The organism is Achromobacter sp. B7 (assembly GCF_003600685.1).
GTDB lineage: Bacteria > Pseudomonadota > Gammaproteobacteria > Burkholderiales > Burkholderiaceae_B > Achromobacter > Achromobacter spanius_B.
In genome coordinates this window covers 626,812-682,565 of the sequence record NZ_CP032084.1, presented here as the reverse complement: position 1 = coordinate 682,565, position 55,754 = coordinate 626,812, and the positions used below count along the sequence as shown (strand labels likewise).

The 55,754-nt window shown below is 63.7% G+C and carries 55 protein-coding genes and 2 tRNA genes (1 of these 57 running past the window's edge); 32 read left to right on the top strand and 25 right to left on the bottom strand.

What is annotated here, in order from left to right; all coding sequences use genetic code 11:
• The 3 genes in view from ybgF to DVB37_RS03125 are tightly spaced (each overlapping or abutting the next) and all read left to right on the top strand, a layout consistent with a single transcriptional unit that may run on beyond the window.
• Window positions 1–236, top strand: partial view of a tol-pal system protein YbgF gene (ybgF, locus tag DVB37_RS03135; RefSeq protein WP_046806162.1) — the final stretch only. The gene continues 451 nt to the left of window position 1, outside the view; only the last 236 of its 687 coding nucleotides appear in the window; its start codon lies beyond the left edge, outside the window; the stop codon is at window positions 234–236.
• Complete coding sequence (locus DVB37_RS03130) at window positions 236–1,279, top strand: iron ABC transporter permease (RefSeq protein WP_046806161.1); 1,044 nt, start codon at window positions 236–238, stop codon at window positions 1,277–1,279. The genes ybgF and DVB37_RS03130 overlap by 1 nt, the downstream gene beginning before the upstream one ends.
• The gene (locus DVB37_RS03125; RefSeq protein ID WP_120153804.1) at window positions 1,276–2,073 is read left to right on the top strand and encodes an ABC transporter ATP-binding protein; all 798 of its coding nucleotides are present in this window, start codon (window positions 1,276–1,278) and stop codon (window positions 2,071–2,073) included. Before DVB37_RS03130 ends, DVB37_RS03125 begins: the two co-directional genes overlap by 4 nt.
• A 26-nt stretch (window positions 2,074–2,099) precedes the next feature.
• Here the strand turns inward: DVB37_RS03125 and DVB37_RS03120 are convergent, their stop codons facing one another.
• Window positions 2,100–2,597, bottom strand: coding sequence for a YbaK/EbsC family protein (locus DVB37_RS03120; protein WP_046806159.1), 498 nt, complete (start codon window positions 2,595–2,597; stop codon window positions 2,100–2,102).
• 186 nt (window positions 2,598–2,783) lie between these two features.
• Between DVB37_RS03120 and DVB37_RS03115 the strand changes: the two genes are divergently transcribed.
• Entirely contained in the window at window positions 2,784–3,593 is an 810-nt protein-coding gene (locus tag DVB37_RS03115; protein WP_046806158.1) for an alpha/beta fold hydrolase, read from the top strand.
• A gap of 93 nt (window positions 3,594–3,686) precedes the next feature.
• Here DVB37_RS03115 and fusA read toward each other — a convergent pair whose 3' ends face one another.
• From fusA to DVB37_RS03095, 4 genes are all read right to left on the bottom strand, one after another.
• Window positions 3,687–5,798 (bottom strand): elongation factor G, encoded by a 2,112-nt coding sequence (gene fusA, locus DVB37_RS03110; RefSeq protein WP_046806157.1) that lies wholly within the window; start codon window positions 5,796–5,798, stop codon window positions 3,687–3,689.
• Between the two features lie 321 nt (window positions 5,799–6,119).
• A complete protein-coding gene (locus DVB37_RS03105; RefSeq protein ID WP_046806156.1) occupies window positions 6,120–6,584 on the bottom strand; it encodes a universal stress protein in 465 nt (154 codons plus the stop codon).
• A 100-nt stretch (window positions 6,585–6,684) separates the two neighbouring features.
• Window positions 6,685–7,032, bottom strand: a complete 348-nt coding sequence (locus tag DVB37_RS03100; protein ID WP_046806155.1) for a TIGR01244 family sulfur transferase — start codon at window positions 7,030–7,032, stop codon at window positions 6,685–6,687.
• Between the two features lie 29 nt (window positions 7,033–7,061).
• On the bottom strand, window positions 7,062–8,477 hold the full coding sequence (locus DVB37_RS03095) for a PLP-dependent aminotransferase family protein (RefSeq protein WP_240434031.1): 1,416 nt from the start codon (window positions 8,475–8,477) through the stop codon (window positions 7,062–7,064).
• Between the two features lie 191 nt (window positions 8,478–8,668).
• On the opposite strand from DVB37_RS03095, the gene DVB37_RS03090 reads away from it, so the two are divergent.
• The 10 genes from DVB37_RS03090 (at window position 8,669) to DVB37_RS03045 (ending at window position 17,662) form a co-directional block, all read left to right on the top strand.
• Entirely contained in the window at window positions 8,669–9,589 is a 921-nt protein-coding gene (locus DVB37_RS03090; protein WP_046806153.1) for a DMT family transporter, read from the top strand.
• The gene (locus DVB37_RS03085) at window positions 9,586–10,230 is read left to right on the top strand and encodes a LysE family translocator (RefSeq protein ID WP_120153800.1); all 645 of its coding nucleotides are present in this window, start codon (window positions 9,586–9,588) and stop codon (window positions 10,228–10,230) included. The genes DVB37_RS03090 and DVB37_RS03085 overlap by 4 nt, the downstream gene beginning before the upstream one ends.
• Window positions 10,231–10,366: 136 nt before the next feature.
• On the top strand, window positions 10,367–11,254 hold the full coding sequence (locus DVB37_RS03080) for an alpha/beta hydrolase (RefSeq protein WP_046806172.1): 888 nt from the start codon (window positions 10,367–10,369) through the stop codon (window positions 11,252–11,254).
• A gap of 130 nt (window positions 11,255–11,384) precedes the next feature.
• The gene (locus tag DVB37_RS03075) at window positions 11,385–12,296 is read left to right on the top strand and encodes a dihydrodipicolinate synthase family protein (protein ID WP_046806151.1); all 912 of its coding nucleotides are present in this window, start codon (window positions 11,385–11,387) and stop codon (window positions 12,294–12,296) included.
• A gap of 87 nt (window positions 12,297–12,383) precedes the next feature.
• The gene (locus tag DVB37_RS03070; RefSeq protein WP_120153798.1) at window positions 12,384–13,139 is read left to right on the top strand and encodes an ABC transporter ATP-binding protein; all 756 of its coding nucleotides are present in this window, start codon (window positions 12,384–12,386) and stop codon (window positions 13,137–13,139) included.
• Window positions 13,132–13,857 carry an ABC transporter ATP-binding protein gene (locus DVB37_RS03065; RefSeq protein WP_104145137.1) on the top strand — a complete coding sequence of 242 codons (726 nt, stop codon included), beginning with the start codon at window positions 13,132–13,134 and terminating at the stop codon, window positions 13,855–13,857. The genes DVB37_RS03070 and DVB37_RS03065 overlap by 8 nt, the downstream gene beginning before the upstream one ends.
• 70 nt (window positions 13,858–13,927) lie before the next feature.
• Window positions 13,928–15,133 (top strand): ABC transporter substrate-binding protein, encoded by a 1,206-nt coding sequence (locus tag DVB37_RS03060; RefSeq protein WP_104145138.1) that lies wholly within the window; start codon window positions 13,928–13,930, stop codon window positions 15,131–15,133.
• A 9-nt stretch (window positions 15,134–15,142) separates the two neighbouring features.
• Window positions 15,143–16,045: a branched-chain amino acid ABC transporter permease gene (locus DVB37_RS03055; RefSeq protein ID WP_104145139.1), complete on the top strand. Its 903-nt coding sequence runs from the start codon at window positions 15,143–15,145 to the stop codon at window positions 16,043–16,045.
• Between the two features lies 1 nt (window position 16,046).
• Entirely contained in the window at window positions 16,047–17,012 is a 966-nt protein-coding gene (locus DVB37_RS03050) for a branched-chain amino acid ABC transporter permease (protein WP_120153795.1), read from the top strand.
• On the top strand, window positions 17,012–17,662 hold the full coding sequence (locus tag DVB37_RS03045; RefSeq protein ID WP_046806146.1) for a GntR family transcriptional regulator: 651 nt from the start codon (window positions 17,012–17,014) through the stop codon (window positions 17,660–17,662). The genes DVB37_RS03050 and DVB37_RS03045 overlap by 1 nt, the downstream gene beginning before the upstream one ends.
• On the opposite strand, the gene DVB37_RS03040 is transcribed toward DVB37_RS03045, so the two are convergent.
• Window positions 17,637–18,194: a multidrug/biocide efflux PACE transporter gene (locus DVB37_RS03040; protein ID WP_120153793.1), complete on the bottom strand. Its 558-nt coding sequence runs from the start codon at window positions 18,192–18,194 to the stop codon at window positions 17,637–17,639. The genes DVB37_RS03045 and DVB37_RS03040 overlap by 26 nt on opposite strands.
• Window positions 18,195–18,288: 94 nt before the next feature.
• Between DVB37_RS03040 and DVB37_RS03035 the strand changes: the two genes are divergently transcribed.
• The gene (locus DVB37_RS03035; protein ID WP_104145140.1) at window positions 18,289–19,167 is read left to right on the top strand and encodes a LysR family transcriptional regulator; all 879 of its coding nucleotides are present in this window, start codon (window positions 18,289–18,291) and stop codon (window positions 19,165–19,167) included.
• A 19-nt stretch (window positions 19,168–19,186) separates the two neighbouring features.
• On the opposite strand, the gene DVB37_RS03030 is transcribed toward DVB37_RS03035, so the two are convergent.
• Window positions 19,187–19,996, bottom strand: coding sequence for a ChbG/HpnK family deacetylase (locus tag DVB37_RS03030; protein ID WP_120153792.1), 810 nt, complete (start codon window positions 19,994–19,996; stop codon window positions 19,187–19,189).
• A gap of 36 nt (window positions 19,997–20,032) precedes the next feature.
• Here DVB37_RS03030 and DVB37_RS03025 point away from each other — a divergent pair, with 36 nt between their 5' ends.
• Complete coding sequence (locus tag DVB37_RS03025) at window positions 20,033–20,425, top strand: GtrA family protein (protein WP_082134564.1); 393 nt, start codon at window positions 20,033–20,035, stop codon at window positions 20,423–20,425.
• A 60-nt stretch (window positions 20,426–20,485) separates the two neighbouring features.
• Here DVB37_RS03025 and DVB37_RS03020 read toward each other — a convergent pair whose 3' ends face one another.
• Window positions 20,486–21,538: a glycosyltransferase family 2 protein gene (locus tag DVB37_RS03020; RefSeq protein WP_046806143.1), complete on the bottom strand. Its 1,053-nt coding sequence runs from the start codon at window positions 21,536–21,538 to the stop codon at window positions 20,486–20,488.
• Between the two features lie 272 nt (window positions 21,539–21,810).
• Between DVB37_RS03020 and DVB37_RS03015 the strand changes: the two genes are divergently transcribed.
• The 5 genes from DVB37_RS03015 to DVB37_RS02995 all read left to right on the top strand — a co-directional run bounded on the left by DVB37_RS03015 (window position 21,811) and on the right by DVB37_RS02995 (window position 25,973).
• Window positions 21,811–22,311 (top strand): N-acetyltransferase, encoded by a 501-nt coding sequence (locus tag DVB37_RS03015; RefSeq protein WP_104145141.1) that lies wholly within the window; start codon window positions 21,811–21,813, stop codon window positions 22,309–22,311.
• Window positions 22,312–22,486: 175 nt separating this feature from the next.
• Window positions 22,487–23,695: a sodium/glutamate symporter gene (gene gltS, locus DVB37_RS03010; RefSeq protein ID WP_104145142.1), complete on the top strand. Its 1,209-nt coding sequence runs from the start codon at window positions 22,487–22,489 to the stop codon at window positions 23,693–23,695.
• On the top strand, window positions 23,692–25,194 hold the full coding sequence (locus DVB37_RS03005) for a TAXI family TRAP transporter solute-binding subunit (RefSeq protein ID WP_046806140.1): 1,503 nt from the start codon (window positions 23,692–23,694) through the stop codon (window positions 25,192–25,194). The genes gltS and DVB37_RS03005 overlap by 4 nt, the downstream gene beginning before the upstream one ends.
• 41 nt (window positions 25,195–25,235) lie before the next feature.
• A complete protein-coding gene (locus DVB37_RS03000) occupies window positions 25,236–25,502 on the top strand; it encodes a hypothetical protein (protein ID WP_104145144.1) in 267 nt (88 codons plus the stop codon).
• Between the two features lie 6 nt (window positions 25,503–25,508).
• Window positions 25,509–25,973, top strand: a complete 465-nt coding sequence (locus tag DVB37_RS02995) for a YaiI/YqxD family protein (RefSeq protein ID WP_104145145.1) — start codon at window positions 25,509–25,511, stop codon at window positions 25,971–25,973.
• Between the two features lie 20 nt (window positions 25,974–25,993).
• On the opposite strand, the gene DVB37_RS28270 is transcribed toward DVB37_RS02995, so the two are convergent.
• The 7 genes from DVB37_RS28270 to DVB37_RS02965 form a co-directional block, all read right to left on the bottom strand.
• Window positions 25,994–26,161 (bottom strand): hypothetical protein, encoded by a 168-nt coding sequence (locus DVB37_RS28270; protein ID WP_046806137.1) that lies wholly within the window; start codon window positions 26,159–26,161, stop codon window positions 25,994–25,996.
• Between the two features lie 415 nt (window positions 26,162–26,576).
• A tRNA-Val gene (locus tag DVB37_RS02990) sits at window positions 26,577–26,651 on the bottom strand.
• A gap of 83 nt (window positions 26,652–26,734) precedes the next feature.
• Window positions 26,735–27,454, bottom strand: coding sequence for a DNA polymerase III subunit epsilon (dnaQ, locus tag DVB37_RS02985; protein WP_046806136.1), 720 nt, complete (start codon window positions 27,452–27,454; stop codon window positions 26,735–26,737).
• A gap of 3 nt (window positions 27,455–27,457) precedes the next feature.
• On the bottom strand, window positions 27,458–30,574 hold the full coding sequence (locus tag DVB37_RS02980) for an efflux RND transporter permease subunit (RefSeq protein ID WP_046806135.1): 3,117 nt from the start codon (window positions 30,572–30,574) through the stop codon (window positions 27,458–27,460).
• A 33-nt stretch (window positions 30,575–30,607) separates the two neighbouring features.
• A complete protein-coding gene (locus DVB37_RS02975; RefSeq protein ID WP_120153788.1) occupies window positions 30,608–31,693 on the bottom strand; it encodes an efflux RND transporter periplasmic adaptor subunit in 1,086 nt (361 codons plus the stop codon).
• A gap of 190 nt (window positions 31,694–31,883) precedes the next feature.
• Window positions 31,884–32,345 (bottom strand): ribonuclease HI, encoded by a 462-nt coding sequence (gene rnhA / locus DVB37_RS02970; protein WP_046806169.1) that lies wholly within the window; start codon window positions 32,343–32,345, stop codon window positions 31,884–31,886.
• Window positions 32,346–32,398: 53 nt separating this feature from the next.
• Window positions 32,399–33,178 (bottom strand): class I SAM-dependent methyltransferase, encoded by a 780-nt coding sequence (locus DVB37_RS02965; protein ID WP_046806133.1) that lies wholly within the window; start codon window positions 33,176–33,178, stop codon window positions 32,399–32,401.
• 20 nt (window positions 33,179–33,198) lie between these two features.
• On the opposite strand from DVB37_RS02965, the gene gloB reads away from it, so the two are divergent.
• The 3 genes from gloB (at window position 33,199) to fabI (ending at window position 36,352) form a co-directional block, all read left to right on the top strand.
• A complete protein-coding gene (gloB, locus tag DVB37_RS02960) occupies window positions 33,199–34,020 on the top strand; it encodes a hydroxyacylglutathione hydrolase (protein WP_046806132.1) in 822 nt (273 codons plus the stop codon).
• A 7-nt stretch (window positions 34,021–34,027) separates the two neighbouring features.
• Window positions 34,028–35,446, top strand: a complete 1,419-nt coding sequence (locus DVB37_RS02955; RefSeq protein ID WP_046806131.1) for a transglycosylase SLT domain-containing protein — start codon at window positions 34,028–34,030, stop codon at window positions 35,444–35,446.
• Between the two features lie 120 nt (window positions 35,447–35,566).
• Window positions 35,567–36,352, top strand: coding sequence for an enoyl-ACP reductase FabI (gene fabI, locus DVB37_RS02950; protein ID WP_046806130.1), 786 nt, complete (start codon window positions 35,567–35,569; stop codon window positions 36,350–36,352).
• A gap of 99 nt (window positions 36,353–36,451) precedes the next feature.
• Here the strand turns inward: fabI and DVB37_RS02945 are convergent, their stop codons facing one another.
• On the bottom strand, window positions 36,452–36,850 hold the full coding sequence (locus DVB37_RS02945) for an OsmC family protein (RefSeq protein WP_046806129.1): 399 nt from the start codon (window positions 36,848–36,850) through the stop codon (window positions 36,452–36,454).
• 179 nt (window positions 36,851–37,029) lie between these two features.
• On the opposite strand from DVB37_RS02945, the gene DVB37_RS02940 reads away from it, so the two are divergent.
• A complete protein-coding gene (locus DVB37_RS02940; RefSeq protein ID WP_046806128.1) occupies window positions 37,030–37,722 on the top strand; it encodes a tellurite resistance TerB family protein in 693 nt (230 codons plus the stop codon).
• Window positions 37,723–37,762: 40 nt separating this feature from the next.
• Here DVB37_RS02940 and DVB37_RS02935 read toward each other — a convergent pair whose 3' ends face one another.
• The 3 genes from DVB37_RS02935 to DVB37_RS02925 all read right to left on the bottom strand — a co-directional run bounded on the left by DVB37_RS02935 (window position 37,763) and on the right by DVB37_RS02925 (window position 40,662).
• Complete coding sequence (locus DVB37_RS02935; protein ID WP_120153786.1) at window positions 37,763–38,749, bottom strand: tripartite tricarboxylate transporter substrate binding protein; 987 nt, start codon at window positions 38,747–38,749, stop codon at window positions 37,763–37,765.
• Window positions 38,750–38,758: 9 nt separating this feature from the next.
• The gene (gene nadC, locus DVB37_RS02930; protein WP_120153784.1) at window positions 38,759–39,643 is read right to left on the bottom strand and encodes a carboxylating nicotinate-nucleotide diphosphorylase; all 885 of its coding nucleotides are present in this window, start codon (window positions 39,641–39,643) and stop codon (window positions 38,759–38,761) included.
• Window positions 39,644–39,726: 83 nt separating this feature from the next.
• A complete protein-coding gene (locus tag DVB37_RS02925; protein WP_046806125.1) occupies window positions 39,727–40,662 on the bottom strand; it encodes a membrane protein in 936 nt (311 codons plus the stop codon).
• 283 nt (window positions 40,663–40,945) lie between these two features.
• Between DVB37_RS02925 and DVB37_RS02920 the strand changes: the two genes are divergently transcribed.
• From DVB37_RS02920 to DVB37_RS02905, 4 genes are all read left to right on the top strand, one after another.
• A complete protein-coding gene (locus DVB37_RS02920; RefSeq protein ID WP_104145151.1) occupies window positions 40,946–41,176 on the top strand; it encodes a hypothetical protein in 231 nt (76 codons plus the stop codon).
• A 217-nt stretch (window positions 41,177–41,393) separates the two neighbouring features.
• A complete protein-coding gene (locus DVB37_RS02915; protein ID WP_162941149.1) occupies window positions 41,394–42,101 on the top strand; it encodes a fimbria/pilus chaperone family protein in 708 nt (235 codons plus the stop codon).
• Window positions 42,102–42,195: 94 nt separating this feature from the next.
• Window positions 42,196–44,640 carry a fimbria/pilus outer membrane usher protein gene (locus DVB37_RS02910; protein ID WP_120153782.1) on the top strand — a complete coding sequence of 815 codons (2,445 nt, stop codon included), beginning with the start codon at window positions 42,196–42,198 and terminating at the stop codon, window positions 44,638–44,640.
• Between the two features lie 34 nt (window positions 44,641–44,674).
• Entirely contained in the window at window positions 44,675–45,286 is a 612-nt protein-coding gene (locus DVB37_RS02905; RefSeq protein WP_162941148.1) for a hypothetical protein, read from the top strand.
• Between the two features lie 38 nt (window positions 45,287–45,324).
• Here the strand turns inward: DVB37_RS02905 and DVB37_RS02900 are convergent, their stop codons facing one another.
• A complete protein-coding gene (locus tag DVB37_RS02900; RefSeq protein WP_240434030.1) occupies window positions 45,325–46,029 on the bottom strand; it encodes a response regulator transcription factor in 705 nt (234 codons plus the stop codon).
• 180 nt (window positions 46,030–46,209) lie between these two features.
• Here DVB37_RS02900 and DVB37_RS02895 point away from each other — a divergent pair, with 180 nt between their 5' ends.
• The 3 genes from DVB37_RS02895 (at window position 46,210) to DVB37_RS02885 (ending at window position 48,529) form a co-directional block, all read left to right on the top strand.
• Entirely contained in the window at window positions 46,210–46,929 is a 720-nt protein-coding gene (locus tag DVB37_RS02895) for a DUF1120 domain-containing protein (RefSeq protein ID WP_052946066.1), read from the top strand.
• A gap of 181 nt (window positions 46,930–47,110) precedes the next feature.
• Window positions 47,111–47,812, top strand: a complete 702-nt coding sequence (locus tag DVB37_RS02890; RefSeq protein ID WP_046806120.1) for a DUF1120 domain-containing protein — start codon at window positions 47,111–47,113, stop codon at window positions 47,810–47,812.
• A gap of 33 nt (window positions 47,813–47,845) precedes the next feature.
• Window positions 47,846–48,529 (top strand): DUF1120 domain-containing protein, encoded by a 684-nt coding sequence (locus tag DVB37_RS02885; RefSeq protein WP_120153778.1) that lies wholly within the window; start codon window positions 47,846–47,848, stop codon window positions 48,527–48,529.
• 158 nt (window positions 48,530–48,687) lie between these two features.
• Here DVB37_RS02885 and DVB37_RS02880 read toward each other — a convergent pair.
• The 5 genes from DVB37_RS02880 to ribD all read right to left on the bottom strand — a co-directional run bounded on the left by DVB37_RS02880 (window position 48,688) and on the right by ribD (window position 55,539).
• Window positions 48,688–48,778: transfer RNA gene (locus DVB37_RS02880), tRNA-Ser, on the bottom strand.
• Window positions 48,779–48,914: 136 nt separating this feature from the next.
• On the bottom strand, window positions 48,915–50,468 hold the full coding sequence (locus DVB37_RS02875; protein ID WP_120153776.1) for a SpoVR family protein: 1,554 nt from the start codon (window positions 50,466–50,468) through the stop codon (window positions 48,915–48,917).
• The gene (locus DVB37_RS02870; RefSeq protein ID WP_120153774.1) at window positions 50,465–51,724 is read right to left on the bottom strand and encodes a YeaH/YhbH family protein; all 1,260 of its coding nucleotides are present in this window, start codon (window positions 51,722–51,724) and stop codon (window positions 50,465–50,467) included. The genes DVB37_RS02875 and DVB37_RS02870 overlap by 4 nt, the downstream gene beginning before the upstream one ends.
• A 12-nt stretch (window positions 51,725–51,736) precedes the next feature.
• Complete coding sequence (locus DVB37_RS02865; RefSeq protein ID WP_370512763.1) at window positions 51,737–53,653, bottom strand: PrkA family serine protein kinase; 1,917 nt, start codon at window positions 53,651–53,653, stop codon at window positions 51,737–51,739.
• Between the two features lie 770 nt (window positions 53,654–54,423).
• Window positions 54,424–55,539: a bifunctional diaminohydroxyphosphoribosylaminopyrimidine deaminase/5-amino-6-(5-phosphoribosylamino)uracil reductase RibD gene (ribD, locus tag DVB37_RS02860; protein WP_185975398.1), complete on the bottom strand. Its 1,116-nt coding sequence runs from the start codon at window positions 55,537–55,539 to the stop codon at window positions 54,424–54,426.
• Window positions 55,540–55,754: the final 215 nt, after the last annotated feature.

The following is a 55,754-nucleotide window of genomic DNA, read 5'->3' as shown; positions in this document are numbered from 1 at the left end:
GAAGCAGCCGCTACGGCATGAAAGACTTCAAGGGCGCCATCGAACAGTTGACCGCCATGGTCCAGAAGTCGCCCGACAACGCGCGCGCCCCTGACGCCTTGCTCATCATCGCGGGCGGTCAGATCGAACTGAACAACCGCGCGGGCGCCAAGGCCACCTTGCAACGCATCGTGCGCGACTACCCCAACGCCCAAGCCGCCAGCACGGCCAAGAGCCGCCTCCAACTGCTGCAGTAATGCCAAACGCCGCAAGCGCGGTCAGCGCCTATCGGCGCATCGTGCGCCGCCGCGCGGGGCTTATCGCCCTGCTGCTGGCGGCGATTTTCATTGCGCTGCTGATTGACTTCACCATCGGCCCGTCGGGCCTGCCATGGCGCGAGCTATGGCTGACCCTGACCACGCCCGCGTCGGCGGATGCGACGGTACGCGTCATTGTCTGGGACATACGCCTGCCCTCCGCGCTGATGGCCGCGCTGGTCGGCATGGCGCTGGGTTTGGCCGGGGCCGAAATGCAGACCATCTTGAACAACCCGCTGGCCAGCCCTTTCACGCTGGGCGTCTCGTCTGCCGCGGCGTTCGGCGCGTCGCTGGCCATCGTGTTGCAGCTTGGCGTGCCCGGCATTCCGGACGCCTGGCTGATCGCCGGCAACGCTTTTCTGTTTGCGATGTTTGCGGCTTTGTTGCTGGACGTCGTGGCGCGCTGGAGCGGCATGAACACCTCGGGGGTGGTGCTGTTCGGCATCGCCATGGTGTTCTCGTTCAACGCCCTGGTGTCGCTGGTGCAATTCCTGGCCAGCGCCGAGGCCCTGCAAAGCCTGGTCTTCTGGACCATGGGCAGCCTGTCCCGCTCCAACTGGACAACGGCCGGCGTGCTGGCCCTGGCCATCGCCGTGGCCATGCCCCTGGCAATGCGCCAGTCGTGGAAACTGACGGCGCTGCGGCTAGGTGAAGATCGCGCGGCCAGCTTTGGCGTGGACGTACGCCGCGTCCGGGTTGCCGCGCTGGCGCGTGTCAGCCTGCTGTCTGCGCTGGCGGTGGCATTCGTGGGCACCATTGGTTTCATCGGCCTGGTCGCGCCGCACATCGCACGCCGGCTGTTCGGCGAAGATCACCGCTTTTACCTGCCCGGCAGCGCGCTGGTGGGCGGGCTGATTCTGTCGCTGGCTTCCGTCGTTTCCAAAAACCTGATGCCAGGCGTCGTCGTGCCGGTTGGCATTGTGACGGCGCTGGTCGGCATTCCTTTTTTCGTGGCGGTCGTGTTGCGCCGACAACTGCCATGACGCGGCACGCTGCCCTGGACTTACACGATCTGAACGCGGGCTATGGCCGCGAGGACGTCCTGCATGGGCTGTCCATCCCGTCGCTGGTGGCGGGCGAAGTCACCGCCCTGCTCGGGCCGAACGGCAGCGGCAAGTCCACCCTGCTTAAAGCGCTGGCCGGCTTGGTTCGCACTCGCGGCGGCAGCGTCATGCTGGATGGCCAGGACATGACCCGCCTGGGCGTGGGCGAACGCGCCCGTCACATGGTGTATCTGCCGCAAAGCCTGCCGGCCGCCGTGCACCTGCGGGTGTTTGAATCGGTGCTGGTGGCGGCCAGGGCCAGCCGCGATGCCCTGGCGCCGCCGCTGCAATTGTCGGATATCGACCGCCTGCTGGCGCGGCTGGGCATAGCCCACCTTGCGCTGCATTACCTGGACGCGCTGTCGGGTGGGCAGAAGCAACTGGTGGGATTGGCGCAAGCGCTGATCCGCCAGCCGCGCGTTCTGCTGCTGGACGAGCCCCTGTCCGCGCTGGACCTGAATTACCAGTTTCACGTGATGCGGCTGCTCAAACAAGAAACCCAGGATCACGGGCTGATCAGCGTTATCGTGCTGCACGACCTGAACGTGGCTTTGCAGCACGCAGATCGCGCGGTGATGATCCAGCACGGACGACTGCACGCGCAAGGCGCGCCTGCCGACGTGATCACGCCCGAATCCCTGGCGGCGGTGTATGGCGTGCAAGGCCGTGTCGAAGCGTGTTCGCGCGGGCTACGCCAGGTGCTGATCGACGGGCTTAACGAACGCCCCCGTTAGCCCGCCGTGGACGCGTTCAGGCGCGCTCAGGCGCGTTGGGCCACATCGACCACCGGCGCGCCCGTCATGTCGGCGAGCTGCTTGGGCGTCAGGTTGAAGACGGCGTGCGGGTGGCCGGCGGCGGCCCAGAGGCTGTCGTAATTGAATAAATCCGCGTCCAGCAGCATGACCGGCTTGACGGCATGCCCGATGGGGCACACGCCGCCAATGGCGTAGCCCGTCATGTCGCGAACGAACTTGGCATCGGCCTTGGCCAACGCGCCGACCTGTTCGGCCACCTTCGCTTCGTCCACGCGATTAGCGCCGCTGGCGATGACCAGCACCGGCGCGTTGTCGGACGCGCGTCGGAAAATGATGGACTTGGCAATCTGCGCCACCTCGCAACCCAGGCCCTGCGCCGCCTCGGCCGACGTCCTGCCGGATTGCGGCAGGACCACCACCGGCTTGTCATGGCCGATTTCCAATAACAAGCGGGCAACACGCTGGGCGGATTCGGGCAACGCGGCAAGCGATTCGGGGGACATCGTGCGGACTCCATGAAAGACGGGCGGCAGCGCTGCGGACGCTGCCTTGTTCAATGCCGATGACGAGTTTATCAGCGGCGCCCCCGGGGCGTGCACGGGCGTTCCAGCGCGTAGCCGGACGTTGGCGCGGGACCTTGCCACGGCCCACGCTAGAATGCGGACCTGGCTTTTCCGTTTATGCCCCTCATGCGTTCCGAACCCGTTCTTCCGCTGCAAACCGCCTTGATCGGCGGCTACGCCATGTCCTACACCGAGTACGGCAGCGGCGTGCCGCTGGTGCTGGTGCACGGGTCGCTGTCCGACTGCCGCTACTGGAAGTCGCAAATGGCACCGCTGGGCAACTCGTTTCGCGTGCTGGCGGTATGTCTGCGCCGCTATTGGCCGGAAAGCTGGGACGGTGAAGGCGACGGCTTTTCGATTGAGCAACACGCCGCCGACGTGCTGGAATTTATCGACACCGTGGCGGGCGGCCCCGCCCATCTGGTGGGCCATTCGCGCGGCGGCCGCGTCGCGCTGGAAGCGGCATTGGCCATGCCCGACGCGGTGCGCAGCCTGACGCTGGCCGACCCCGGCTTGCCCCTGCCCGGCGGCGACGATGCGCGCGGCGGCTTTCGGCAACGCGCCTTGGCGCTGATCCGCCAAGGCGACGTCGAAGAAGGGCTGGCCCTGTTCGTGGACACCGTGACGGGGCCGAACACGTGGCAGCGCATGGTGCCGTGGTTCAAGGAGATGGTGCGCGACAACGTCGGCACGCTGTTTGGCCAGGCCGACGAAAGGCCGGAAGCGCTGACGCCACAGCAGATCGGCACCCTGAAGATGCCCACGCTGCTGATCGGTGGGGCGTTAAGCCCCGCCCCCTATCCGGCTGTCCTGGACGCCTTGTCCGAATGGCTGCCGCACGCGCACCGCGTAACGGTGGTGGGCTCGTCCCATGGCATGAACCTGGGCAACCCGCGCGTGTTCAACAACGCCATTCAGGAATTCATCGGCGGCTGAAAGCGGCAGCCGTTCGCGCCGGCCTGGTTTGGCCGGCGCAAAACCAACGCCCCGGGCGCGCGCCACGCCCCTGCGCGCGTCGCCCCGTCCGCGTCAGCGGCCGGCGCCCTGGGCCGCGATGATCTCCTGCGCTACCTGGCGCGGTGCTTCGGCGTAGTGCTTGAACTCCATCGTGTAGGTGGCTCGCCCCTGCGTCAGCGAACGCAATGACGTGGAATACCCAAACATCTCGGCCAGCGGGACCTCGGCGCGCACCACCTTGCCGCCCCCGCCCGCGATGTCTTCCATGCCCTGCACCATGCCGCGCCGCGAGGACAGATCGCCCATCACGTTGCCGGTGAAGTCCTCGGGCGTCTCCACCTCGACCTGCATCATGGGTTCCAGCAGCACCGGGTCCGCACGGCGCATGCCTTCCTTGAACGCCATCGAGCCCGCCATCTTGAACGCGTTCTCGTTCGAGTCCACGTCGTGGTACGACCCGAAGAACAGCGTTGCCTTGACGTCCACGACGGGGTAGCCCGCCAGCACGCCGGCATTGAGCGATTCGCGGATGCCCTTGTCGACTGCCGGGATGAATTCGCGCGGCACCACGCCGCCCTTGATGGCGTCGACAAACTCGTAGCCCTTGCCGGGTTCCTGCGGTTCAAGCTTCAACACCACGTGGCCGTACTGGCCGCGCCCGCCCGACTGCTTGACGAACTTGCCTTCGACTTCGTTGCAGGCCTTGCGGATGGTTTCGCGGTAAGCCACCTGCGGCTTGCCCACGGTGGCTTCCACGTTGAACTCGCGTTTCATGCGATCAACCAGAATTTCCAGGTGCAGTTCGCCCATGCCCGAAATGATGGTCTGGCCAGATTCTTCGTCGGTGCGCACGCGAAACGACGGGTCTTCCTGCGCCAGCCGGTTCAGGGCGATGCCCATCTTTTCCTGGTCGGCCTTGGTCTTGGGTTCCACCGCCTGCGAAATCACAGGTTCGGGAAAGACCATGCGTTCCAGCACGATGATGTGGGCCGGATCGCTAAGCGTGTCGCCCGTGGTCACGTCCTTGATGCCCACCGCCGCCGCGATGTCGCCGGCGTACACCTCGGTGATTTCGCGCCGCTCGTTGGCGTGCATCTGCAAGATGCGGCCCAGGCGTTCTTTCTTGCCCTTGATGGGGTTGTAGACCGAGTCGCCCGACTTCACCACGCCCGAATACACGCGGAAGAACACCAGTTGGCCGACGAACGGGTCCGTCATGATCTTGAAGGCCAGCGCCGAGAACGGCTCGTTATCAGCCGGATGGCGTTCAATTTCACGGTCGCGCTCGTCGTGCCCCTTGATGGCGGGCACATCCACCGGCGACGGCATGTAGTCGATCACGGCGTCCAGCATGGCCTGCACGCCCTTGTTCTTGAAGGCGCTGCCACAGAGCATGGGCACGATTTCGTTGGCGATGGTGCGCGCGCGCAGGCCCTGCTTGATTTCCTCTTCGGTCAGGGTCTCGCCGGACAGGTATTTTTCAAGCAGCGTCTCATTGGCCTCGGCCGCCTTCTCGACCATCTTGTCGTGCCACTTCTGCGCCTCGGCCTGCATGGCCTGCGGGATGTCTTCGTACTGGAACTTCACGCCCTGGCTGGCGTCGTCCCAGATGATGGCCTTCATCTTGACCAGGTCGATCACGCCTTCGAAGTGGTCTTCGGCGCCCACGGGCAGCTGGATCGGCACCGCATCGCCTTTCAAGCGTTCGGCGATCTGGCGTTGCACGCGCAGGAAATCCGCGCCCACGCGATCCATCTTGTTCACGAAGGCCAGGCGCGGCACCTTGTACTTGTTGGCCTGACGCCAGACCGTTTCCGACTGCGGCTGCACGCCGCCCACTGCGTCATAAACCATGACGGCGCCGTCCAGCACGCGCATGGACCGTTCCACCTCGATGGTGAAGTCCACGTGGCCCGGCGTGTCGATGATGTTGATGCGGTGTTCGGGATAATTGCCGGCCATGCCCTTCCAGAAGGCGGTGGTGGCAGCCGATGTGATGGTGATGCCGCGTTCCTGCTCTTGTTCCATCCAGTCCATCACGGCGGCGCCGTCATGGACTTCGCCGATTTTGTGCGTGATGCCGGTATAGAAGAGGATGCGCTCGGTGGTCGTCGTTTTGCCCGCATCGATATGGGCGCTGATGCCGATATTGCGGTAAAGCTCGATACGCGTCTTGCGGGTCATGGCCTCTTCCTTGCAGGGAACCACTGGGCAGTACGGCAAGCCCGACCGGGCGCTGCCGCGGCGGGCGCCATGCCGCGTTTCGTAGGGGTAATGCGTAACCGCGCCCGCGCTGATGCGTAAATATTACGCGCGGCGCGTCAACTTTCAAGCTTTGCCACTACGCGCGATAAGGATTCACGATTCGTCCGGGGACACCCGCTCATCGCGGCCCCGCCTTCGTTGCCTGCGTGCACAAAAAAAGCCCCTCGGGTAGTAGAGGGGCTTCGGCGCGCCGCGCAGGACGCGGCGGCGAGAAACAAGCGCGCGCTATCCGCAACGCGCTTACTTCTTTTCTTCCTTGACGCGGTACACCAGCACGGCGGTGGTGGCCAGCGACAGCACCTTGGCCGTGACACTGCCCAGCAGCAGGCGCGACAGGCCGCTACGGCCGTGGCTGCCAATGAAGATCAGGTCGCAACCGGCGTCGGTCGCCGCTTGCACGATGCCGTCGGCAACGTTGAAGTTGGAGACGGCGCGCGCCTCGGACTTGACGCCGGCGGTGTCGGCGCGGTCGGTGATCTGCTTGAGGTACTTGTCGGCTTGCTCGGCCGATGCCTTCTCGTAGTCTTCGTCGGTAATGGCGTACGCAGCGGCCATGCCGTCGAAACCGATGGTGGCAGCGAACGGCTGGGTCACGTACAGCGCGACGACTTCGGCGCCAACCGAACGGGCGAACGAAATGCCCGCGTTGGCGGCTTGGGCCGACAGCGGCGAACCGTCGGTGGGAATCAGGATCTTCTTGAACATCTTGCCTGCTCCTGTTTGAGAGGAATCTTTATGCTACTGGAAAAGGCGCCTGGTTCACATCAACGGAACCCGGCGACATTGATGCACGTCAAGATTGGGTTCAGCTGCCCAGCTGCTGCGCGGCGGCGTACAAGTTGGTGCAGCGCGTACCGGTGCGGCAGTAGGCCAGCACGGGACCGGGCAGCGTCTTGAGCAATTCGGCGAATCGGACCACGTCGGACACCGTCATGGCGCTGCCGACCACGGGCTGATATTCGATCTTCAGGCCGGCCGCTTCGGCGGCCTTGGAGACGTCGGCGGCCGTGGGCTGATCGGGGCCGCCTTCGAAATCGGGGCGGTTGATGATGACGCTTTTGTAGCCAGCGGCTGCGACATCGGCCATGTCGTCAGGGCCGAGCTGCGGCGCAACGGCAAAATTGTCGGTCAGGGGTTTGATGGGTGCGGACATGGCGGTTCCTTCAGATAGATAGCTGCCTATTATTGATTGTAGGAGCCGTTTTGAGCGAACAGTTTTTCCAATTGGGTCCAGATCCGGCGGTCGTCCGCGATGGACACCGAAAAGCGCAGCATCTTGGACGGCGCCTGGGACGGGGAAAACAGCGTGCCCGGCGCCAGCAGCATCCCCTGGTCAGCCGCTTCACGCGCCAGCACCTCGCTATCGCGGCCGCAATCGGCCCAGACGAACATGCCTGCGTTCGGTTCGTGCGGCACCGTCAGGCCCAGTTTCAAGAGCGTTTTCAGGCAGCGCTGGCGAGCCTCGTCCACGCGGGCGCGCACGCGCTCGATGTGGCGGCGGTATTGCCCTTCCATCAGCACCCGGTGGATCACGCGTTCACCCAGTTCCGGCGACGTCAGGCCGGCCAGCATTTTCAGGTCGGCCAGCTTTTGCAGGATGTCGGGGTTGGCGGCCACATAGCCGACGCGCAGGCTGGCCGCCAGCATCTTGGAATAGCCGCTGACCAGGATGACGCGGTTCAGCCGGTCCAGCACCGCCAGCTTCATCGCGCCGCCGGGATGCAGCTCACCGTAGGTGTCGTCTTCGACGATGACGAAATCGTGCCGTTCGGCGATGCGCAGGATGTCGTAGGCCACGCCGGCCGACAGCGTGTGGCCGGTGGGGTTGTGCACGGCGCTGTTGATGATGAACAGCTTGGGCTTGTGCTCGGCGGCAAGCTGTTCCAGCTGCGCGATGTCGGGGCCGTCCGGCCCGCGTGGCACGCCGATCAGGCGCGCGCCAAACGCCGCCAGGCGCCCAAAGATGACGAACCACGCGGGGTCTTCCACCAATACGGTGTCGCCCGGTTTGACGAAGTGCCGGGCGATCAGGTCCAGGCCGTGCGTGACGCCGTTCGTGGTCAGCAAATTCAGCTCGGGGTGCGCGGGCACGCCGTCATTCTGCAGCGACGCCGCGATCTGCTGGCGCAGCGGGGCGAACCCTTGCGGGTGCCCGTAGCTGACCAGATTCGCGCGCACCGATCGACCTACCGCGCGCACCGCGCCGGCCACCATGTCAGGGTCCAGCCAGTCAGCCGGCAGCAAACCGGCCCCGCCCGGCATGCCCAGCGAACTGGTTTCGCGGAACATGCTGCGCAATAACCAGGCGATGTCGATACGCGCGGGCGGCGCCAGCGACGTGGCCGGCGCTGCGGCCACCGCCGCCAGCGGGCCGCTGCGTGCGCGCACAAAGAAGCCCGCGCCGCGTCGCGACTGCACCAGCCCGCGTGCCACCAAGCGGTCATAGGCTTCCACCACGGTGAAGCGGCTGACGCCCGACTGCTCGGCCATTTTGCGGATGGAAGGCAAGCGCGTGCCCGGGCGCAAGCCCTGTTCATCGATACGGCGGGCCAGGCCATCGGCCAGTTGCGTGACCAACGAGGCGTCGGCCTGACGCACTGGCATCCAGGGCAGGGAAGAGGCAGGAGGGGGAGGCGGAGCAACTGTCATGGGATTTGGACCAGGCCAGTGATTAAAGTGATATGCAAAAGTGTACCGGTACTGTACCGATAACTATGCGTAGAGTGACAGCAATACGAACGGCCCGCAACCACGCTTCCGTTCCTTTCAGAATTTTTTTGGCAACCATCATGTCCCGATCCGCGCTTTACCCCTCGGCCCAGACGGCGCCCGCCGCGCCACCCCCTGTCTGGGAAGGCTATGGCTACGGGTTCCTGGGTGTACTGGTCTTTTCGTTGACGCTGCCCATGACGCGGCTGGCCGTCGCGGAACTGGCGCCGCTGCTGGTGGGCCTGGGGCGCGCGTTGGTGGCGGCCGTACCGGCAGTGGCCCTGCTGTGGATCACGCGTAGCCGACGGCCGACGCGGCAGGAATGGCCGGGCGTCATCCTGGCGGCGCTGGGCATAGTGGTGGGGTGGCCGCTGGCCTCGTCGCTGGCGATGCAGACCGTGCCGTCCGCACAGGGCGCGGTGTTCAATGGATTGCTGCCGCTGTCGACCGCCGCATTTGCCGCGCTGCGCAGTGGCGAGCGGCCGTCAGCCGCCTTCTGGGCGTGGGCCACAGCCGGCGCGGCCCTGGTCACGGTGTATGCGCTGCGCCAGGGCAACGGCACGTTGACCACCGGCTATCTGTGGCTACTGGTTGCCGTGGTGCTGGGCGGCATGGGTTACGCCGAAGGCGGCCGCGCGGCGCGTACGCTGGGCGGATCGCGCACCATCTGCTGGGCGCTGGCGATCAGCGCGCCGGTGGTAGCGGCGCCCGTGGGCTGGATGGCGGCGCAGGCCCACTGGCCCAGCGCGGCCGTGGTGTCCGCTTGCGCGTATCTGGCGTTCGGATCTATGTTTTTAGGGTTCTTCGCGTGGTATCGCGGCTTGGCCGTGGGCGGCATCGCCCGCGTGGGACAAGTCCAGTTGTTGCAACCGTTCCTGACTGTCGTGGCGGCCGCATTGTTGTTTGGTGAATCCGTGGAGGCGTCGACGTTCGTGTTCGCCGCCACCGTGATCGCCGTTATCGCCGGCGGACGCCGCGCCATCGTAAGGACCAAAAAATGACTCTGTTCCCAACCAACTGGGCGGACGTGCCCCTGGCTTCCGCGTCGCTGTTGGGGCCGCTGGCGCTGTTCGCGCTGGTCAGCTCGATAACGCCGGGGCCCAACAACGTGATGCTGGCCTCGTCGGGGCTGAACTTTGGATTCCGCCGCAGCCTGCCGCATTTGCTGGGCGTGAACCTGGGGTTCACTTTGATGATCTTCCTGGTGGGCGTGGGCCTGGGATCGGTGTTCCAACAGGTGCCCGCGCTGTACACGGTGCTGAAATATGCCGGCGCGGCCTACCTGCTGTACCTGGCCTGGAAGATCGCCAATTCCGGCGACATGGAAGATGGCGAAGCGCGCGGCAAACCGTTCACGTTCCTGCAAGCCGCCGCGTTCCAATGGGTCAACCCCAAGGCCTGGGTGATGGCGGTGGGCGTCGTGGCCACCTACACGCCTCAGAATGGATTCTTTGCCAACCTGGTCATCGCCACCGTGGTGTGCGGCGTGGTCAACCTGCCCAGCATCGGCGTGTGGGTGACCTTCGGCACGGCGCTGCGCCGCGTGCTGCACAAGCCCTGGGCCGTACGCGCGTTCAACGTCGGCATGGCGCTGCTGCTGGTGGCGTCCCTGTATCCGGTGGCACTGGATTTGATGCATTAAGCCGAGGCCGCCCCGACAGCAGGCGCGGCCAGGGATGGCGGCCGGCAGCCTCGGGCAGCCTCTCATTGACGGGCGCGACACGTCCAGGAGTATGCTGACGGCGGAACCCAGCCGGCCCGACAGGGTCATATCGTCCATGCCCGCCCTGCCCCGCTTTTCCCCCCGCCGATTGTTCATTGCCGCCGTGCTGGCCGCCGCCAGCGTGGTCGGCTGCTCGCAGCTGGATTCCTGGCAACGCCAGACGATCTTTTCACCGCAGTCCGAGCCCCAGACCTGGTGGCGCGAACCGGCCGCCGGCACCAAGGTCTACGACCTGGCGCTGGCCAACGGCGACAAGATTCGCACCTGGTATTGGCAAAGCCCCAGCGCGGGCGCGCCTACCGTGCTGTATCTGCACGGCGCGCGCTGGAACCTGAACGGCAGCGCCTTTCGCATCGATGGCTGGACCCGCATGGGCTATTCCGTGCTGGCCATCGACTATCGCGGCTTTGGCGCGTCCACCCCCCGCCTGCCGTCGGAAGAAAGCGCGTTGGAAGACGCCATGGCCGGCTTGAAAGAGCTGGCCCGTCTGCAACCCGATCCCGCCCGCCGCTTCGTCTACGGCCATAGCCTGGGCGGCGCCATCGCCATCGACTTGGCGGCGCGCCCCGAGCAACCTGACTTTGCGGGTCTGATCGTGGAATCCAGCTTCACCAGCATCGGCGCCATGTTGGGCACGTTGCGTTGGGGCAAGGTCCCGGGCGCGGGGCTGCTGGTCACGCAGCCCTTCGATTCCGTGCAAAAGCTGGCGCAGTTGCACACGCCGATGCTGTTCATGCACGGCACCGCCGACCGTGTCGTGCCGCACACCATGAGCGACGAACTCTTCGCCGCCGCGCGCAACGTGGCGCCCGAGTTAAAGCGCCTGGTCAAGATAGAAGGGGCTTCGCACTCAGGCGCCTTCCGCAGTGGCCCGCAATACGACGCGGCCGTCAAAACCTTCATGCAGGACGCGTCGCGCGCCTACTCCCGTAAATCGGGCTGACGCGCGCCGGGAAAACCCGCTATCGGGAAACTCCCATATAAAAATATCTACTAAATATATTTAACGGATATTAGACTTTCTCCTGTTCGCCGCTCCCCCTTGAAGCGACGGCATCTTCAGGAGAAGCCAGTTGAGTAACGTGCGTTGGCAGGGCGTATATCCTGCCGTAACCAGTAAGTTCCACGCCGACGAATCGCTGGATTTCGAAGCCATGCGCAAGCATTTCGGCTTCTTGATCGACAACGGGGTTCACGGTCTGGTCACCTGCGGCTCGCTGGGCGAAGCCAGCACCCTTACCCTGGAAGAAAAGCTCCAAGTCACGCGCTGCGCTGTCGAAGTCAGCGCGGGCCGCATTCCCGTGCTGGCCAACGTGTCCGAGACCAGCACCCGCGAAGCGGTGCGATTTATCAAGGCAGCAGTCGAACTCGGCGTGGACGGTTTCATGCTGATGCCTTCGCTGATCTACGTCGCCGACGCGCGCGAGGCGATGCAAAGCATCCGCACCATGGCCGAAGCCGCGCAAAAGCCCTGCATGATCTACAACAACCCGGTTGCTTACCGCGTGGATCTGAAGCCCGAGCACATGGTCGAGCTGGCCGACTGCCCCTGGCTGGTCGCCATCAAGGAAAGCAGCGACGACATCCGCCGCCTGACCGACCTGCGCAATGCGCTGGGCACGCGCTATCAGCTGTTCATCGGCGTGGACGACCTGTCGTTCGAGGCGCTGGCGCTGGGCGCAGACGGGCTGCTGGCCGGTTTGGTGACCGCATTCCCCCGCGAAACCGTGGCGCTGTATGACCTGATGAAAGCTGGCAAGTGGCAAGAGGCGTTGGCGCTGTATCAATGGTTCACGCCGCTGTTGCACCTGGACGTTTCCACCAAGCTGGTGCAGAACATCAAGCTGGCCGAAACGCTGGCCGGCGTCGGCAACGAGCATGTGCGCAAGCCGCGCCTGCCCCTGGTCGGCGCGGAACGCGAGCGCTGCACCGCCATCATCCAGGCCGCGATAGCCAAGCGCCCCAAAGCCTACCAGTCGACGTAAGCCACCCCACCCGCCCGCGGCACCATCCCCGGAAGGCCGCGCGGCGCGGTGTTCCGGGGCCGCCTCCACGCACGCTCATCGGACACCATGCAAAGCGACATCATCCTTCAGACCCGTGGCCTGACCAAGGAATTCCGCGGCTTCGTGGCAGTCAATAACGTCGACCTGAACGTGCGGCGCGGCGCCATCCATGCGCTGATCGGCCCGAATGGGGCGGGCAAGACCACGTTTTTCAACTTGCTGACCAAGTTCCACATCCCCACGCGCGGCGAAATCCTGTACGACGGCGTCGACATCACGGCAGAGCGCCCCGCCCAGACCGCGCGCCGGGGCATCGTCCGATCGTTCCAGATATCGGCCGTATTTCCGCAACTGTCGGTGCGCGAGAACGTGCGCGTTGCCTTGCAGCGCAAGCTGGGCGTGGACTACTGCTTCTGGCGGTCGGAACGCACGCTGGAAAGCCTGCACCACCGCGTCGAGGAACTGCTGGACCAGGTCGGCCTGCGCACGCATCTGGAGGTGCCCGCGGGCGACTTGCCGTATGGCCGCAAGCGCACCCTGGAAATCGCCACCACGCTCGCGCTTGAACCCGAGCTGCTGCTGCTGGACGAACCCACGCAAGGCATGGGCCACGAAGACGTGGACCGCATCAAGCACCTGATCAAGCAGGTATCCGCGGGACGCACCATCCTGATGGTCGAACACAACATGAAAGTGGTGGCGGACATCTCCGACACCATCACCGTCTTGCAACGGGGCGAGATCCTGGCGGAAGGCCCCTACGCCACCGTATCGATGAACCCGGCGGTGCGCGAGGCCTACATGGGAGCCGACGATGAATAACGCCCACGCCGGCGGGTCCGGCAACCTGCTTGAAATCCGCAACCTGCACGCCTGGTATGGCGAATCGCACATCCTGCATGGCATCGACCTGGACGTGAAGCCCGGCGAATGCGTAACGCTGCTGGGCCGCAACGGCGCGGGCCGCAGCTCGACGCTGAAAGCCATCCTTGGCCTGGTGGGCCGCCGCAGCGGCTCGATCAAGGTGCAGGGCCAGGAAACGGTGGGCATGCCCACTCACAAGATCGCGCGCCGGGGCATCGGTTATTGCCCTGAAGAGCGCGGCATCTACGCGTCACTGACCGCGGAGGAAAACCTCATGTTGCTGCCCTCGGTGGGGCCGGACGGCATGTCGGTGGAAGAGATCTACACGATGTTCCCCAACCTGAAAGAGCGTGCGCAAAGCCCCGGCACGCGGCTGTCAGGCGGCGAACAGCAGATGCTGGCGATGGCGCGCATCCTGCGCTCCGGTGCTCGCCTGCTGTTGCTGGACGAAATCACCGAAGGACTGGCGCCTGTGATCGTGCAGTCGCTGGGCCGCGTGATCCGGCAATTGAAAGAGCGCGGCTACACCACCGTGCTGGTCGAACAGAATTTCCGCTTCGCCCAGCACCTGGCCGACCGCCATTACGTCATCGAACATGGCCAGGTGGTTGCCGTGATCGACCGTGCCGACGTCCAGCAATCGCAGGACAAGCTGAACACCTTGCTGGGCATTTGAAGTTTTGCCGTATTGGTTTTTCCGTATTCCTTCCGACCGCAGTGCCCCTTCCTACACGGAGCGTAGTCAGATGAAATTGAACCGAATTGCAGCAGCGTTGCTAACCCTGGGTGTCGCCGGCGCCGCCCACGCGCAGGCAAAGATCAGCGACGACGTCGTCAAGGTGGGTGTGCTGACCGACCTGTCCGGCGTGTATTCCGACCTGGCCGGTAACGGCTCGGTGATCGCCGCGCGCCTGGCCGCCGAAGAGATGGGCAACAAGGTGCTGGGCAAACCGGTGGAAGTGGTGGCGGCAGACCACCAGAACAAGCCCGACGTCGCCGCCAACTTGGCGCGCGAGTGGTTTGACCAGGGCAAGGTCGACATGATCACCGACTTTCCCACCGCATCCACCGCGCTGGCCGTGATGGAAATCGCCAAGCAGAAAAACCGCGTGACGATGCCCTCGGCGGGCCTGTCCACCGCCATCCTGGGCGAAAAATGTTCGCCGCTGAATGCGCAATGGACCACCAACACGTACGCGCTTGCCGCCGGCACCGCGCGCGCGCTGGTGCAAGAAGGCAAGAAGACCTGGTACTTCATCACGGCCGATTACACGTTTGGCCATTCGCTGGAAAAGGACGCAACGGAAGTCATCAAGGAAAACGGCGGAACGGTCGTGGGCGTGTCGCGCCACCCCTTCCCCGGCAACGACTTTTCATCGTTCCTGCTCAAAGCCCAGGCATCGAAGGCCGACGTGATCGCGCTGGCCAACGCGGGCAACGACACGGTCAACGCCGTCAAGCAAGCGAACGAATTCGGCATCAACAAGAAGCAGATCGTGGCGCCGTTGCTGACGTATATCTCGGACGTGCACAGCATGGGCCTGCCCAAGGCGCAGGGCATGTACCTGACCGAAGCGTTCTACTGGGACTATGACGACGCCTCGCGCGCATGGGCCAAGAAGTTCTTCGAAAAAGCCAAGAAGATGCCGACCGCCTCGCAGGCCGGTGTGTATTCCGCCACGCTGTCCTACCTGAAGGCGATCGAAGCCGCCGGCACCGATGACGCGCCCGCCGTGATGGCCAAGCTGCGCGAGATGACCATCAACGACGCCGTGATCCGCAACGGCCATCTGCGCGCGGACGGCGCACTGGTGCACGACATGCTGCTCTTGCAGGTGAAAACGCCCGCGCAGTCCAAGGCCCCGTGGGACTACTACAACGTGAAGTCGGTACTCAAGGGCGAGGACGTGTTCCCCAAGCCCCAGGCCGCCTGCCCGCTGAACAAGTCCTAAGCCCGCGCCATGTTCGACATCTCGCTCCCCGCCCTGTTGGCCCAGTTGCTGGTCGGGCTGATCAACGGCTGCTTCTACGCCATTCTCAGCATGGGGCTAGCCATCATTTTCGGCCTGCTCAACATCGTCAACTTCACGCACGGCGCGCAGTTCATGATGGCGGCGTTCCTGGCGTGGATCGGCTTCACGCAGCTGCCGCAATTGCTGGGCCCCGGCGTGCAGGTCAACTTCTGGGCCGCGCTGATCCTGGCGCCCCTGGTGGTGGGCGCGGTGGGCGTCCTGATCGAAAAGACACTGCTCAAGCGGCTGTACCACCTGGACCACCTGTATGGGCTGCTGCTGACCTTCGGTATCGCGCTGATGATGGAAGGGGGCTTCCGTTACTTCTACGGCATTTCCGGAGTGGGCTATGAGCCGCCCGAGATCCTGCAAGGCGGCTTCGACCTGGGCTTCATGTTCTTGCCGGCGTACCGAGGTTTTGTGGTGGTGGCGTCGCTGACGCTGTGCATCGCGACCTGGTACCTGTTCGAGCGCACCCGCCTTGGCGCCATGCTGCGCGCCGGCACCGAGAACCCGAAGCTGCTACAGGCGTTCGGCGTCAATGTTCCGGTGATGATCACGCTGACGTACGGCTTCGGCGTGGCGCTGGCCGGCGTGGCGGGCGTGCTGGCCGCGCCCGTCATGCAGATCAACCCGTTGATGGGGTCCAACCTGCTGAACATCGTGTTCGCCGTGGTGGTGATCGGGGGGCTGGGTTCCATCATGGGCGCCATCGTCACCGGCCTGGCGCTCGGGCTGCTGGAAGGGCTGACCAAGGTGTTCTATCCCGAAGCGTCCACCGTTGTCGTGTTCATCGTGATGGCCGTCGTGCTGTTGATGCGCCCCGCTGGCTTGTTCGGCAAGGAGAAATAAGGTGTCGCGCATTCCGTTTTCCATTCGCATCCTGGCCTTGCTGCTGGTGCCCGCGCTGCTGGTGCCGTTCTTCCCCCAGGTCGTGTACCCGGTGTTCGTCATGAAGGTGTTGTGCTTTGCGCTGTTTGCGCTGGCCTTCAATCTGCTGACCGGGTTTACCGGCCTGGTGTCTTTCGGCCACGCCGCGTTTTTTGGCTGGGCCGGCTACGCGGCGGGGGAAATGATGATCCTGTTCGGCGCACGCGGCCTGCCGCCCGAGCTTGCCATTGTGTGCGGCGTGGCCATGGCGGCCGCCATCGGGTATGCGATAGGCTGGCTGGCCATCCGCCGCACCGGCATCTATTTCGCGATGATCACGCTGGCGCTGTCGCAGGTGGCGTACTTCATGGCGGTGCAGGTCGGCTGGACGCGCGGCGAGGACGGCATGCAGGGCATTCCGCGCGGCACGTTCCTGGGGCTGGTCGACCTGAGCGTAGACACCAACATGTATTACTTCGCGCTGGGCGTGTTCGTGCTGGGCTTTCTGTTCGTCTACCGGGTGATTCATTCGCCCTTCGGGCAGGTGCTCAAGACCATTCGGGACAACGCGCCGCGCGCCATTTCGCTAGGTTACGATACGGATCGGTGCAAGCTGCTGGCCTTCGTGCTGTCCGCGTCGGTTGCCGGCCTGGCCGGCTCCCTGAAGGCGCTGGTGCTGCAATTGGTGGCCCTGAACGACGTGTCGCTGGCCACCTCCACCGAAGTACTGCTGATGACGCTGCTGGGCGGCATCGGCACGGTGTGGGGCCCTGTCGTGGGCGCTACGCTGGTGGTCAGCCTGCAGAACTATCTTGCCACCCTGGGCGATGTTGTCACCATCGTCATCGGGCTGATTTTCGTGTTGTGCGTGTCGTTCTTCCGACGCGGGTTCGTCGGCGAATGGCTGGCGTACACGCAGTGGCGCAAAACGAAGGAAAACAATAATTGATGGCAGGAGCAGAACCCAAACGGCGCGCCGCGGACGTCGCCTACGACCAGATCGAAAGCATGATCGCCACGTTGCAATTGCAGCCTGGCAGCGCGGTCGTGGAAGCGGAACTTGTCGAGAAAACCGGCTTGGGGCGCACGCCCCTGCGCGAAGCATTGCTGCGCATGGTGGCGGCTGGCCTGATCCGCCAGGAGCCCCGGCGCGGCTTGCGCGTATCGATGATCCAGCTGGCCGACCACATGGATCTGATCCAGACGCGCCGCGCGCTGGAACAATTGATCGCCGCCAGCGCCGCCCGCCGCGCCACGCCCGCGCAGCGCACCCAGATCGTGGAATGCGCCGCGCAGATGATTCGCGCCTCGGAAGGCGGCAACCTTGACGACTACATGCACGCAGACCAATTGCTGGACCACGTCTGTCATCTGGCTTGCCGTAATGTGTCTGCCGTAAATGCGGTCGAACCGCTGATCATCCAGTGCCGGCGCTTTTGGTACGCCTATCAGCACGAAGGCGACATCGCGGAAGGCGCGCGCCGCCACATGCTGATGGCGCAAGGCATTGCCACCGGCAACGAAGCCGACGCCATCAAGGGCGCCGATTCGTTGATGGACTACCTGGAAATGTTTACGCGCAAGGTGATTGACGCGTAACGGCGGCAGCCCCCGCCGGCGCCACGGCCGGAGCGATACCGGCAGCGTCGGCCGGCGCGGCTTGCGCCTTGCCGCGTCCCAGCCATGCCATGACGCGCGGACGGGACCGGTCATAGGCCAAGTTGTACAGAAATGCGTAGGGCAGATAGAACAGCACCAACGCGATATCCAGCACAAAGGCTTCCCAAAGGCTGATGTCCAGCCACCAGGCCGCCAACGGAATCACGATCAGGATCAGGCCCAGCTCAAATCCAAACGCGTGCACCACGCGCATGCGCATGTTGCGCACGAAGCCGAGGCGGTTTTGCAGGCGGTCGAAGCCGGCGTTGTAGATCATGTTCCAGACCAGCGCGATCCAGGCGATGACGGCGGTGAGCACGCCCATTTCGAACAGCGATTTGCCCATGGCCCAGGCAGCGGCCGGCGCGCACAGGCCGATGGCCAGGATTTCAAACAGGAAGGCGTGAAAAAAACGCTCTTTGAGCGTTTTGGTGACTTGCGTTTTTTGGGTAGGGGTGTGAGTGGCTTGCATGACCCGCCTGCGGTCGGTTTGTCAGAATGGAAGCGATTTTCCACGACATTTCCGTTACGATAAAGATACTATCCATCGGAATTCCCGATAATCCATGCGCCACTCTCTTGAATCCCTGGCCGCGTTCGCCCAGGTTGCCTCTGAAGGCTCGTTCTCGGCCGCTGCCCGGAAACTGGGCAAGAGCCAGTCCACCATCAGCGAAACCATCGCCAACCTGGAAGTAGACCTTAACGTCACGCTGTTCAACCGCAGCCAGCGGCAACCCGCCCTGACCGAAGCAGGCCAGGTACTGCTGGGCCAGGCCTTGCAGGTGCTGGCCGCGAACGATCGCTTCAACCGCAGCGCCAATCAGTTGGCCGACGGGCTTGAGCCCCGGCTGACCGTGGTGCTGTCGGACACGTTCCAGTCCAAGACCTTTGAGAACATGCTCAGCCAGATCGACCAGCGCTACCCCGCGCTGCGCTTCGAATGCCTGATTGCGGAGTATGAAGACGTGGTGGCGTTGGTGCAGCAAGGCCGCGCGCACCTGGGCCTGATGGCGGCGCAAGACGACTACCCCCCGGACGTGGCGCATGCGACGCTGCCGGAACGATCCGAAATCGTGCTGTGCGTGGGTCGCGGGCACCCGCTAGCAGACCGTCCCGCCGTCAGCAACGACGAGCTCAAGACGCACCGCGAATTGCGGCTCAGCACTTACGAACTGGACGACAAGGACACGGCGCCGCCCCACGCAACGTGGTCCGCGCCCGGCTATCTGATGCTGCTGGAAATGGCCAGCCTGGGGTTCGGCTGGACCGAGCTGCCTCGCTGGATGATTCAGCGTTTTGGCCGCGACCAATTGGTGGAACTGACGGTGCCCGGCTGGCCGCGCCACATACGCGTCGACGCCGTGTGGTCTACCCGCCGCGCGCTGGGGCCGGCGGGGGCATGGTTGCTGGAAAGCCTGACCCGGGCAGACAACACGCCGGCATGATGCCCGCGCGGCGTAGCGATCAGTGCGTGGGCAGACGTGAAATGCGCACGCCGTTGGCGTTCATCCAATCACCCAGTTTGGGGCTGGCCAACACGTCGAATTCAGCGCGCCGTTGTCGCGACATGGCACTGCCCTCTTGGCTATTCATCGCGGGATGGCACATCAGCAGATCCCCATCGCGCGCATTGAACAGCCAGTTCTGCAGCAGGCCGGCATAGCGCCGCTTGCCGCCGTCGAATCCATACACGCCCAGCAGCCGGCGATTGGTGCGCAGGCCGTCGCGGCTTGCCTGACGCGCCAGCGCTGCCGCCCCCAACGCGCCGATGATGCGCGCCTTGATCGCTTCCTTCATGGGGATGCCGCTAAGCATGCCCGGCGCCGTCTGGCGCAGCCACGGGCGTCGTTCGCCAAAGCGCCGCTTCAGTTGCGCCAACACTTGATCGCGCACGCCCGGCAGCTGGTGCACGTGTTGATGGCCGTCGATATAGTCGGGCGCGCGCCCCAGGGCGGCTTCAAAGGCGTCGAACTGGCGATTCAATTGCGTTTGCACCCAGGCCGCGTCCAGTCGCCCTGTGTACGCGCTGATGATGAGCTTGCTCAAGGACGGCATCGGTTCGGCATCCGCGCCCAGCGACTCGGACAGGTTCACATGCAAGCCGATATCCACGTTGCGCGCGCCAAGCCGGCGAGCGTTGGCGGCAAACGTCGGGCCAAGCGACAAGCAGCTGACAGCGCTGATGCGCCCCATGTCGGCCAACGCAATCATGCCTTCATCGATGTCGGCATTCATGCCAAAATCGTCGCCGCAGACTATGACTCGTTTGCTCATTGCATTTCCTCGCAGTTCCATTCCACTTGGGCACTCATGCGCGCCTTGCTTCGTCAGATCAGCCTGTTTGTCGCCGTCGGATGCGCGGCTGCCGCCACCCATTGGGCGGTGGCTGTCGGCTGCGTCGAAGCCTTCGCCCTGCCCCCGCTGGCCGCCAACCTGATCGGCTGGCTGGTCGCCTTCGTCGTATCTTTTGCCGGCCACTATCGGCTTACGTTCAGACATGCCCAAATACCCTGGACCATAGCGATCCGCCGTTTCTTTTTCATTTCAGCGGCGGGCTTTTTCATCAACGAATCGGCCTACGCGCTGCTGCTGCACACCACCAGCATCCGCTACGACGTGTTGCTGGCATTGATCTTGATCGGGCTGGCGTTCGCCACATTCATCGCGAGCCGTCTGTGGGCGTTTCGCAAGCCCACCGCGTAATGGTTGCGATGCAATGCAAGGCATTGGCGGGTGCCCGCGCGCTGCGCGGCGGCGCAAGAATCAGAGGGGCCGCGCGCCGCTGTCGGCGGGCCGCCCTTGGCGGCGGCGCACCACGTACAGCGGCCGGCCTTTGACTTCGTCAAAGATGCGGGCAACGTATTCGCCCACCACACCCAACGAAATCAGATTCACGCCGGCAAAGAACAGCACGGCGGTGACGATGGTGGTCCAGCCAGACACGGGATTGCCCGACAGCAGATAATCGCCCACCAGATAAGCGGCGTAAGACATCGCCACCAACGCGAAAGCCACGCCAACCAGGCTGACCAAACGCAGCGGCCAGGTCGTGAAGGCGGTCAAACCATCCAAGGCCAGACGGAACAGGCGCAGCCCGCTGAAGCGGCTATTGCCATGCATGCGTTCGTCCGGCGTGTAGGGCAACGCTTCGCCCTTGAAACCGACCCAGGCGTACAAACCCTTCATGAAGCGCGTGCGCTCGGGCAATGCGTTCAGCGCATCGACCACGCCACGGTCCATCAGGCGGAAGTCGCCTGCATGCGCCGGCACATCCACGCCGCGCGCGCTGCTCAGCAGCTTGTAGAACCACCGTGCGCCAGATCGCTTCAACCACGACTCGTCTTGACGCGTTTCGCGCACGGCATAAACCATTTCGGCGCCTGCCGCCCAGCGTGCCAGCATCTGTTCGATCAACGCCGGCGGGTGTTGCAGGTCGGCGTCCAGGCAGATCACCGCGTCGCCGGTGGCCGCTTCCAGCCCTGCGCTAAGCGCGGCTTCCTTGCCGAAATTGCGGGATAGCTGGACGTAGCGAAAACCCTCGTGCTGAGTCCATTCGCCCATCAATGATTCCGTGCCGTCCGTGCTGCCATCGTCGGCCACGATGATTTCCCAGCGCGTGCACAGCGCCTGCAAACGGCTGCGCAACAGCGGCAACAAGACGCGCAGGTTTTCGGCTTCGTTCAGGCACGGGATGACGCACGTCACGCAGGCGTCGTAAGGCACCACGGCAGCCTTGCCGGACCAAAGCGCTTCCAGAGGATACGTTTTGGCCAGCACTTGCGAAGGAATCGGATCGGGCCGGTATTGGATGTGCATAAGACGAAAGGTCTGGGAATACGGGAATGCTATGACCGGCAGTATGCGTAGCGTCTCGTCGAATTTTCATGAAATGCCCGCAACACGGCGCCGAGGCAGGAACGCCCCCGCAGTTCCCTCTTCCGTCACTTCGCGCGCACCGGTTTTTTGACCAACCGGTCTTTATCCGACCCCTATTTCCTGACCCCATTGAACCGACGTTTCTTCCCGCATCGGTAAAATGCGCGGCTGTTTTGTCCCTACAGGTAGTCATGCAATACCGAGTCCGCCCTATGCTGGCCAGCGACGTGGACGGCATCTTGGATGCCCAGACCCTGGCCTACCCCGACTTCCTGCTTGAAAGCGCGGAGTTCTTCTTAAACCGCTTGCAGCTTGCGCCTGATCATTGCTGGGTGGCGTCCGCGCCTGACAGCAGCACCCTGCTGGGCTACCTGGTTTCGTATCCCTGGGATGCCGGGCTGCCCCCGGCGCTGGGCGTGGCGTTGACGGCATTGCCTTCGCCGGCCAAACACTGGTTCGTGCACGACTGCGCCGTGGTCCCGCGTGCGCAAGGGCATGGCGTGGCCCAGTCCCTGCTGCAAACGGGCGCTGCGCGCGCAATGCAAAGCGGCTTGCGTCGCGCCAGTCTGGTTTCATTGCAGTCCGCGGTGGGCTATTGGCTGCGCCACGGCTATCGGCCCGTGTCCGCCATGGACGGCATGCGCGATCTGGCCGACAAGTTGGCGGGCTACGGCCCCGACGCCCGCTACATGACGCGCGACTTCCCGCTGTAGCCACTTGCTGTAGCCCCTTATTTGCGAAGGCCTTGCACGACTGGCCCCGCGAGTTGCCGCTTTCCTATACATCGCCAATTCGCGGTCGTAATATAGGGCCGCAATCCCGAACGATGTGGCGGCAACGGTTCCGATAGTCCGACTTGCTGCGCCCTGCCGGGGCGCGAAGGTTCTTATGATTTCCCTTTCGCCCGTTCAATCTTTGCTTGCCTGCTGCCTGGTGCTGGTCATCGGCCGCGTGCTTACCACCCGTATCGGCATCCTGCGCCGATACAGCATCCCCGACCCTATTGTTGGCGGCCTGTTGTTCGCGATCCTGGCGTATGCGCTGGCGAACTGGGGCGGCGTCTCGGTCTCGCTGGAAACCAGCATCCGGCCCACGCTGCTGCTGCTGTTCTTCGGCTCTATCGGGCTGACCGCCAATCTGAAACTGCTGGCCAAGGGCGGCCCCCGGCTGATCGCGTTCCTGTTGGCGCTGATTCCCTTCTTGATTCTGCAAAACGCCGTCGGGCTGGGCATGGCCTGGCTGCTTGATATGCACCCGCTGATGGGCCTGCTGGGCGGCACGATCACGCTGGTGGGCGGGCACGGAACCGGCGCGGCCTATGCCACGCGCTTTGCCGACTTCAACAACATCCAGGACGTCATGGCGTTGGCCATGACATCCGCCACCTTGGGCCTGGTGCTGGGCGGCGTGGTCGGCGGCCCCGTCGCGGAATGGCTCATGCGCCGGCACAAACTGCAAGGCAGTCTGGACCACAAGGCCGGCGACGGCCAGGTCGCGCCCGACCTTGCCGAACCCGCCGAACCGCCCACCGCCGGTTCGTTCATTGTGTCGATGACCGCCGCCTTCGTCTGCCTGGTCGTCGGCGGCTACCTGGCCATGCTGGTCGAGGGCGCGCCCGTGAGCCTGCCCAACTTCTTGTGGTGCCTGGCCACCGGTGTGCTGATCCGCAACGGCGGCGCGCGCCTGGGGCTGAAGCTGGACGACCGGGCCACCGAAATCATCGGAACGATTTCCTTGTCGCTGTTCCTGGGCATGACGATGATGACGCTGGACCTGTCCAGCGTGGCCCGCCTGGCCGGCCCGCTGGCCTTGATGCTGGTCGTGCAAACCCTGTTCTGCGCGCTGTACGCTGCCTGGGTGGTGTTCCGGTTGCTCAAGCGCGACTACGAGGCGGCCATCATGTCGGCGGCGTTCTGCGGCTTTGGCCTGGGCGCCACCGCCACCGCCATCGCCAACATGCAGGCCCTGACGCGCCGTCACGGACCCGCGCCGGAAGCCTTCATCGTGGTGCCGGTCACCGGCGCGTTCCTGGTCGACATCCTGAACGTGATCGTGCTGACGTCGCTGATCTCCTTGCCCTTCGTAGGGGGGATGTGACCATGTTCAAACGCCTGGTATTGATCGCGTTCTGCCTGCTGCTGGCCGCCTGCGGCCGCGCGCCCGACGCCGACGCGCTGCGCACGGACGTCGACACCGCCCTGGCCACCACGTACGGCCAGGGCCTGTTCCGCATCACCGATCTCAAGCGCAGGGGTTCAGCCAGCGACAGCACGGCCCCCGCCGGTGAAAGCCGACGCGTGGTGTATTACGACGTCGAATTGACCTTGGGCCGGGATATGACCCTGGGTGCCTGGGACCAGCCCGGCGCGGCCTCGCTGGTGACATTGCTGGGCGCGGGCCCGCGCAGCATCATCGGCGTGAAGTCCGGCGGCAACCAGGCGGGGGACCGCATCGTCGCGCACGCCAGCGCTATCTACCGTAAAGAAGGCGATACCTGGAAGCTCATTACGCCCGCCGGTTTCAAAGCCGCCGAGGCGCCGTCGCTGGATACGGGCGCGCCCCCGCCCGTTACGCGGCAGTTGCTGGACACGCTCGACCAGATCACCCATTCCGTGGCCTACAGCGCATCGAGCACCGCGCAGAACGTGGTGCAGCAAGAGCTGGAACGCTCGGTGGCGCGCATCAACGGCCGGCTGGCGCGGTTGCAACAAGGCTATCCGCTGGCGGGTGGGCCAGACCGCGGCGAATATGTGGCGTTTGCCCGCGCGCTGAGCGCCGTGGCGCGCGCCCGGCAAATCCGCGTTACCCCGCTGATCACCGGTGGCGGCGCCGAAAACATCGCCCTGCTGCGCAGCGGCGACGCCGTGGTCGGCCTGGCGCAGGCCGACACGGCGCGCCTGGCTTACGAGGGTCGCGGCCCATTCGCCGACCAGGGGCCGTTCAGCGGCCTGCGCGCGCTGGGCAGCTTGTATCCCGAACTTGTCCACATCGTGGTGCGTGATGATCCGGCGTTGCGCAGCGTGCGCGACTTGAAGGGCAAGAAGATTGCGCTGGGCCCCGAGGGCTCGGCGGTGCGCGCCACGTTGCAAGCGGTGCTGTCCGCCCATGGCCTGGAGCCGGGGCGCGACTACACGGTCATCGACACGCCTTTCGCGGCGTCCTTGCCCGCGCTGAACGCCGGGACGGTCGATGCCGCCGCGCAGGTCATCGGCGTGCCCGCCACGCCACTGCGCGACGCGCTGACCGAGGCGCGCTTGAAGCTGCTGCCGCTGGACCCGGCCGCCATCAAGTCCTTGACCGGCAACGACAGCGCCCTGATGCCCCTGGAGATTGCCGCGGACACCTATCCCAACCAAACCGCTCCGGTTGCCACGGTGGGCACCGCCGCACTGATGCTGACCACGGCAAACCTGACCCGGGATGAAGCCTTGATGGTGGTTCGCGCCGTCTACCAGACCGGCCAGGACTTGCTGGCGGCCGGCTCGGCGCAGGGCGCGCAGGTGTCGATCGCCAATGCGCGACGCGGCCTGACCGTCCCGTTGCACGACGGGGCCGAAGAAGGCCTGGCCGCGTTGGAACTCGCCAAACCGCGCTGATCCGGATGCGCTTATGATTGCGCTCCTAATCAGGAATTTCCATGAATAAATTTGATCTTCAAAAAACCCAGGCCCTGAAGCTGGCCGGCCAGCTCAAGGCATCCGCCACCCCCGACCGCTTCGGCGTCGCTTCTCAAGCGCCCGACCGCCGCGAGCAGCGCAAGCTGGATCAGGCGGCCGGCCTGGTGCCGTTTCCGTTGAAGCTGTCGCAGGCGCACGCCGACAAGCTGCGCGCGCTGGCTGCCGAACGTGGCGTGTCCGCGAACGACATCGTGGCCGAAATCCTGCAAAAAGCGCTGGGCGAATAAGCGTTTATGCACATCTGGGTCGATGCGGACGCGTGTCCCGTGGTCATCAAGGACATCTTGTTCCGCGCCGCGCAGCGCTGGCAGGTGCCGGTGACCCTGGTCGCCAACCAGCCACTGTCCACGCCGCCTTCGCCGCTGATCCGCGCGGTGCAGGTGCCGCGCGGTTTTGACGTGGCGGACGCGCACATCGTTGAACGCGCCGAGCCGGGCGATCTCGTCATCACCGCTGACATCCCGCTGGCCGCCGACGTGCTGGCCAAAGGGGCGATGGCGCTGAACCCGCGAGGCGAACGCTATTCACCCGAAACCATCCGGGAACGGCTGGCGGTGCGCGACATGATGGAAGAATTGCGGGCAAGCGGGATCGACACGGGAGGCCCGTCGTCATTCAGCCAAGCCGACCGCAAGGCGTTCGCTAACCAGCTGGACACCTTGCTGGCACGGTTAAACAAGAAAGCGCCTGAACAGTAAAGGCCTGAACAGGGAAGGCCTTAATAAAACGTGACGTAGGCCTTGTAAATGATGGTGCCTATGGCGGTGATCAAGCCCAGGCCCATCAAGCCCATCCCGATATTGCGATCGCGCATCCCGAAACCGATCAGCATCAGCGCCACGCCCGTGACGATGATGATCAACATGGTATTGGTGTTCGGCGGCATGGACGTCTCCTATGCTCGGGCATCCGGCAGGCCGTCAAAAGGCAATTCTTTTGCAGGCGGCACCGTGAAGCCATCATAAGCGCCTGCTAAGGCATCGGCACGCAAGGCTGAAAGGCATTCTTGCGCCAGATCAACAAGCTTTGATCCCCAAACGCGATGCGCAAAGACGATCCACAAACCCGGCGTGCCCCCCTGCGTCCACCCCCTGCGTCCAACCCCGGCGCGCGCCCCGGCACCCACCCCTGCACACACAAAGCTGACGGGCACAAAAAAGCCAACCGATTAAGGTTGGCCTGTTTTGCTTTCTTTTTTCTTTTTTCTATTTTCTCTTTCAGTCTTTATGCCAAAGACGCCTGGCAGGTCAGCAACAACTAAATGCTATCTACAAGCCTTCGTGTTGCCTTCCAAGGGTCTTTGGTGGGTGGTACAAGTTTCGAACTTGTGACCCCTGCCGTGTGAAGGCAGTGCTCTACCACTGAGCTAACCACCCTGAAAGAGGCGAAATAATAGCATGTTTTTTAAAACGTGCGCAAGTCGAAGTTCGCACGCCGCAAGCCGGGTCGGCAATAGCCTTTATGCCGCCACCGGCGCATCCAGCTTGCGCCAGACGCATTCGCCGTTCACCGACTTGTCCAACGCCGCCAGATAGGCCTCGTGTTCGGCCAGCTCTTCGTCGCTTGCCTTGATGACCACCAGCCCCGAGGCATCGAATTTGGCCAGCACGATCCCATCGCTGCCCGCGCCGTCGTTGTCGTCCACGTCGATCAGCAACGCATCCTGCCCGCGCGTCATGGCTAGCCACACTTCGGCCAGCAACTGCGAGTCCAGCAATGCGCCGTGCAGCGTACGGTGCGCGTTGGAAATGCCGAAGCGGTCGCACAAGGCGTCCAGCGAATTGCGCTTGCCGGGGAACAGCGACCGGGCGTGCAGCAGGGAATCGGTGACCGTCTCGCAGTAATCGGTGATCGGGCCGCGGCCCGTCTTGGCCAGCTCGGCGTTGAAGAACTTCACGTCGAACGCGGCGTTGTGCGCGATCAGCTCCGCGCCCTGGATGAATTTGACGAATTCGTCCGCCACGTCGGCAAAGCGCGGCTTGTCGGACAGGAATTCCGTCGTCAGTCCGTGCACGGCCAAGGCCTCGGGGTCGCTGTCGCGATCCGGGTTCAGGTAGATGTGCAGGTTGTTGCCGGTGGACATCCGGTTGACCATTTCCACACAACCGATTTCAACGATGCGATGACCCTGGGCAGGGTCCAGTCCGGTGGTTTCCGTGTCAAAGATGATCTGGCGCATGACTTATTCCGACGCTGCATTGGCCGAGGCCGGCGGCGTCTGACCGCCCGGCGGATGGGCCGGAGGGTGCTCTGCGCTGCCGGCATGGCCGGGTTTCTTGCGTGCGGTGGCAATCAGCGTGTAGGCCACCGGCACGACGAACAAGGTCAGTAGTGTACCCAGCAACAGGCCGCCCACCAGCACCCAGCCGATCTGCTGGCGGGATTCCGCCCCCGCGCCGGTGGACAGGGCCAGCGGCACCGTGCCCAGCACCATCGCGCCCGTCGTCATCAAAATGGGGCGCAAGCGCAGCACGCTGGCCTCGGTCACAGCGGCGAACAGTTCGCGGCCCTCGTCGCGCAGCTGGTTGGTGAATTCCACGATCAGGATGCCGTGCTTGGTAATCAGCCCCACCAGCGTAATCAGGCCGATCTGGCTGTAGATGGACAACGTGCCCCCCGTCAGCCACAGCGCCAGCAACGCGCCCGTCATCGACAGCGGCACCGACAGCATGATGATGAACGGGTTACGCCAGCTTTCGAACTGCGCCGCCAGCACCAGGTAGATGAAGGCCAGCGCCATGCCGAACACCAGGTAGATGCTGCCGGACGAATCGCGGAATTCGCGCGATTGCCCGTCCAGATCGGTGATGGTCGTATTGGGCAGGACGTCTCGCGCCACCTGATGCATGTGCGTCAGGACCTCGCCCAGCGCATAGCCGGGCGCGACCGCCGCGTCGATCTTGACGGCGCGCAGGCGGTTGAAGTGGTTCAGCGATTGCGGCGACACGCCTTCGTGCACGCCCAGCAAATTGTCCAGCTGCACCATGCTGCCATCGCGGGCACGCACATAGATGCCGGAAATATCGGTGGGCGTGGCGCGGTCGCGCGGGGTGACCTGCACGATCACGTCGTACTGCTCGCCCTCATCCTTGTAACGCGTGACCTGACGCCCGCCCAGCATCGTTTCCAGCGTGCGCCCCACGGTGTCCACATTGGCGCCCACGTCCGCCATCTTGTCGCGGTCAACGCGCACACGCAGTTCGGGCGTGTTCAGGCGCAGGTCCGTGTCCAGGTTCAACAGGCCCGGATACTTGCGCAGTTCCGTCAGGAAAACATCGGTCAGGCGGGCCAGCTCGGCGTACGACGCCTGGCTCATGATGATGAATTCCACCGGCTTCGAGCGCGCGGACTGCCCCAGCGACGGGGGGTTCGTCGGAAACGCCCGCACGCCGGGCAGCGAGGCGAATTGCGGCTGCAACTGCTGCGTGATGGCCTGCTGCTTGCGGTCGCGTTCTTCCCAAGGTTTCAAGCGCAGGATTGCCGTGCCGTCCGTCACGGTTGGAAAGCCCACCGTGACCTGGCTGCCGCTGGCTTCCGAAATTTCTGAATAGAATTTTTCGATGCCCAGCATGCTGTCCAGCGTGTAGTTCAACGTGGCGCCTTCCGGCGAGCTTACGATGCCGAACACCACGCCGCGATCCTCGATGGGCGCCAATTCGCTTTTGACCACCTTGAACAACACGCCGCTGCCCAACGCCACCGCCACGCCGATCATCACCACCAGCCAGCGGTGACGCAACGACGCCCCCAACAGGCGGCGGTAGCCGTTGCTCATGCCGTTGAGCCAGCCTTCGATAAGGTTGTACCAGCGGCTGTGGCTGCTTTGATGGCGCAGCAGCACCGAGCACATCATCGGCGTCAGCGTCAGCGCCACGAAGCCCGACACCAGCACCGCACCGGCCAGGGCCAGCGCAAACTCAATGAACAGGCGCCCCGTGCGGCCCGTGGCGAAGGCCAGCGGCGCGTACACGGTGACCAGCGTCATCGTCATGGCCACCACCGCGAAGCCGATTTCCTTGGAGCCCCGCAACGCCGCTTCCTTGCGCGGCATGCCTTCTTCGATGTGCCGATAAATGTTCTCCAGCACAACGATGGCGTCGTCCACCACCAGGCCGATGGCCAGCACCATGGCCAGCAAGGTCAGCGTGTTGATCGAAAACCCGAAGAAATACATCAGGGCGCAGGCGCCCACCAGCGACACAGGGATGGTGACGATGGGAATGATGCTGGCGCGCAGATTGCGCAGGAAAAAGAAGATCACCAGCACCACCAGGATGATGGCTTCGCCGATCGTGTGGAAAACCGAATCGATCGACCGTTCGATGAACACCGACGAGTCGTACGCGATGGTCAGCTTCATGCCCGCCGGCAAGGTTTCGTTCAGGCGTTCGACCTCGTGGCGCGCCGCCTTGGACAGTTCCAGCGGGTTGGCCGTGGATTGCCGCGTCACGCCGATGTTGATGGCCGGCTTGCCGTTAAAGCGCGACAGCACCCGGTCACTGGCCGCGCCGATCTCGACCTTGGAGACGTCGCGCAACCGGACCGGATAGCCTTTCACGTTGGCCACGATCACGTCTTCGAACTGCGCGGGCGTTTGCAGGTCGGTGGACGACACCACCGAGAATTCACGCGCGCGCGACTCGATGCGGCCGGCCGGGATCTCGACGTTCTGGCTGCGCAGCGCGGCCTCCACCTCTTGCACGGTCAGGCCGTAGGCGGCGAGCTTGTCACGGTCCACATAGATGCGCATGGACGGCAGGCGTTCGCCAAACACACGCACCTCGGCCGCGCCGGGCAGCACGGACAGGCGCGTCTTGATGTAGCGGTTGATGTAGTCGGACGTCTGGATCGCCGAGTACGAACCCGATTCCACCGCGATATAGATGATGGGCTGCGAATCGGCCTCGACCTTGCCGATGATGGGCTCGTCGATTTCATCGGGCAGGAAGCGGCGCGCGCGCGATACCTTGTCGCGCACTTCGGCCGCCGCCGCATCCGGGTTGCGCGACAGGTTGAACTTGATGTTGATCAGGCTGCGCTCGGACCGGCTGCGCGAAGTCATCACGTCCACGCCTTCGATGCCCGCCAGCTGGTCCTCCAGCGGCTTGGTCACCTGCGATTCGATCACCTCGGGCGAGGCGCCCTTGTAGGTGGTGTCCACCGACACGATCGGCTCGTCGATCTTGGGATATTCGCGCACCGTCAGCCGCGAATAAGAGATCAGGCCGATCAGGACGATGATCAGCGACAGGACCGACGCAAACACCGGCCGCTTGATGCAGGTTTCCGAGATACGCATTGCGTCACCGCTAAAAAGAGTAGGTGGCCGGGCTCACGAGCCGCTGCCCACGACGTTCACCGCGCCGCCGTCCGTGACGCGCTGTATGCCCGCCACCACCAGTTGATCGCCCACCGCAACGCCGGTCAGGATTTCGACCCGGCCTTCGCGGCGCTCGCCGATGGTCACTTCGCGCTTCTCGGCGCGGCCATCCTTGACCCGGTAAACGTACTGTGTTTCGCCCGATGGCGACAACGCCGCTTCCGGTGCGACCAGCGCCTTGTCCTGGTTGAACAGCAGCTGCACGCGGGCGAACATGCCTGGCCGCAGCAAGGCGTCTTTGTTGGCGACGGTGGCGCGCAGCAGGATGGACCGGCCGCCCGCGTCGACCAGCGGGCTGACGGCATACACCTGCCCTTGCCGTTCCTGGCCGGGCAGCGCGTCCAGGCGCAGCGTCAGTTGCTGGCCCACGCCCACTTTGCTCAAGTACATTTCGGGCACGCGAAAGTCCACCTTCAAGGGGTCGATGGCTTCCAGCGGCGCCAGGTCCTGCCCCTGGTTGACGTAGTCGCCCACGGACACGCTGCGCAGCCCGACGATGCCGGCGAACGGCGCCGATATCGTCATCTTGTCCAACCTTGCCTGCGCCAGCGCCACGGCGGCTTCCTGCACCTTCAGCGTGCTGGCGGACTCGTCGCGCGCCTGTTGGCTGACGAAGCCCTTGCCCTGCAATTCCACGGCGCGCCGGTAATGGCTTTGCGCCAGCGTCAAGTTGGCTCGGGCCTGCGCCAGCTCGGCGCGCGGCACGGAATCATCCAGCCGGATCAGCACCTGGCCCCGGGCCACCGGCTGGCCTTCCTTGAATTCAATCGCCTGGATCCGGCCCACCACCTCGGGCCGCAGCACGACGGACTCGTCCGAACGCAGGCTGCCCACGGCGGACAGGCCCCGGGCAAACGGAATTTCTTTCACGGAAGCGACCTCGACCCGAACGGGCGCGGCCGGCGCAGCGGCCGGCTTGGCGGTCGCCTGGACGGTGGGCGAGGCGCCGGGCGCGAGCCAGCGCGGCACGAACACGCCCAATGCGGCCCCCGCGGCCAACCCGGCCGCGACGGCGGCCAGCAGTACAGCTTTTTTCATGCGCGTATGTGGCGGTGGTGCGGCGCGCACCGTATTCCCCACCTGGACGGCGCCGCGGGAACTGGAATGGGGGAAGGCACTGTAGCACCCGAATTTACATACTGGAACAATCCAGACGCCGGATGAAACGACTAAATCCGCCTCACAAGGCGGATTTCAGGGTATATCCCGATGCCGTCAGCGGACGCGGTCAGGCCCGGCGGGCCAGATCCACGCCCAGATTGGCCAATTGGTCGGCGCGTTCGTTGCCTTCGTCGCCGTTGTGGCCACGCACCCAGCGCCACGACACCTGATGCCGCTGCACCTGCTCATCCAGCGCCTGCCAGAGCTCGGCGTTCTTGACCGGCTTTTTCTCGGCCGTCATCCAGCCGCGCCGCTTCCAGTTCACCAGCCATTCCGTCATGCCCTTCATCACGTACTGCGAGTCCGTGTGGATGGTGACGACGCAGGTGCGCTTGAGCGCCCGCAGGCCCTCGATGACCGCCATCAGTTCCATGCGGTTATTGGTGGTTTGCAGCTCGCCGCCATGCAGGGTTTTTTCGTGGCCGCCGGCGCGCAGCAATACGCCCCAACCGCCCGGGCCGGGGTTGCCCTTGCAGGCCCCGTCCGTCCACATGTCCACTTTCTGATCGATCGCTTTGTTGTCCTGCATGGTGCTGCTTTGAAATCCTTGTTCGTGCAATGTAAAACGGCCGCCGCCCGCTCTCAGGAAGGGTCGAAGCCGTCGTCCGCCTGGCGATTGACCACCACCGAGGCGGCGCGCGCCCGCTTGGGCTTGGTTTTCCAGGCCGGGCCGATGATACGCATGCCGGCCACGCGTTTCACGGCCGATACCATATACACCGCGCCGCCCAGGCTCCACCAGCGTGCGCCCGCGGATTCCAGAAAGCCCCAGCGTTGCAGCCACTTTTCGCTGCGGCAAGCCGGTGCATAGCAGCCGAAATGGCTGTCGTCGACTTCCAGGGACAACAGCTTGAACCAGTCTTTCAAGCGCGCCAGCGACACCTGGGCCGACGGCGGCTGCGGCAGCCAGGGCTCCATGCCGGGCATGCGCGTGCGCGCGCCCCACATGCTCCAGGGGTTAAAGCCCGAAATGACGACCCGGCCTTCCGGCACCAGCACGCGTTCCACTTCGCGCAGCACGTTGTGCGGGTCCTGTGTACATTCAAACGCATGCGGCAGGATCAGCAGATCGACGCTTTGCGATTCGAACGGCAAGGCCTCGGGTTCGGCCAGCACCACGCGCGACTGCCAGGCGGCGGTACTTTCGGGCGACGGGGTCTCGGTGCCCACATAGCCCTTGAAGGGCATGCGGTTGGCGCGCAGCAGGTTCATGTCGGCCAGGCCGACCTGCCAGGCATAATAGCCAAACACATCCGCGACAGCCGCGTCGAACTGGGCCCGTTCCCAGGCCAGGGCGTACTGCCCCGGTGGCGTCTGGAACCATTCGGCCAGTTCTACAATCGGCGGTGTTTCTTCTGCCACGTTCTATTCCTTCGAATCTCATGCAAGCCTTGACCGCCCCCGCAGGCGGCCGCGAGCAACATGCCGCGGTCTTGCCTCTACCCGCCTTCACCGACAACTACATCTGGGCCATCGTCCATGGCGAAAATGCCGCCGTGGTGGACCCGGGCGAAGCGGGTCCGGTGCTGCGATGGCTTGAGCAGGAAGGCTTGAGGCTGCGCGCCATTCTACTCACGCACCATCATGGCGACCATGTGGGCGGTGTACTTGAATTGTCACGCATGGCGGACCTTACCGTATACGGTCCGGCCCGCGAAACATTGCCGCGCTGCGATGTTCCGCTGGCCGAGGGCGACCGGGTGACGCTGCCCGAACTGGACCTGGATCTGAGGGTGCTGGATGTGCCGGGACACACCGCCGGGCACATCGCGTACACGGGCCGGGCAGCCGGGATAGAACCGGTCCTGTTCTGTGGCGACACCCTGTTTGCGGGCGGCTGCGGCCGGCTTTTCGAGGGAACTCCCGCGCAAATGCATGATTCCTTGGAAAAATTTTCCGTTTTACCGCCAGATACACAGGTTTTTTGCGCGCACGAGTACACTCTAGCCAACTTGCGCTGGGCATTGGCTGTGGATCCCGCCAATCGCACCCTGCATCAGTGGTATCAGCGAGCCCAGCAATTACGAGCAGAAGGTCTTCCCACGCTTCCGTCGACAATCGGTCAGGAACGCGCGACGAACCCGTTTTTGCGTACGCAGCAAGTGGACGTGATCCGTGCCGCATCCAACTGGGCCGGAAACAATCAACCTACGCCGGTAGAGGTGTTTGCCTCCCTGCGTGAATGGAAGAACGATTTCAAGTGACCGCCTGATGAATCTATCCCGACTCCTTCTGCCGCTCATGTTGGCAGTCCTCGCCGGTTGCGCAGGAACGAAAGCCCCCGATAGCAAGAACCTCACCACCAATTCCCAAGGGCGTTACATCGCCCGGGATACGTCCAGAACGGTCGACCTGACCAACCCGCCCAGCGACGCCTGGGACCGCATCCGCCGCGGTTTCGCCATCCCCAACCTGAATACCGACCTCTCGCAGCAGTGGACCGACTATTACGCGTCCCACCCCGAGGCGGTTCAGCGCATGGCCGAGCGCGCGGGCAAGTACCTGTACTTCATCGTCGACGAAATCAACCGCCGCGGCCTGCCCACCGAACTGGCGTTGCTGCCCTTCGTGGAAAGCGCCTACAACCCCACTGCCCTGTCGCGCGCCCAGGCTTCCGGCCTGTGGCAGTTCGTGCCGGCCACCGGCACGCACTTCAACTTGAAGCAGGATTGGTGGCGCGACGAACGCCGCGACCCCATCGCGTCAACCAACGCCGCGCTGGACTATCTTGAAAAGCTGTTCGAGATGCAGGGCGACTGGTATCTGGCCCTGGCGTCCTACAACTGGGGCGAAGGCTCGGTGCAACGCGCCATGGCCAAGAACGAAGCGGCCGGCCTGAACACGGACTACCTGTCCCTGAACATGCCCGACGAAACGCGCAACTACGTGCCCAAGTTGCAGGCCATCAAGAACATCATTGCCGACCCGCAACGCTACGCGGTGGCGCTGCCCCCGGTGGGCAACACGCCCTACTTCGTGACGGTGCAAAAGAACAGCGACATCGATCTTGAAATCGCCGCCAAGCTGGCCGAAATGCCGCTGGACGAATTCAAGGCATTGAATCCGTCGTTCAACCGCCCGGTCATCCGTGGCGACCACGGCCCCACGCTGTTGCTGCCGGCCGACCGCGTCGAAATCTTCAACGCGAACCTGACGAACTACAAGGGCGACCTGTCCGCCTGGAAGATCTACCATTCGCGCCGTGGTGAGTCCTACGCGTCCATCGCCAAGCGTTTCGGCGTGACCGAGGCCAAGCTGCGCGAAACCAACGACATCGGCTCGCGCCAGAAGTCCGCCTCGGGCCAGGCGCTGCTGGTGCCCGGCGAGCCCGGCACCGGTGGCGTGCAGCTGGCATCCCTGGCCGCCCCCGTGGGCGCGCTGGAACAGGCCCCCACCGACACCAAGGCCGCCGCGCCGCGTGGCCGTGCCGCCCCGGCACCCGCCGCCCGCGTAGCCAGCGCCCGGCCCAATGTGCGCACCCACAAGGTCCGCCCGGGCGACACGCTGTTCTCGCTGGCCAAGCAGTACGGCACATCGGTGGACGCCCTGCGTGCGCTGAACAACCTGAAGGGCAGCGCGCTCAAGGTCGGTACCGCCTTGCGCGTGCCGGGCACGAACGCCCGCGGCTGATCCCAGCCCGCAGCCCCCAAAAACGGCGCCCGGTAACGGCGCCGTTTTTACAAGTACGCGACGCCGCCAAACTCCTTAAAATGGGCGGTCTTTCAGCAGGAAAAAATCAAAGGAACCATCATGGGCTTTCTCGCCGGCAAGCGCATTCTCGTCACCGGGGTGCTATCAAACCGATCCATCGCCTACGGCATTGCGCGCGCCTGTCATCAGCAAGGCGCCGAGCTGGCGTTCACCTATGTGGGCGACCGCTTCAAGGAACGCGTCGTTGAATTTGCCGCCGAATTCGGCAGCAAGATCGTGCTGCCTTGCGACGTGGCCGAAGACAGCCAGATCGAAGGCGCCTTCGCCGAACTGGGCAAGCACTGGGATGGGCTGGACGGCTTGGTGCACTCGATCGGCTTTGCCCCGCGCGAAGCCATCGCCGGCAACTTCCTGGACGGCCTGTCGCGCGAGGGCTTTCGCATCGCCCATGACATTTCGGCCTACAGCTTCGCCGCCATGGCCAAGGCCGCCCTGCCCCTGATGGAAGGCCGCAACGGCTCGGTGCTGACCCTGACTTACCTGGGCGCCGAACGCGTGGTCCCCAACTACAACACCATGGGCCTGGCCAAGGCGTCGCTGGAAGCCAGCGTGCGCTACCTGGCCACGGCGCTGGGCCCGCGCGGCATCCGCGCCAACGGCATTTCGGCCGGCCCCATCAAGACGCTGGCCGCCAGTGGCATCAAGGACTTCTCGGCCATCCTCAAGTTCGTGGAAGCGCAAGCGCCGCTGCGCCGCAACGTCACCATCGACGACGTGGGCAACGTGGCGGCATTCATGCTGTCGGATCTGGCGGCGGGCGTCACGGGCGAGATCACCCACGTGGACGCCGGCTTCTCGACCGTCGTTCCGGGCATGGAAGACTGATCTTGCGGCGGTCGGGCGGGCGGCAAGATGGCCGCTCGGCCGCCGTATCGGCCCGCAGTATCAGGACGCCGTATCAGGACGCCGTATCAGGACGCCGTATCAGGCCGCGCGCACCACCAGCGTGGACACCTGCACGTCCACCGCTGTCATCAGCTTGTGAATCGGGCACTTTTCGGCCACTGCCAGCAATTCATCGATGTGGGCGTCCGACAGCTCGCCATTGAGCGTCAGCTTTGCCGTCAAGCGATAGACGCCCTTGCGCTCTTCGCTGGCATCACGCACCACTTCCACATCCACCGACGTCAGCGGCAAGCCCTTGCGCTGCGCGTAGACCATCAGCGTCAACGCCTTGCAACCGCCCAGCGCGGTGTCGAAATAATCATGCGGATCAGGTCCATCGCCCTGCGGCTTGGGCATCGCCACCGGCAGGGCGTGGCCTTCGGCCGTGGCGGTGAATTGCAGGATGTCGGGCGCATTCTGATGGACGCGGATGCTCATGGCTAGGGTCTCTTGGGATAGGCGCCCGTGGTGGTCGCCTGAAGCTGACGTTGTAGCATCCGACGACAGATTTTGACGGCTGACAACAAGCTGAACTTATTGCCCATGCGGCGGTCGGATATCCCTATCCGCGATCACGAACTGAACGCACCGACTGTATCGACATAAAAGGGGGCCGCATGAGCGCCAGACAACTTCTTGATCAACTGCTGCAATCGGGCCAAGGCCTGCTGGCTGATGCCACCAATCGCGTGCAAGGCGCGACGGGCGGCGCCGCCGGCGGCAAGGGCTCGTTCCTGACCGGCCTGGGCGGCGGCGCGCTGGGCGCTGGCGCGTTGGGACTGTTGATGGGTAGCAAGAAGGCACGCAAGATCGGCGGCAAGGTCGCGATGTACGGCGGCATGGCGGCGCTGGGCGCGCTGGCCTACCGCGCTTATGGCGACTGGCAGCGTAACCAGGCCGGTGGCGCCCAGGCCGCGCCGCCTCAAACCCTGGACCGTCTGCCCGCGCCCGAGGCCGAGCAGCACAGCAACGCTGTTTTGACCGCCATGATCGGCGCTGCCAAGGCTGACGGCCACATCGGGCCCGAAGAGCGCGGCCTGCTGGAAACTGAGCTGGCCAAGCTGTCATCCGACGCGCAAGACCGCCAATGGCTGGAAACGGAATTGTCGCGGCCGCTGGACCCCGCGGCTGTGGCCCAGTCAGCCAAAACACCCGAGATGGCCGCCGAAATGTATCTGGCCAGCCTGCTTGTCGTCGATGAAGAAAGCTATATGGAACGGGCCTACCTGGACGAGCTGGCGCGGCAGCTCAAGCTGGAACCCGGCTTGAAGGAAAAGCTGGAACAGCACGCCAAGAGCGCGGTGGCCTGAGCGGGCTTAATGCGCCGCTCAGGCCACCGTCAGTGCTCCCTCAGTCCGCCCGCAAGCCGATTGATGCCGTCAGCGCCGTGTACCGGTCGATATCCGCATGGATCATCGACTGGAATTCGCGCGACGTGCTGCTGGCGGGCGTGAAGCCCTGTTCCCGCAGCGCAGCCTGGGTATCGGGCTGGCTGACGATTTTTGCCACCGCTGCGTTTAACTTTTCGATGACGGCACGCGGCGTGGCCGCCGGGGCCAACAGACCATGCCACTGATCCAGCGCGTAGCCCGCAACGCCCTGCTCGGCAACCGTCGGCACCGTCGGCATCAGCGGTGAACGCTTGGGAGAGGTCACCGCCAATGCGCGCAGCTTGCCAGCGGCAATCAAGGGCGCCGCGCTGGACGCTGTGACGACACCCATCGCCACCTGCCCCGCCGCCACGTCGGTCAACGCGGGGCCGCATCCCTTGTACGGTACCTGCTGCAACACAGCACCCGTGGCGCGCGCCAGCATTTCGCCCGCCAGGTGTTGCGGCGTGCCGTTGCCGCACGAGGCAAACGGTAGCGGCTTGCCCGGCAACGCCGCTGCCAGCGCATCATCCAGCGTGTGCAGCGGCGATCCCGCCGGCACCACAAACACCGATGGCACGAACGCCACATTGATCACGGCGGCGAAATCCTGCTTGGGCGAAAAGCCCAGATTGCGATACACGCCCGGGTTGATGGCGAATGAACTGTTCACCATCAGCAGCGTGTAGCCGTCGGGTGGTGCTTCCGCCACGAGGCGCGCGCCGATGTTGCCGCTGGCGCCTGGGCGGTTTTCAACCACCACGGCCTGGCCCAGCTGCGTTTGCAGGCTGGCGCCGATGCGGCGTGCCAGCAGGTCCGTGCCGCCGCCCGGCGGGAAGGTGACCACGATGGTGATCGGATGCGCGGGATACGCCGCGTCCATTGGCGCCTCGCCCGACGGCGAGTTGCCGCATGACGCCAGCGGCAGGATCAACAACGCAAGGCTGGCTTGAAGCAGGCGTTTCATGATGGGCTCTCAGGCGTCCAGGCCAATGTCCAGCACCTTGGCGCTGTGGGTCAACCAACCAACGGCGATCTGGTCCACGCCCGTGGCGGCTACGGCAGCGGCGGTCTCGGGCGTGATGCGGCCCGAGGCTTCCGTGATCGCACGCCCACGCGCCATGGCGACGGCGCGCCGCAAATCATCCAGGCTCATGTTGTCCAGCAGCACCACGTCCACACCCAGCGACAACGCAACTTCCAACTGCGCCAGCGTGTCGACTTCAAGCTCGATCTTGACCATGTGTCCCACGCCCGCGCGCGCCCGCTGCACCGCCGTGGCCACGCCGCCTGCCAGGGCGATGTGGTTGTCCTTGATCAGCACCGCGTCGTCCAGCCCGAACCGGTGATTGCTGCCACCCCCCACGCGCACCGCGTACTTTTGCACCGCGCGCAGGCCGGGCATGGTCTTGCGGGTGCAGGTGACGCGTGCGCCGTAGCCCGAAATGGCACGCGCGATGGAGGCGGTGGCGCTGGCCACGCCGCTCAGGTGGCAAAGGAAGTTCAGCGCCACGCGCTCGGCGGTCAGCATGGCGCGGGCGTTGCCGCGCAAGCGCGCAATTTCGGTACCTGGCGCCAGGTCGCTGCCGTCACGCTGAGAGACGTGAAATTCGATGGTCGGGTCCATGGCGCGAAACGCCAGACGCGCCAGATCCAGGCCGGCCAGCACGCCGGCTTGCCGCGATACCAGCCGCGTTTCTGCCACGGCGTCGTGCGGCACGATGGCGTCGGTGGTCAGGTCGCCGGCACGGCCCAGGTCTTCCTGCAAGGCGGCGCGCACCAGGGGCTCAAGCATGACATCCGGCAGGGGAGGCACCGCCAGGCGAGAGGCGGTCAAAGGCGCTTCGGCTTTAATGCTCATTTTGAGTATTTGTGAGTTAAAAAAAAGGCGCGCAGTGAATGCGCAGTACTTATGCTAGAGACGAGCATAACCCTTGTCAAGCGTCATAACGCGCGAGACAAAGGCAATTTGCTACCGGCGATGGCGCGTTCAAGCAGCACGTCGCGACGGAACCGAAACAGCTTGGCGGGACGGCCCGCCGTACCGGTCGCCATGTCGCCGGTCTCTTCCACCAGCGCCTGTTGCTCGATCAGCCGACGGAAATTCTGTTTATGCAAGGCGCGCCCAGCCAGGGCCTCGACGGCCATTTGCAGCTGTAGCAGGGTGAACTCGGCCGGCATCAATTCAAACACCACGGGGCGGTATTTGATCTTGGCGCGCAAGCGGGCGATGCCCGTCGCCAGAATGCGGCGGTGATCGTGGCGCATCGATTGACCGGGTATGGCGGCTGCAAAGTCGCCGTCGGCGCGCCGCGCGGCCTCGGGCACCAAGCCGGCTTCGAACAGCAATTCGTAGCGCTGCAGCACCATGTCTTCGTTCCAGGCGGCCCCGTCCAGCCCGAAGGTGATGGCCACGCGCTGCTGGCGGCGTGTACGCACGGCGTCGTCGTCACTGGCGGCGCACCACTGCGCCAGGCGCGGCACGATCAGCTCGTCGACCAGGGCGGGCGTGCCGGTGCGCCGGTCTTCCCACGGAAAGTAGCGATACCAGTCTTGCCAGCCCACCTGCGCCACGCCGGTTTCGCCGGCTTCACGCGTCAGCCCCAGATAGCTGACCGACATGACGCGCGCGCCGGATTCGTCGGAGCGGTCGCCATCGGCAAAGGTGTAGAGCTGCTCGACGTAACCCAGGGGGTGATGGGTCTGCGTTTCCACCCACGCGCGCAGCCCCGCCTGCAACGACCGATGCGACAGCTCGAAAGGGCCGGCCGGCAAGGCGCTGGCGTCATCCGTCGTCAACACACGCGGCTCGCCATGCGTCACGGCGACAAGCACGGCGACAAGTTCGGTATGGACGGAGCGTTCGATGGAGTCGGTCAAGGAGGGCGGCGGTGAAGGTGGTTAAGCGAATAAGGCCGGACCGGCAAGACTGCGAGGAAATGCCGGCGCGGTGCAAAGGCGCGCAATGAAAGGGTGACGGTGAAGCAGCGGTACAAAGCGGCTGACCGCACGATCGCCGGAAATTATAAGGTTCTGCTCCTGCAACAGCCCCTTGCAAACGTGACAGGCTCAACGGCCGCGTCGGCGCGCGCAGCGACTAAGATAAAACTCAGAAAACCAGGCGCGTCGCCATCCTGGGACGCCCGCAAGCGGAGCATGAGCCATGTTGAAAACCGCCCCTGACCCGAACGCCGCCACCAACACCAAAGACGTCGACCCGCGTCCGCCCACGGACCCGCGCAAAGGCACGGAGACGCTGCCCATGCCGGAACAGAGCAAGACCGTGGCCGGCATGCCGCGCGACGGACGCGCCGTCGCGCAACCGGGCGAACCCGGTGTCATCACGCCCGAGGACGACATCCTGGAAACGTCCTACGAGAACCGCAAAACGTGACGCCGAAAGGGTGACGCCAAAAAGGGTGACGCCGCAAAGCGGCCGATGATACGCCAGCCCGCCACACGCGGCGCGCAAGTGGGCCGGACCGACAATGGTCCGGCCCACTGCACTTGAACATCCGGAAATAGGCGCTCGCCTATATCAAGCCAGGAATCAGGTTCCTACACTGCAATGCTTCCCAGGCCCTTCCGGCCGATGCCTTAGCGATATCCCCATGTTCAAGAATTCCTTTCCGCGAATCGTCGCGGCAACCCTTTTTGCAGTCCTTTTTCCCGCCAGCCAAGCCCTTGCCATGGGCATCCAGCCTGAAACCTCGGTCGTGCTGGTGCACGAAGCAACCGGCGAAGGCACGATCGGCATCAAGAACACGGGCGACGAGCCCGTGCTGCTGATCTCCATGATCGAACACATTGCCGAAGACCAGGACAACTGGGTCATGGTCTCGCCGCCCGCTGCCGTGGTGGCTCCTGGCAAAACGCAGCTGGTTCGCTTTCTGCTTACCCACGACAAGCCGCTGGACGCGCAGCGCATGAAGCGCGCCATTTTCGAAGGCATTCCGCAAACCGGCGAACAGGGCAACAAGCTCCACCTGACCATCCGGCAGGATCTCCCGCTGATTGCGCTGCCCAAGAAAGTCCCCAACGACAACGCCCCGTGGCGCTCGCTGCAGTGGGCCGCTCACGACGGCAAGCTGACGGTGCACAACCCCAGCCCCTACATCGTGCGCATGGACCAACGCGTCAATGTGCAGCCGTCCGACCAGGCGCTGATCCTGCCCAAGACCTACATCTTGCCGGGTGAAACGCTACAACTGGTCGGCACGGACGCGCCCCTGCAAGCAGGGCAGTCAAGCGTTCGCCTGTACCCCGCCAGCGTCTACGGCTATCAAGTCTCGTCCTTCGACGCGCCTATCAAGAACTGACCGCATCGTGCCCCCACGGGGCATCAACCCGCTTGGCCTTGCTCGCCAGACTCCATGACCGGGGTCTGGCGGGCGTTGCGCGCCAGGCTCACTCATGGTTTTCATGTTCTGCAACCGCTTACGCAATGCTCGCGGTGGCGCCTTCGTCGCCGCAAGCCTCCTGCTGTGCCTGCACCGGGCTGCCATCGCGCAATCCGGTACGGGCGGGTTCGACCTTGAAACCCTGAAAACGCGCGGCTTGAATCCGGCCATCGCATCGCACTTCAAGAACGGACCGCAATTCCTGCCGGGGCAGCACACCGTGCACCTGAGCGTCAACGGGCGCGGCGTCGGGCGTGCCTTGGCCACCTTCGATGCCGGCGGCAAGCTCTGCCTGACGCCGGAATTGCTGACCTTGGCCGAACTGAAGGTGCCCGAAGCGCAAGGCGGCGACTCTCACGCCTGTCCGGACTCTTTTCTTCAAGCCTGGCCCACTACGACCATCGCGCTACAGCCCGAGCGCATGACCGTGGACATCGTCGCGCCCCCGGGCGCAATAAATCGATCACACACCGCCACGATCTATCAATCCGGCGGCCGCGCAGCCATCCTGAACTACGACGTGCTTTCCAGCCAGACACGCCATATCGGCGGAAGGTCGAACTACCTGCAGGCTTATACCGAACTGGGCCTGAACGTGAACGACTGGATCCTGCGCAGCAACAGCAGCTATTCCAATAGCGGCGGGAAGTCGACGTGGAACCACGTAGATGCTTACGCGCAACGCACGTTTTCCACGTGGCACACCACCTTTCAGGCGGGGCAAATCAATCTGCGCGGCTCGCTGTTTGCCGGCGTTCCCGTCAACGGCATGCAGCTGTTCCCGGAAACCGCACTACAAAGCAGCGATCGCGCAGGCCCCCCAATTAGCGGCATCGCCCACACGCAGGCGCGCGTCGAAGTTCGGCAGAACGGTATTTCACTGGCCTCCGCCATCGTGCCCCCCGGCCCGTTCACCATGACCGATGTACTGCCCCGGTCGTTGACGCAAGACCTTGAGGTCGTCGTCCACGAAGCCTCGGGCGAAGAGCGCGTGTTTTACGTGCCGGCGGCGGCGTTGCAGGTGGACCGCGTTGGCGCAGCCACCGGATTCACCGGCGGCCTGGGCATGCTGCGGCAAACGGACTCGGCAGGTGGCGACTCCCGGCCGGTCGTGGCGGCGGAATACGGCATCGCATTGGGCAGGCGCGCCAACGTCGCGGCCGGCTTGTTGTTGACGCAGGACTATCGCTCGGTCGGCGCCCGCACGGATCTGGCTCTGCCCGGCAACATCCAGACCGGCGTACAGAGCACTTTTTCGCAAAATTCCCATACGGGGCGCAGCGGTGCCCAGCACATCATTTCGGTCGCGGCGCAAGTGCTGCCGGGCGTGTCCTCGAACCTGTCGCTGCTGCGTCGCACGGATGGCTACAGCGAAGTGCTGGACTACGCCAACAGGCCGGTGAACGGTACGCAGTGGTACCCGAGCCTTCGCGAAGACCGCATCAAGCAGCAGCTCAGCGCGGGATTGGGCTGGAGCGGATCCAAGCTGGGCGGCTTCAGCATGAACGTCAGCGAATCCCAAAGCACGCGCGGCCATTCGTCCCGTCGCGGCATTTTCAGCTGGGGCAAGAGCTTCGGTCGGGCCAGCGTTTCGCTGTCATTCGAGCGTGACATGGGTTCCAGCCACCGCAACCAGGGCGACCTGATGTACCTGAACGTGAGCTTGCCCTTGGGCAAGCAAAGCGTCAGCGCATCGATGCAGCGGCAAGACAACGGCATGAGCTACGGCGTCAATACCGGTGGCGCCATCAGCGAGCAAAGCAGCTATACCCTGGCGGCCAGTTCCGGCTCGCACGGCCAGACGAGTTATTCCGGCTCGGTCGGCGTCAATTCAGCCTATACACAACTGAGCCTGGCGGCCAGCAGCTTCAAGGGCGGATACAGCCACTCCGCGCGCGTTCGCGGCGGGCTGGTCGGCCACGCACATGGCTTGAGCTTTTCGCCCTACCGCGTGCAGGACACGTTCGCCATCGCGTCCGTTGGCGGCCTGTCGGGCGTGCGCCTGAGCACGCCGGCCGGCAACGTGTGGACCGACCCCTGGGGCCGGGCCGTCATCCCGTCGCTGCCGGCCTACCGTAACGGGCAGATCCAGGTCGCCACGGCATCGCTCGCGCGCAATGTGGACTTGATCAACGGACGCTACAGCCTGGATCCGGCGCGCGGGTCGGTGTCGGCGGTGGACTTCACGGTAGTCAAGGTGCGCCGCGCGCTCGTGACCGCCGCCTACGCTGACGGCACGCCGGTACCCAAGGGCGCAGCCGTGCTGGATGCCAACGGCGTGTTCGTCACGCTGGTGGGCAGCGGCGGCCAGATATTCCTGCCCGACATGCTGGCGGGCGCCACGCCGTTCAGCGTGGCGCCATCGGAAGAGGCGTCATGCACGCTCGAGTTCGACATCGCCGATACGCCGGACCTGAACGCCTTGTACGAACGTGCCAGTGCGACATGCGCCCCGTAAAAGCCCCCAACCTTGCCTATCGCAAAAGGACCCCATGACTCTCGCCCACACTCGTCTCATTCGATCGTGCCGGCTCGCGCTGGCGCTGGCAACGATGCTGGCGACCGGTGCCTGGGCCCCGTCTGCCATGGCGCAAGCGTCGCCCTCACCGTCCATGACGCGCGGGGCAACCGCAGCGCCGACAGCGGGCTGCATGGTGTCATTCGGCCAAGCCATCGTCGACTACGGCAGCTTCACGGCGGGGCAGCTAAGTCTGGATGGCAATCAGCGCTACCAGCTTGAGCCGCGTGTGGTGCCCCTGACCGTCAACTGCCCTACCGCGCGCCCCATCGCACTGCGCCTGAACGCCGCCCCCGGACATCAGGGCGCCGCCAAGTTCGCGGGCAGCGGTGCTTTGCACGTCACGCTCAGCCACGCCCGGATTGACGGCGACGAAACTCGTGTCATCAACCCCGACGCGCTCCATGGCGCTCAGCCCCGCATCGCCCTGCGGCCCGGCGACATCGTGATGCTGGAGAACGGCCGCGCCGGACGCAGTCTTACCGCCCAGATCGCGTTGAACCCGGAAGTAAGCGATGCCGACATACGCGTCGCGGACCAGACGGAATGGTCGGCGACCTTACAGCTTGAATTGGTGGATCGATAGCAGGGGCCGTTCGCCGTCCATGGCGGTGAGCGTTGGGCTTACAAAAGCCCGCACAGCTTGAACAAGCCGTTGTCCGTGGTGACGCCCAGTTTGCGATAGGCCGTGCCTTTTTGCGCGCTGATGGTTTTGGGGCTGCGCCCAAACTTGATCGCAATGTCGGAAATGGTCATGCCCGCGAGCAAGCAGCGAATCACCTCACGTTCGCGACCCGACAACGATGCGCCATCCAGCAGGCCGCTCGTCGATGCGGACAAGGTTGCGTCGTCCGAAGGCATGGCGCCCGCCAAGGGCTCGGTCTGTTCGGTGCTTGCGCCAGACAGCAGATACGTCATCTGGGGATCGCAGTAGATGCCGCCCGCCGCCACCTTGCGCAGCGCCAGCACGATTTCCTCTTCGCGCCCGCCCTTGCCCACAAAGCCGTGCGCACCGGAACGCAAGGCCAACGCAACGGTTGCAGGGTCGTAGAGCGCGGAAAACACCAAGATGCGTGCGTCGGGAAACTTGATGCGCAGCATCTTGATCAGCGAAATGCCGTCGACCTCGGCCGGACCTAGCGAATAGTCGATCAACAGCACGTCGACGGGCTGGGCCGCAAGCGCCCGAATCATGTCGCGACTGGTCTCAAACTCACCGATGACAAAAATGTCCCGGTTCTGCGAGAGGTAGGCGGACATGCCAGCCCGCACTACCGGATGGTCATCCAGGATTGCGATGCGCAACGGATAGAAATGGGAGGCAGACAATATGGAATTCCCCGGTAGAGCCCAGATTTTCCACTGATTCTCGTTGAGCGAAAAACCAACGTGGACAAATAGTAACGCAGCCGTTTACGCAACTGTAATGAAGATTAGGCTCATGCCTATATCCTAAAAGGCATCTGTCTCCTAGAGTGATTCCTTTGTCCCACCAGAAATTGGATAGTCATGAATCACTCGGTACGCCCTCTGCCCGCCCTGCGTTGCCTTCTCGCCGCAAGCTTTTTGATCGCCGCCTCGGCTCAAGCTGCTCCCACCGCGGACCTGACAATCATCGGCCGCATCACCCCGCCTTCGTGCAACCTTGAACTGGCTGGCGGGGGAATACTGAACTTCGGTGAGCACGCGTTCAACTCACTCGCTCACGACGGCACCAAACTGGATTCCAAGACCATCGGCCTGAACATCACCTGCAACGGCAAGACGCGCGTGGGCCTGCACGTTGTAGACAACCGCGCCAGCAGCAAAGTTCTGAAGGCCTCGTTGAACGTCAATGCGTGGGGCTCAACCAACGCCACCATCAACGACCCGTTCATCTTCGGCCTTGGTTCCGTTGCCGGTGCCGACGACACGCAGATTCCTATCGGCGGCTACATGTTCGGTTTCAAGGAAGGCGACGTCCAAGCCGACGACACCAAGGCCACCGTCCTCTACAGCGCGGACAAGCGCACTTGGCTTGCCGAAGCCATACAGCGGCAGTTCATCAGCCCCAATTACACCTATGCGTTCTTCCTGGGTTCGCCGGGCGCCGGCGCCACGCCGGCAGCGGTCGCTTCGGTAACCGGCTCGCTTACCGTCACCCCGACGATCAACCGCGCTGCCGCTCTGCCGACCAGCACTGCCATTGACCTGAATGGCAGCGCCACGATCTCGCTGGTCTACCTGTAAACGCATTGCATAGGGCGCGCTGTGGCGCCCTGTCGCAATCGAACAAACCCTTAAAACAAGCGCGGCGTCCGGCTGTGCGGCCTTCAACGGCCGCACAGCGCCGCTGCCATTGCATAACGCCAGGGCCAGCTCGCTCGCTGTCTTCCGTGGACGGCATTTGTTCACATCAGGAACGTTCATCATGAAAAACCAATTCTTCGTCGGCGTGGCCTTTGCCACGCTGGCTGCCGCATCGCACGCTGCTGGCAATAGTGACCTCAATGTGACGGGCAAACTCATGCCACCGGCATGCAATGCTCATTTCGGCGGCAACGCAACGCTGGACTTTGACGTCATCGCGTTCAACGCCTTGGACAACAATGGCACGAACCTGGGCAGCAAAGACACCGCCCTGCAGATCAACTGCGGCGGGCCCACGCGCGTCAGCGTTGTCGCGCTGGATAACCGGGCAGGCTCGGGCATCACGATCCAGGAGGCCCCGAACCTGAACTGGCCGTACCAAAACCCCGAAAACGGCAGCAAGTATTCCTGGGGCCTGGGCTTTGCGGACGGCCAAAAAATCAAGACCGGCGCCTTGATCGGGCTGATCACCCCCGCTACCACCACGGTCGATGGCGTGCTGCTGACCACGGCCGGTGCGCAGAAGGTCCTTGCACGCCCCACGGGCAGCAGTAGCTGGTCGTTGGCGTCGTCGCATTACTCCCTGAACCTCAGCCCTGACCTCGAATACTCGTTCGGCCCGATTGGCGGCCCCGCCGTCCCGATTACGAACGCGCAATTGACAATGGGGCTCACGCCCATGATCGCCCAACCGGCGACCTTGCCGTCCGCGAACGAAATTCCGTTGGATGGGTCGATCACGTTCACTTTGCGTTACCTGTGAATACGTTCCAGTGGCATACGCACGATCGTGACCATGTTTGCTGACAGGATGACAACCGCACCACGTCTTTTCGCCTGCTTGGCCCTGGCCGCTGCAAGCAGCACGCATGCCGCGACCGGCCAAGCGAACCTGGTCATCGCCGGTCAACTCACTCCGCCAGCTTGCAATTTGGGGGTTGGCGGAGGGGGTGCCATCGATTTCGGCACGTTGCCGTTTCAAAGCCTGAACCACAACGGCACGTTGCTGCCCGAAGAGCGCCCCCGCTTGGAAATCGTTTGTGGCGGCCCGACGCGCGTCGCGTTCACGGTCCATGAAAACCGTCCTGACAGTGCCATTACGCATCAGGAAGCCAGCGCCGCCGGCATGCCCTGGCCTTATCAAAACCCGGTGAACGGCGCACCCCATGCTTGGGGGCTCGGCCGTATCGATGATGTCAAGATCGGCGCCGTCGTACTGCTGGTGCGCCCCCAGGCCACTGTTGTTGATGGCGTTCCGCCCTTCCTGAGCACGTCCATGGTTCTATCCCGTCCCAGCGGCAGCACAAGCTGGCCGGTTCAATCGGCCGTGGACACCATCAACTTGAATCCCACGGATGAGTACTCATTCGGCAAAGACGCCTCCGCCATGCCAATCACGACCGCGTCCGTGACGCCTGGCGGTGATACCCGTGCTGAACAGAACCGCGGCTTTGCCGACGTCCAAGGAAATCCCGCTTGATGGTTCGGTGACGTTCACGTTGCGCTACCTGTAGCCGCACAGCCGCCCGCAATACAAAAAGGCCCCCGACTTCATCGAAGTCGAGGGCCTTATGTATTTCATACGCACCGATCGGATCGGTACAACGTGGAGGGCAATTGCCTTGCCATCAGTATTCTTGGCGGACAGAGGGGGATTCGAACCCCCGATACGCTTTTGACGTATACACGCTTTCCAGGCGTGCGCCTTCAACCGCTCGGCCACCTGTCCTAATCGACACTTTTCGGCAGCCAAAAAGACGCTGCGAAAATTGCGAATCCGCGATTCTAGCAGGTTTCGAAGTAGCGAGGCAAGCCAGGGAAGAAACGGGGACGCACCACACGTTCGCCGTGGTGCGTCCCGGCCTTTAGTGCGCGGCGGGCGGTTCCTGTTCGCGGTAAGAGCTGACGGTGCCGTCCGGCTCAGTCTCTTCAAGGCGGACCTTGAAGCCCCACAGGCGCGCCAGATGCTTCATCACCTGCTCGGCGTCATCCCCGGCCAAGGGGCGGCCACGGCTTTTCAAATGCCGCAGCACCAAGGAACGGTCCGAATCGCGATTGAAGCGAACCACCTGGATATCGGGCACCTGGTTGTCGCGATTGTGCTGCGCGGCCAACAGCCGGCGGATGTCGCGATAGCCTTCGTCGTTGTGGATGGCAGCCACTTCCAGCTTCGGGTTGGCTTGATGATCCGAGATGGCAAAGAAGCGGAACTCCCGGATCAGGCGCGGCGACAGGTACTGCGAAATGAAGGACTCGTCCTTGAAGTTGCGCATGGCGAAGTCCAACGTTTTTTGCCAGTCGCCGCCCGCGATGTCGGGGAACCAGCGGCGGTCCTCGTCGGTGGGGGCTTCGCAGATGCGGCGGATGTCCGTCATCATGGCAAAGCCCAGCGCGTACGGGTTGATGCCGCCATAACCCCGCTCGTCGAAGCCGCGCTGGCTGACCACGTTGGTATGGCTTTGCAGAAACTCCATCATGAAGCCGTCGTTGACCAGTCCTTTTTCATGCAAGCGGTTCAGGATCGTGTAGTGCCAGAACGTGGCCCACCCTTCGTTCATGACCTTGGTCTGCGTCTGCGGGTAGAAGTACTGGGCGATCTTGCGCACGATACGCACCAGCTCTTTCTGCCACGGCGCCAGCTTGGGCGAGTACTTCTCAATGAAGTACAGCAAGTTCTCTTCGGGCTCGGGGGGGAACGCGGGCGTTTCCGTGCGCGTGTCCTTGTCCGTTTCCAAGCGAGGCAAGGTGCGCCACAGGTCGTTGTATTGCAGCCGCGCATGTTCCTTACGCTCGGCTTGGCGCGCGGCCTCTTCCTTCAGCGACATGGGCGCCGGACGCTTGTAGCGATCAACCCCGTGGTGGGACAGCGCGTGGCAGGAATCCAGCAGCGCCTCGACGGCGTCGATGCCGTAGCGGTCTTCACACGACATCACATACTTGCGCGCGAACACCAGATAGTCCAGCACGCCATCGGCGTCGGTCCATTGCCGGAACAGGTAATTGCCCTTGAAGAACGAGTTGTGACCGTAGCAGGCGTGCGCAATCACCAGGGCCTGCATCGTCATGGAGTTTTCTTCCATGAGGTACGAGATGCAGGGGTTGGAGTTGATGACGATTTCGTAAGCCAGGCCCTGCATGCCGCGCCGATAGTATTGCTCGTTGCGGATGAATTCCTTGCCGTACGACCAGTGCGGATAGCCGATGGGCAGGCCGGCCGACGCATAGGCGTCCAGCATTTGTTCCGAGGTAATCACCTCGATCTGGTTCGGATACGTATCCAGGCCGTACTCGGCCGCGACCTTGGAAATCGCGTCGTCATAGGACTGGATCAGTTCGAACGTCCATTCGGAACCTTGGGAAATCGGCCGAGCCCCGGCGGCCGATTTCGGCTCCACGAGAGCACCCACGATGGCATTCATGCGGTTTCCTTCTTGAACAGGTCATGGAACACGGGAAAGATTTCGCCGCGATCGCAGATGCGCCGCATAACGAAATGCGGCTCCAGCTTCTGTTCATACTCGGCCCACAGGCTGCTCTTGCGAGCCTCTTGCGAGTCGGGAATTTCGATATAGGCGAAATACCGTGTCGACGGCAGCAAGTGTTCCGCCAGGAAGCGCGCGCTTTTACCCGCGTCGGCGCCAAACGAATCGCCGTCACTGGCTTGCGCCGCGTACACGTTCCACGCCGAAGGCGGATAGCGCTTTTCCAGAATTTCGCGCATCAGTTCCAATGCCGACAACACAATGGTGCCGCCGCTCTTGGGGTCGTAGAAGAAGGTCTGCTCATCGACTTCCTCGGCGTTGTCGGTGTGGCGGATGAAAACCAGGTCCACGTGTTCGTACTTGCGCGACAGGAACAGATACAGCAGCGTGAAGAAGCGCTTGGCCAGGTCCTTCTTGCCTTCGTCCATGGAACCGGACACGTCCATCAGGCAGAACATGACTGCGCGCGCCATCGGGATGGCCACGGACACGCGATTGCGATAGCGCAGGTCAAGGTCATCCAGGAACGGAACACGGGCAAGGCGCTCGCGGCAGTCTTCGACGTCCTGCTCCAGCGTGCGGATCGTCGCGGTGGGCGCACCCGCCGCGCGCGCATCGGCCAAGGCCTTTTCCGCGTCTTCGAGATCGGCGCGGGCTTTTACGTTCAGTGAAACCCGACGGGCCAGCGATGACTTGAGCGTACGGCTGATGCTCAACATGCTGGGCGAACCGGTCGTGGTGTAGCCCGCGCGCTGCCACTTCTTTTGGCTGACTTCGCCCAACTGGTTGCGCGCCAGATGCGGCAGTTCCAGGTCCTCGAAGAACAGATTCAGAAACTCGGCCCGCGACAGGCTGAAGGTAAATTGGTCGACCGATTCCCCTTCGCCCGGCTCGGACCCACCCTCGCCTTGGCCTCCCTGCGGCCGGTCGATGGTGTCACCCTTGGCAAACTCGCGATTGCCAGGGTGGACCATTTCGCGGTCACCGCCCGATCCGTGCCGGAAAGTCGGCTCGGAAATATCCCGGGCGGGCAGGTTGATCTCTCCGCCTTGATCCATATCCTGAATGGAGCGGTCACGGATCATCCCGTGAACCGCCTTGCGGATCTGGTCCTTGTAGCGCCGCAAAAAACGCTCGCGGTTGACGGCGCTTTTATTGCGCCCGTTAAGACGGCGATCGATCAGTGAATTCATGATTCACCTCGCTCAGGAAGACTTCCTCACTCGGAGGTACCACTCGCACAGCAGCCTGACCTGCTTTTCCGTGTAGCCCTTTTCCACCATGCGATCCACAAAGCTCTGGTGTTTCGTTTTGTCCTCGGCCGAAGCCTTGGCGTTGAACGAAATCACTGGCAGCAGATCTTCCGTATTCGAGAACATCTTCTTCTCGATCACTTCGCGCAGCTTTTCATAGCTGGTCCAGGTCGGGTTGCGGCCATTGTTATTGGCGCGCGCCCGCAGCACGAAGTTCACGATCTCGTTGCGGAAGTCCTTCGGGTTCGCAATACCTGCCGGCTTCTCGATCTTTTCCAGCTCGTCGTTCAACGCGCTGCGATCGAAGCTTTCGCCCGTTTCCGGATCACGGAATTCTTCGTCCTGAATCCAGCAGTCGGCAAACGTGACGTAGCGGTCAAAGATGTTCTGGCCGTACTCCGAATACGACTCAAGATAGGCGGTCTGGATTTCCTTGCCGATGAATTCCGCATAACGCGGCGCCAGGAACCCCTTGATGAATTCAAGATAGCGACGGCGAATTTCTTCCGGATAGTCTTCGCGCCCGATACGTTGCTCAAGCACATACATCAGATGCACGGGGTTGGCCGCTACCTCGGTCTGGTCATAGTTGAAGACGCTGGACAGGATCTTGTACGCGAAACGCGTCGACACCCCATTCATGCCTTCATCGGTGCCCGCGTAGTCCTTGTACTCTTGCAGCGCCTTGGCCTTGGGGTCCACGTCTTTCAGGCTTTCGCCGTCATAGACGCGCAACTTGGAATAGATGCTGGAGTTTTCAGGTTCCTTCAGACGCGTCAGCACCGAGAACTGGGCCATCATATCCAGCGTTCCCGGCGCGCACGGTGCGGCCGACAACGAGCTGTGATGCAACAGCTTTTCGTAGATGCGGACTTCTTCAGACACCTGCAAGCAGTACGGCACCTTGACGATATAGATACGATCAAGGAACGCTTCGTTGTGCTTGTTGTTGCGGAAGGTCTGCCATTCGGATTCGTTCGAGTGGGCCAGGATCGTGCCGTTGAACGGAATCGCGGAAAAGCCTTCGGTGCCCTTGAAGTTGCCTTCCTGCGTGGCCGTCAGCAGCGGGTGCAGCATCTTGATCGGGGCCTTGAACATTTCGACGAATTCCAGCAGCCCCTGGTTCGCCAGGCACAAGCCGCCGGAGTAGCTGTAAGCGTCCGGGTCGTCTTGCGAATGTCGATCCAGCTTGCGGATGTCGACCTTGCCGACCAGCGAGGAAATGTCCTGGTTGTTTTCGTCGCCCGGTTCGGTCTTGGCGATGGCCACTTGACGCAACACCGACGGGTTCAAGCGCACGACACGGAATTGCGAGATGTCGCCGTCGAACTCCTTCAGCCGCTTGACCGCCCACGGCGACATGATGCCCGTCAGGTACCGGCGCGGAATGCCGTATTCCTTTTCAAGCGTGTCGCCAAAGCGTTCCGGATGGAACAAGCCCAGCGGCGATTCATTGACGGGGGAACCCTTCAGGGCATAGATGGGATAGCTTTCCATCAGGGCCTTCAGACGTTCGGCGATGGACGACTTACCGCCACCGACGGGGCCCAGCAGATAAAGGATTTGCTTGCGCTCTTCCAGCCCTTGCGCGGCGTGTTTGAAGAACGCGACGATCTGACCGATCACGTCCTCCATGCCGTAGAACTCCTGAAACGCCGGATAGCGCCGGATGGTCCGGTTGGAAAACAAACGGGAAAGACGTGGGTCGTTGCGCGTATCCACGACTTCGGGTTCGCCGATCGCCGCCAGCATGCGCTCAGCGGGGCTGGCATACGCCATGGGATCACGTTTGGCGAGGTTCAGATATTCCTCAAGAGAAAGCTCTGACTCCTGCTCTCTTGCATACTGCGACTTGAAGCCTTCGACGATGTTTTGCACGGAAACCTCCTACAACACGCGAAAAATTCACTACGCCTACGTGTCCCCATTGTGCCTAAGTGCCGACGCTTTACCAGTCAATCTCGCGTTTGGCGTTTTCGGCCAGTTGTTATGTTGCTTTCGCCACACATCAACCATGAAGCACGGTCGGACCCTTTCCAGTTAGGCTGCAAGCGCCTGACACAAGTTCCGTCAGGGAATGCAACTTACGTGAATAAGTTAACTCGCTCATCTTCAGCATATTGCTATGGCAGCCATGCGTGGTGCGACCGCACATGAAATGGACGGCAATGATTTGAAGGGATGAGCGATATCCCGGTGGATTCTTATGATTCGAGCAGTAGCTCGATGCGTCCGCCATGCGATGGCGGCGAACGTTCTGAAGAGCGCGTTGCGCTTCATTCAGCAGCGTGCCGGTCGGTTATGAAACAGCGCCGATACTGCGGCACGGGAATCCGTGGTGACGTGGGCGCATAGCACTTTGCGGTGATGGCCGCAGGCAGGAAGCGCCAAGTCATGTGTCTATGCTAAAGCCAATTGACGGTTTTGTGGCAATTCATTTGGCGTAATGATCAAAATCGTAATGCGGGTTTTCAGCAAGCAAAGGAGCGAGCAAACAGTCGCAAACTTTGCCGCAATTGCCGTGCCGGAAACGACGCAAAGCATCGTCAATGCGTCGTGAAAAACGCGATTGGCAGCCGCCTGTGACGAGTGCTAGCACCTTGCCTTGAACGTGCGACGATGTTCAAACCAAGACCGCATCAAACCGACGTCGGCAACGCCACGCGCTGCATCAGCTCGCGCCAAGTGGCTTGCACGCGAGCACGCAAACGCAGGTCCGCGCCCACCATGACGCTGTCGATAAATTCGTAGCGGTGCGCGGCATCCAAGTGCTCAAGCATGGGCAAACGGACCATGCCCGCCGCGTCGCCAAGCAGGACAGGCGCCAGATACAACAGCAATTCGTCGACGCAGCCCGCGCCGACCAACGCGCCGCTCAGGCCTGCACCAGCCTCGACGTGAACTTCGTTGAACTCTGCTTGCGCGAACCAGCGCATCATGCCGCCAAGGTCCACGCGACCCGGCACGGCCCCCGGCATGTGGATGACGCGCGCGTTCTTGTCGGCCAGCCGTGAGGCCTTGGCGGCATCTTCGCGCGCGGTGAACAGAATCACTGGCCCCCCATCGAACAGGCGGGCATCTTCGGGAATGGCAAATTGGCCATCAACGACGGCTTTGCGCGGCTGGCGCGGTGTGTCGACGTCGCGCACGTTCAGCAGCGGATTGTCTTTCAACACGGTGCCCATCCCGGTCAGCACGACGCAACTGCGCGCGCGCCACCGGTGGCCATCCGCACGGGCTTGCGGGCCGGTAATCCATTGCGACATCCCGTTATGCAGCGCGCTGCGCCCATCCAGCGACGCCGCCATCTTCATCCACACCCAGGGCAAGCCGCGGCTCATGCGCGAAATAAAACCGGCATTCAACGCAAGCGCTTCTTGAACGCACACGCCCGTCGTCACGTGGATGCCGGCGGCGCGCAAGCGCGCCAGCCCCTGTCCGTTGACCAGCGGGTTGGGGTCGCCGATGGCGACGACCACGCGCGCCGGCCGGGCCGCCAGCACGGCGTCAACACAAGGCGGTGTGCGCCCGAAATGGCTGCAGGGCTCAAGCGTGACGTAGATCGTGGCGCCTGTTACGTCGTGGCCACGCGCCTTGGCGTCACGCAACGCGCCGATTTCGGCATGAGGGCCGCCTGGAGGCTGCGTAGCGCCCTCTCCCAGCACTTGCCCATCGCGCACGATGACGCAGCCTACGCGCGGGTTCGGCGCGGTGGTGTAAAGCACGCTTTCGGCCAGCGCCAGGGCGCGGCGCATCCAGGAAATATCGTCGGATTCGCTTGGGTGTGTCATGGCGGAATTGTATGTCCGGCGACGCGCATGCGGTCGTTCCGGCAGGCCGCGGATAGGGGTAAGCTGCTGCCACGGACCTCGCGACAGGAATGTCCGTTTTGGGCCGATAACTGGCCCGGGAATGGCTCGCCGGGCGCCGCAAGGCGTCGCAGAATACCGCTACCCCCTCAAAAACCCTA

What these genes read in the sequence shown, in the direction of transcription:
- DVB37_RS02945 (WP_046806129.1), bottom strand. Translation starts at nt 36,850, where the DNA reads ATGAGCATCCGCGTCCATCAGAATGCGCCCGACATCCTGCAATTCACC.
- DVB37_RS02980 (WP_046806135.1), bottom strand. Translation starts at nt 30,574, where the DNA reads ATGCGTATCTCGGAAACCTGCATCAAGCGGCCGGTGTTTGCGTCGGTC.
- DVB37_RS03125 (WP_120153804.1), top strand. Translation starts at nt 1,276, where the DNA reads ATGACGCGGCACGCTGCCCTGGACTTACACGATCTGAACGCGGGCTAT.
- DVB37_RS03130 (WP_046806161.1), top strand. Translation starts at nt 236, where the DNA reads ATGCCAAACGCCGCAAGCGCGGTCAGCGCCTATCGGCGCATCGTGCGC.
- DVB37_RS03055 (WP_104145139.1), top strand. Translation starts at nt 15,143, where the DNA reads ATGTTCGACATCTCGCTCCCCGCCCTGTTGGCCCAGTTGCTGGTCGGG.
- DVB37_RS02935 (WP_120153786.1), bottom strand. Translation starts at nt 38,749, where the DNA reads ATGAAACGCCTGCTTCAAGCCAGCCTTGCGTTGTTGATCCTGCCGCTG.
- DVB37_RS03100 (WP_046806155.1), bottom strand. Translation starts at nt 7,032, where the DNA reads ATGTCCGCACCCATCAAACCCCTGACCGACAATTTTGCCGTTGCGCCG.
- DVB37_RS03090 (WP_046806153.1), top strand. Translation starts at nt 8,669, where the DNA reads ATGTCCCGATCCGCGCTTTACCCCTCGGCCCAGACGGCGCCCGCCGCG.
- DVB37_RS03080 (WP_046806172.1), top strand. Translation starts at nt 10,367, where the DNA reads ATGCCCGCCCTGCCCCGCTTTTCCCCCCGCCGATTGTTCATTGCCGCC.
- DVB37_RS02975 (WP_120153788.1), bottom strand. Translation starts at nt 31,693, where the DNA reads ATGAAAAAAGCTGTACTGCTGGCCGCCGTCGCGGCCGGGTTGGCCGCG.
- DVB37_RS03000 (WP_104145144.1), top strand. Translation starts at nt 25,236, where the DNA reads ATGAATAAATTTGATCTTCAAAAAACCCAGGCCCTGAAGCTGGCCGGC.
- DVB37_RS02905 (WP_162941148.1), top strand. Translation starts at nt 44,675, where the DNA reads ATGACTCTCGCCCACACTCGTCTCATTCGATCGTGCCGGCTCGCGCTG.
- DVB37_RS02915 (WP_162941149.1), top strand. Translation starts at nt 41,394, where the DNA reads ATGTTCAAGAATTCCTTTCCGCGAATCGTCGCGGCAACCCTTTTTGCA.
- DVB37_RS02890 (WP_046806120.1), top strand. Translation starts at nt 47,111, where the DNA reads ATGAAAAACCAATTCTTCGTCGGCGTGGCCTTTGCCACGCTGGCTGCC.
- DVB37_RS03120 (WP_046806159.1), bottom strand. Translation starts at nt 2,597, where the DNA reads ATGTCCCCCGAATCGCTTGCCGCGTTGCCCGAATCCGCCCAGCGTGTT.
- DVB37_RS03115 (WP_046806158.1), top strand. Translation starts at nt 2,784, where the DNA reads ATGCGTTCCGAACCCGTTCTTCCGCTGCAAACCGCCTTGATCGGCGGC.
- DVB37_RS02955 (WP_046806131.1), top strand. Translation starts at nt 34,028, where the DNA reads ATGAATCTATCCCGACTCCTTCTGCCGCTCATGTTGGCAGTCCTCGCC.
- DVB37_RS03025 (WP_082134564.1), top strand. Translation starts at nt 20,033, where the DNA reads ATGCGCGCCTTGCTTCGTCAGATCAGCCTGTTTGTCGCCGTCGGATGC.
- DVB37_RS02870 (WP_120153774.1), bottom strand. Translation starts at nt 51,724, where the DNA reads ATGAATTCACTGATCGATCGCCGTCTTAACGGGCGCAATAAAAGCGCC.
- DVB37_RS02920 (WP_104145151.1), top strand. Translation starts at nt 40,946, where the DNA reads ATGTTGAAAACCGCCCCTGACCCGAACGCCGCCACCAACACCAAAGAC.
- DVB37_RS03070 (WP_120153798.1), top strand. Translation starts at nt 12,384, where the DNA reads ATGCAAAGCGACATCATCCTTCAGACCCGTGGCCTGACCAAGGAATTC.
- gloB (WP_046806132.1), top strand. Translation starts at nt 33,199, where the DNA reads ATGCAAGCCTTGACCGCCCCCGCAGGCGGCCGCGAGCAACATGCCGCG.
- ribD (WP_185975398.1), bottom strand. Translation starts at nt 55,539, where the DNA reads ATGCGCCGCGCCCTGGCGCTGGCCGAAAGCGTGCTTTACACCACCGCG.
- DVB37_RS03105 (WP_046806156.1), bottom strand. Translation starts at nt 6,584, where the DNA reads ATGTTCAAGAAGATCCTGATTCCCACCGACGGTTCGCCGCTGTCGGCC.
- nadC (WP_120153784.1), bottom strand. Translation starts at nt 39,643, where the DNA reads ATGAGCATTAAAGCCGAAGCGCCTTTGACCGCCTCTCGCCTGGCGGTG.
- DVB37_RS02895 (WP_052946066.1), top strand. Translation starts at nt 46,210, where the DNA reads ATGAATCACTCGGTACGCCCTCTGCCCGCCCTGCGTTGCCTTCTCGCC.
- DVB37_RS03045 (WP_046806146.1), top strand. Translation starts at nt 17,012, where the DNA reads ATGGCAGGAGCAGAACCCAAACGGCGCGCCGCGGACGTCGCCTACGAC.
- dnaQ (WP_046806136.1), bottom strand. Translation starts at nt 27,454, where the DNA reads ATGCGCCAGATCATCTTTGACACGGAAACCACCGGACTGGACCCTGCC.
- DVB37_RS03015 (WP_104145141.1), top strand. Translation starts at nt 21,811, where the DNA reads ATGCTGGCCAGCGACGTGGACGGCATCTTGGATGCCCAGACCCTGGCC.
- DVB37_RS03065 (WP_104145137.1), top strand. Translation starts at nt 13,132, where the DNA reads ATGAATAACGCCCACGCCGGCGGGTCCGGCAACCTGCTTGAAATCCGC.
- fusA (WP_046806157.1), bottom strand. Translation starts at nt 5,798, where the DNA reads ATGACCCGCAAGACGCGTATCGAGCTTTACCGCAATATCGGCATCAGC.
- fabI (WP_046806130.1), top strand. Translation starts at nt 35,567, where the DNA reads ATGGGCTTTCTCGCCGGCAAGCGCATTCTCGTCACCGGGGTGCTATCA.
- DVB37_RS02940 (WP_046806128.1), top strand. Translation starts at nt 37,030, where the DNA reads ATGAGCGCCAGACAACTTCTTGATCAACTGCTGCAATCGGGCCAAGGC.
- DVB37_RS02995 (WP_104145145.1), top strand. Translation starts at nt 25,509, where the DNA reads ATGCACATCTGGGTCGATGCGGACGCGTGTCCCGTGGTCATCAAGGAC.
- DVB37_RS02910 (WP_120153782.1), top strand. Translation starts at nt 42,196, where the DNA reads ATGGTTTTCATGTTCTGCAACCGCTTACGCAATGCTCGCGGTGGCGCC.
- DVB37_RS02875 (WP_120153776.1), bottom strand. Translation starts at nt 50,468, where the DNA reads ATGAATGCCATCGTGGGTGCTCTCGTGGAGCCGAAATCGGCCGCCGGG.
- DVB37_RS03030 (WP_120153792.1), bottom strand. Translation starts at nt 19,996, where the DNA reads ATGAGCAAACGAGTCATAGTCTGCGGCGACGATTTTGGCATGAATGCC.
- DVB37_RS02885 (WP_120153778.1), top strand. Translation starts at nt 47,846, where the DNA reads ATGTTTGCTGACAGGATGACAACCGCACCACGTCTTTTCGCCTGCTTG.
- DVB37_RS03035 (WP_104145140.1), top strand. Translation starts at nt 18,289, where the DNA reads ATGCGCCACTCTCTTGAATCCCTGGCCGCGTTCGCCCAGGTTGCCTCT.
- DVB37_RS03040 (WP_120153793.1), bottom strand. Translation starts at nt 18,194, where the DNA reads ATGCAAGCCACTCACACCCCTACCCAAAAAACGCAAGTCACCAAAACG.
- DVB37_RS03060 (WP_104145138.1), top strand. Translation starts at nt 13,928, where the DNA reads ATGAAATTGAACCGAATTGCAGCAGCGTTGCTAACCCTGGGTGTCGCC.
- rnhA (WP_046806169.1), bottom strand. Translation starts at nt 32,345, where the DNA reads ATGCAGGACAACAAAGCGATCGATCAGAAAGTGGACATGTGGACGGAC.
- DVB37_RS03020 (WP_046806143.1), bottom strand. Translation starts at nt 21,538, where the DNA reads ATGCACATCCAATACCGGCCCGATCCGATTCCTTCGCAAGTGCTGGCC.
- DVB37_RS03085 (WP_120153800.1), top strand. Translation starts at nt 9,586, where the DNA reads ATGACTCTGTTCCCAACCAACTGGGCGGACGTGCCCCTGGCTTCCGCG.
- gltS (WP_104145142.1), top strand. Translation starts at nt 22,487, where the DNA reads ATGATTTCCCTTTCGCCCGTTCAATCTTTGCTTGCCTGCTGCCTGGTG.
- DVB37_RS28270 (WP_046806137.1), bottom strand. Translation starts at nt 26,161, where the DNA reads ATGCCGCCGAACACCAATACCATGTTGATCATCATCGTCACGGGCGTG.